Origin of the sequence: Pseudomonas simiae, assembly GCF_900111895.1 — a bacterium.
Taxonomy (GTDB): Bacteria; Pseudomonadota; Gammaproteobacteria; order Pseudomonadales; family Pseudomonadaceae; genus Aquipseudomonas; species Aquipseudomonas simiae.
In genome coordinates this window covers 627,291-682,565 of sequence record NZ_FOKB01000004.1, presented here as the reverse complement: position 1 = coordinate 682,565, position 55,275 = coordinate 627,291, and the positions used below count along the sequence as shown (strand labels likewise).

Genomic DNA, 55,275 nt, shown 5'->3' with positions numbered 1-55,275 from the left:
GTACAGCACGATGTCGTCGCCGTGGTAGGGCAGGTCGAGGTGGTAGTCCAGCAGGCCGCCGTCGCGGTAGGTGCCGGCGCCTGCGCCCGGCAGGTCGCGCACGCCTTGCATTACCATGGGGATCGAGCCCGAAGCTAGCAGGGCCTGGCGCAGGTTACCCAGTTCCAGGGCCAGGAAGCGCGACGGGAAATCCTTCAGTGGGTGCACCGGTGGCGCCTGGCGCGGGTCGTGGATGATCAGCCGCTCAAAGTGCCGCGACAGCCGCGCGCGGCCGCGCAGGTTGTCGGCGATCACCGACGACAGGCCCAGCCCGAGGCGCCCACGGTGGTCATCGGCGAGCAGGCCGTGGCTCTTGACCACCATGATGTTCAGACGATAGTTCGGGTTATCCAGTAGCTGTGCATCGCGACCGGCCAGCAGGTCGTCGAGCATGCGTTGGCAGCTCTGGCTGACCTCGGCCATGGTCACGCCTTTGGCAAAACGTTGCTCGTTGTACAGACGACCGAGGTCCAGCAGGCCTTGCACCGGGTCAGGCAGGCACGCGCTGGCAAACCGCCAGGAGCCGATGGAAGCCCCGATCAGCGCCCGTTCCCGTGGCGCGCGGGGCAACCAGTCACCGAATAGCGCCAGGTCCAGGCCCTGGATACCCAATGCCTTGGGGCCGCCGGCCGCGCCGGGCAGGATGCCGACGTCGGCCGGTGTGAAGCCTTGCGCACGAATACGAGCAAAGGCGCGTTTGCCGGCCTTGAGGGTCAGGGCGGGAAACTTGATGTGGATAGCTGTCATACCGGTCTCTGTTCGAGCGAGCGGGGCATTATAGAAAATCTCGCGGAATGTGTGAAAAGGCCTTGCCGGGAATTGCCATGGTGGCAATTCAGTTTCAGTTAAGTTGCAGCGCGTACGGTGACCGGCGTAGGAAAACATCCTGTAACGGAGACATATCATGAAGCGCCTCACCGCTCTGGTCGCCGCCGGTATGATCGCCCTCATGGCGACCCAGGCCCGAGCCGTGGACCCCGACAAGCCACTGAAAGTGCCTGCCACTGTTACTATTGTCGCCTTCGATAAACTGGAAGCCGCGGCCCTGGCCCTGCACCCCGGCTCGACGCTGCTGGATACCGACCTGGACGAGGCCTACGGCAAGTACGTCTACGAGGTCGAATTGGAAGATGCCCAGGGCATCGAATGGGACGTTGAATTGGACGCGCTCACCGGGCAGGTTCTCAAGAATCATCAGGAAACGTAATGAAGGTTAATCTATGCGCCAGCAGTCGTGCCGCGCTGGTGCTCATGGCATTCTGCTCCAGCCTGGCGGCCCGCGACCTTAATCAGGATGAAGCCTTGTCGCTGCGCCAGCAGGGGGTGATCCTGCCGCTGGAGCAGCTGTTGCACCAGGCCATGGCGCGGTATCCGGGTTCCCGCCTGCTGGAAGCCGAACTGGAAAAGAAGCACGGCCAATATGCCTATGAAGTGGAACTGGTGACCACCGAAGGCGTGGTGCGCGAGATCAAGCTGGACGCCAGCACCGGTGTGCTGATCAAAGATGAGGAAGACTGATGCGCCTGCTCTTGGTGGAAGACAACGTCCCCCTGGCCGATGAATTGCTGGCCGGGCTGCAACGCCAGGGCTATGCCGTCGATTGGCTCGCCGATGGTCGCGACGCCGCGTACCAGGGGCGTAGCGAACCCTATGACTTGATCATCCTCGACCTCGGGCTGCCCGGTTTGCCTGGGCTTGAGGTATTGGCGCAATGGCGTGCCGCCGCGCTGGCCACCCCGGTGCTGATCCTCACCGCCCGCGATTCCTGGGCCGAGCGCATCGAAGGGCTCAAGGCCGGCGCCGATGATTACCTGAGCAAGCCGTTTCACCCCGAGGAGTTGTACCTGCGCATTCAAGCGCTGGTGCGTCGCTCCCACGGCCAGGCCAACCAGCCCACCTTGCAATCCGCCGGCCTGCACCTGGATGAAGGCCGCCAGTGCGTGCTGCGCGATGGCGCAGAGATCCCGCTGACCGCCGCCGAGTTCCGCCTGTTGCGCTACTTCATGCTGCACCCCGAACAGATCCTGTCGAAAAGCCATTTGGCCGAGCATTTGTATGACGGCGAAACCGAACGCGATTCGAATGTGTTGGAAGTCCACGTCAACCACCTGCGGCGCAAGTTGGGCCGCAGCGTGATCGAGACCCGCCGCGGCCAGGGTTACCGGTTTGGCGCCAGCCCTGCATGAAGTCGATCCAGCGACGCCTGAGCCTGGGCCTGGTCAGTGTCATGGTGATCGTAGGCGTGGTGCTGGCACAAACCAGCTTGTGGCTGTTTGAAGCCGGTTTGCAGCGTTACCTGGAAGCCGGGTTGCGCAACGACGCCGAGAACCTGCTGGTGGCGCTGGTGCGTGGTCCTAACGGTGTGCAGTTGGATGAACAACGCCTGTCGCCAGCCTATCAGCGTCCGTTTTCCGGGCATTACTTCCGCATCGACTTTGCCGACACCCACTGGCGGTCCCGCTCGCTGTGGGACCAGGAACTGCCGCGCCTGCCCGAAGTCGGGATCAAGGGCAATCTGCAATTGGGACCGGAAGGCCAGCAACTGCTGGTGCTGCGCTCGGACTACAAACGCTTTGGCCAGCCGATTTCCATCAGCGTGGCCCAGGACTACACCCCGGTGCGGGAAAGCTTCCGTCTAATGCGTCAGATCGGTCTGGTGCTAGGGCTGGCGGCGCTGCTGCTGGTGCTGATCCTGCAACGGATCACCGTACGGCGCGCCTTGCGCCCGCTGGAAACCGCGCGCAACCAGATCGCCCAACTGCAACAGGGCCAGCGTTCACAGCTCGATACCCAGGTACCGCTGGAACTGGAACCGTTGGTGGCGCAGATCAACCACCTGCTGGCTCACACCGAAGACAGCCTCAAGCGTTCACGCAATGCCTTGGGCAACCTCGGCCATGCCCTCAAGACCCCGTTAGCCGTGCTGTTGAGTGCCGCGTCGAGCGACGCGCTCAAGGATCGTCCCGAGCTGAGCAAGCTGTTGCGCGATCAGTTGGAGCACGTGCAACAACGCCTCAACCGTGAACTCAACCGCGCGCGCCTGGCCGGGGAAACCCTGCCGGGCGTGCTGTTTGACTGCGAAAAAGAACTGCCCGGCCTGCTCGCCACCCTCAGCATGATTCATGGCGAACACCTGGACCTGAACTACCACGCCGCGTCCGGTCTGCAACTGCCTTGGGACCGTGAAGACCTGTTGGAGCTGCTCGGCAATCTATTGGACAACGCCTGCAAATGGGCGGATGCCGAGGTGCGCCTGACCGTCACGGAGACTGGCCGCAACTACCTGTTGGCGGTGGAGGATGACGGTCCCGGCATTCCCGAAACCCAGCGTGACCAGGTGTTCAGTCGTGGCACGCGCCTGGATGAACAGATCCATGGTCATGGCTTGGGGTTGGGGATCGTGCGGGACATCGTCGAGGTGTGGGGCGGGGTGTTGCAGTTGCAGGAAAGCGAGCTGGGTGGGTTGAAAGTGCTGATCGAATTGCCGAAGCGCCAAGGATAAACCTGGCGCCTCGACAATTGTCTGGTTAGACCCTGAACTGATCCATCAACCCTTGTTGCTGATTCGCCAGGCTGTTCAACGCCTGGCTCACCCGTGCCGATTCATTCGCCTGTTCCGACAGCGACTCGGTCACATCGCGAATAGTCGCCACGTTGTTGTTGATTTCCTCGGCGACGGCACTTTGCTCTTCGGCGGCGCTTGCGATCTGCAGGTTCATGTCGCTGATCACCGTGACGGCATCACCAATCTGGCGCAGGGCCGTCACGGCTTGCCCGACCTGTTCGACACTGCCCTGGGCCTGGCGATAGCTGTTACCCATGGACCCGACAACCGCTTCGGTGCCGTTTTGCAGGTGCTCGATGACCAGGCGGGTTTCTTCCACCGACTCCTGGGTCCGCTGCGCCAGGTTGCGTACCTCGTCGGCCACCACTGCAAACCCACGGCCGGCCTCACCGGCGCGGGCGGCCTCGATGGCGGCGTTGAGGGCCAGCAGGTTGGTCTGCTCGGCGATGCCGCGAATCACTTCGAGCACCGAACCGATTTTTTCGCTGTTGGCAGCCAGGCCTTCGACCTGGGTCATGGCCGTGCTCATGTCCGACGCCAACGCCCCGATATTGTGAGTGGTGTGCTCAATCACTGTCAGGCCATCACGGGTGGCTTGGTCGGCGTCGCGAGCGGCTTGTGCGGCCTGCGCAGCGCTGCGTGCCACATCCTGGGCGGTGGCGCTCATTTCGTGAGACGCCGTGGCCACCTGGTCGACCTGGCGGTACTGCTGCTCCATGCCGGCGCTGGTTTGAGTGGCAATGGCGGCGGATTGGTCCGCAGTACCACGGGCGTCCTGAACCGAGCGTTTCACCTCGGCAATGATCGGTTGCAGTTTGTCGAGGAAGCGGTTGAACCAGCCGGCCAACTGGCCCAATTCGTCCTGTTTGTCGTAGGCCAGGCGGCGGGTAAGGTCGCCTTCGCCGCTGGCGATGTCTTCGAGCATGTGCGCCACACCGAGGATCGGGCGGGTCACGCTGCGTGCCATCAACCACACCAGGATCAAGCCGACCACCGCAGCCAGCAGGCCCAGGCCCAATTCCAGCAAGGTGCCACGGGTGTTCTCGGCGTCCATTTGGGCTTTCAGCGCTTCAGCCGGGCCTACCAGGACTTTCTCCGGCACATCCAGCAGCACGCCCCACGGCTTGCCCTCCGGGATGGGCGCAAAGGGTGCCAATACCTTCAGTTGATGATCGGTGCGCAGGCTACGAATATGCGTACTGCTGGCCAAAGCGCCGATCAATTGCGCGCCGTTGGCGGTATCGACCTGATCCAGGCGCTGGCTGAGCTTGCTCGCGTCCGGGCTGTAGCCGGCGAGCAAACCGGTGGGGCTGAGGATGCTGACCTGGGTCTGACCGTCATACAGCTTCTGGCTGGCCTGTTGGCTCACGGCCTGCAGGCTGTTGAGGTTGATGTCCACCGACAGCGAGGCAATGACTTTGCCGTTGGCCATCAACGGGAAGACGATGCTGGTCATCAGCACGTTTTGCCCGTTGATCCTGTAGAAGTACGGCTCGATGACGCACGGCTTGAGCAGGGTGCGTGGGCAGGTGAACCAGGCGTTGGCCTTTTCACCGCTGGGGCCGACGCTGGTGTCGGACATGTCGCTTTCCGGCAGCGCCATCGACTCCAACTTGCCGGGTGTCGGCTGCGACCAGTACAGGGCGAAGCGGCCCTTGTCGTTACTGCCGAGTTCAGCCTGGCCGGCGAACAACTCATCCTTGCCGTCCAGGGCATTGGCTTCGAACACCAGGGACAGGCCGAGCAGATCCGGGTTGGCCTGCAGCGCGGCCTTGACCTGGCGGGTCAGGTCTTCGCGGGTGTCGAAGGCATCGAGAAAGCGCTTCTCGGCCTGTTCACGCAGGAACAGCACCTGGCGGGAAAAACCATGGCCATACTGATAGGCGTCCATGAACTGGCGGCGGATGCCCAGCGCCTGCACTTCGCCTTGGGCCTCGATGCGCGCCTGGGCGGCTTCATCCAGCATCTGCATGCTGGACGCCTTGACCTGCTGCGAACTCTGCTCCATGCGATACAGCGACAGACCCACCAGCAGGGTCACGATTCCCAGCAGGCAGAGGCCAGCGAGCAGGGTGATTTTCCATTGAATGGAGAGCTGCCTAAGCGACATCGGTACGTCCTTACCTGAAAACACATAGAGCTCGGTTATCGGCTGATTTCAACTTTTCTTTATTCAAACGATCAATTTAAACTTGCTTTGTGATGAGGTGCTCGCTCACCACAAAAACGCCTTGTTCACTCCCTGCTTTTGACATGAGCGCCCACCTGCTGCACAGTGCGCGCCCTCTAATAAGACCTCCTTCACGCCTGCACGCTGGTTGCCACCCGATGGTCGCCTGGGCGCGGGCATGCCTGTTTTTTATGTTTTTCTGCTTGAGGTAACCATGATTAACGCAGTCATTGCCGCGGTCGGCACCATGCTGGTGCTCAGTTTGTCCCGCGTGCATGTGGTCATCGCCATCATCGTCGGCGCCCTGGTGGGTGGTTTGACCGGTGGCCTGGGCATAGACGCCACGCTCAAAGCCTTCAATGGCGGTTTGGGCGGTGGTGCGACCGTGGCGTTGTCCTACGCCTTGCTCGGCGCTTTCGCCGTGGCAATTGCCAAATCCGGCCTGGCCCACGCCCTGGCTGACAAGGCGCTGCTGCTGGTGGACCGCCAGGACGCCAGTGGCGGCGGCCACGTCAAATGGCTGCTGATCGGCCTGCTGTGGGTGGTGGCGATTGCCTCGCAGAACATCCTGCCGATCCACATCGCGTTCATTCCGTTGCTGGTGCCGCCGCTGCTCTACGTGCTGACCAAGCTGCAATTGGACCGCCGCCTGATCGCCTGCGTGATGACCTTCGGCCTGATCACGCCCTACATGTTTTTGCCGGTGGGCTTCGGCAATATCTTCCTCAACCAGATCCTGCTGGCCAACGTGGCCAAGAGCGGCGTGGATATCAGCCAGGTCAACGTCACCCACGCCATGAGCCTGCCGGCACTCGGCATGGTGGTGGGCTTGCTGGTGGCGGTGTTTATCAGTTACCGCAAGAAGCGCGTGTACGACCTGGAGAAAATCGAGCGGGTCGAGCAAGTGGCGGTGCAATACAACCCGCTGACGCTGCTGGTGGCCGGCCTGGCGATTGCCTCGGCGTTCATCATCCAGCTGTGGCTGGACTCGATGATCATCGGCGCCCTGGCCGGGTTCCTGATTTTCTCGGTGTCGGGCATCGTGCGCTGGCGCGATACCGACGATCTGTTCACCGAAGGCATGAAGATGATGGCGATGATCGGCTTCATCATGATTGCCTCGTCGGGCTTTGCCGAAGTGCTCAAGGCCACCGGCGACGTGCGCTCGCTGGTGGAAACCTCGGCGGCGTTCATCGGCCATAACCGTGGCGTGGGCGCGTTGCTGATGTTGCTGGTGGGGCTGCTGGTGACCATGGGCATTGGTTCTTCGTTTTCCACGGTGCCGATCCTGGCCGCGATTTTTGTGCCGCTGTGCGTGCAACTCGGCTTCAGCCCGGTGGCCATTGTGTGCATCGTCGGCACCGCCGGTGCACTGGGTGATGCCGGTTCGCCGGCCTCGGACTCCACCCTCGGCCCGACCTCCGGCCTGAATGTCGACGGCCAGCACCACCATATCTGGGACACGGTGGTACCGACGTTCCTGCATTACAACCTCCCGTTGCTGGCGTTTGGCTGGTTGGCGGCGATGACGCTCTAACAGCCTCGCCGCGCATATCTGCAGATTCGTCTCGGTGGCGGCGCCTGCCGCCGCCTTTTGTCGGAAGAGTCTCGGGCTTGGGTAGTGATTTTCTGAAATCGACCTGCACTCGGCAGGGGAAGATCGTTGGACTGTCGATGGTCTTTATATTCCGGAGCTTCTTACCCGACGTTGACGTACTCCGATGAAAAAAGCCGTCCTTTTGCTCGCCATTCTGATGATGACAGCCTGCGTCACGGCGCCGGAAAATCTGATTGTAAAAAACGGCTATGCCGTTGACACCACACACACCTCCCCAAACCAGAACGAGCGGATTCGTTTTTTAGTCCTGCATTACACGGTCTTTGACGACAAAAACTCCCTGGATGCGCTGACCAACGGCACCGCCAGCGCGCATTACCTCGCCTATAGCACTCCGCACAAGCACCACAACCTACCGGTGGTTTTGCAGTTGGTGCCGGAGGCAAAACGCGCCTGGCACGCCGGCGTCAGTCATTGGGGAAACCGGGCCAACCTCAATGACACCTCCATCGGCATCGAGATCGTCAACGCTGGCTTCATTGAAGGCCCCACCGGGCGGCTGTGGTTCCCCTACACTGAAGCGCAACTGGCGCTGGTCAAGCACCTCGCCGCGGACGTGATCAAGCGCTACGCCATCGAGCCGCAAAACGTTGTCGGTCACAGTGACATTGCTCCTTTGCGTAAATCCGACCCCGGTCCGTTGTTTCCCTGGCAGGCGCTTTCCGAACACGGTATCGGCGCATGGCCAGACGCAGTCACGGTACACAAGCACCTGGCCGGGCGTCCTGAATCTCAAACGGTTGACGTGAGCATTGTGCAACGCGCCCTTGCCACTTATGGCTACACGATCCCGCAGAGCGGCGTGTTGGACGACGAAACCCGCCAGGTCATCCGGGCGTTCCAGATGCATTTCCGGCCTGCGGGTATCTCGGGTATCCCTGATGCCGAGACCGAGGCCGTTGCATTGGCCCTGGTGGAAAAATATCTGTCCTGAACGCCGCAATGGCCGAGCTGGAGCAGTAAGTGCGCGCGCCATCAGACGTTGGGGTCCTACAGAATCCGCGCGATTGGCCGTTAACCTCTCAAGTCGCCACTAATAAGAGAGAGAAAAGCCATGCGTCTGAGCCTCAAGGCCAAAGTCCTGTCCCTCGCCGTAGTGCCGGTGCTGCTGTTTGCCGTGGTCATCAGCCTGACCACCGTGTGGATTTTGCAGGGCCAGGCGCGCAACGAGGTGGAAGAAACCCGCCAGCGCCTGCTCAACGACGCCAAGGCCACCCTGCAAAGTTATGTCGAAGTGGCCATGAGCACCATCAAGCCGCTCTACGACGCGGCCGCGCCTGGCGATACCGCTGCGCGTGCGCAGGTGGTCAAACTGCTGTCCAACACGAGCTACGGCAAGGACGGCTACTTCTTCGGCTACGACTCCGAGACCATCCGCCTGTTCAAGGGCAACAGCCCCGACGGCGTGGGCAAGAGCTTCAAGGACAACCGAGACCCCAATGGCGTGTACGTCAACCGAGACCTGGTCAAGGTCGGCAAGGACGGCACCCACTACCTGCAATACAGCTCGACCCAGCCGGGCCAGACCGAATTGGTGCCCAAGATGGGCTACACCGAATACCTGCCGAAATGGGACATGGTCATCGGTACGTCGGTAAACCTGGACGGTATTGAAGCCCAGGTCGCGGTGGTCGAAGCCAAGGTGCAGAAACGCATGGAGGGCGTGCTGCTGAGCATTCTCGGCGTGGCCGTGGTGCTGCTGTTGGTGATCGCTGCCGTTGGCATGCTGCTGGCCAATACTATCCTGCGTCCACTGCACTTGATGAAAGCCAACCTCGACGACATCGCGGCCGGCGAAGGTGACTTGACCCGCCGCCTGGCCATCACCAGCCAGGACGAACTGGGCGATCTGGCGGGGGCGTTCAACCGTTTTGTTGACAAGATCCACGGCCTGGTGCGCCAGATCACCGAGATGACCAGCCAACTCACCGGCCTGGTCAGTCAGGTTTCCGACCAGGCCCAGCGTTCCGAACAGGCCATGGAACGCCAGCGCCACGAGACCGACCAGGTTGCCACCGCGATCAACCAGATGTCGTCGGCTGCGCAAGAAGTGGCGCGCAGTGCCCAGGGTGCCTCGGTCGCTGCCCAGCAAACCGATGCCGAAGGCCAGGCCGCCAAGCGTGTGGTGGACGGCAGCATTGCGCAGATCCACGCGCTGGTGAACGACATCCGCAGCAGCGGCGTGTCCCTCGACAGCCTGCAGCAGGACGTGTCTTCCATCGTCAGTGTGCTCAGCGTGATCCGTTCCATCGCCGAACAGACCAACCTGCTGGCACTCAACGCCGCCATCGAAGCCGCAAGGGCAGGCGAGGCCGGGCGTGGTTTTGCGGTAGTGGCCGACGAAGTACGCGCCCTGGCCAGCCGCACCCAGACCAGCACCCAGGAAATCCAGGGCATGATCGACCGCCTGCAAAAAGGCACCGAGGCCGCGGTGGAGGCCATGCGCCGTTCCAGCGATGCCGGCGACGGCACCTCGGCCCAGGCCAACGAAGCCGGAGCCTCCCTGGACACCATGGCTCAGTTGATCGGCACCATCAATTCGATGAACGCCCAGATCGCCAGCGCCGCCGAAGAGCAGACCGCCGTTGCCGAGGAGATCAACCGCAGCGTGCATCAGATCGCTGTGGCGGTGGACAGCGTCGCCGACGAAACCCAATTGGGCGCCCAGACGTCCCGCAGCTTGGCGGAGCTGGGTCAGCGCCTGGGGCAGTTGGTCGGCCAGTTCCGGATCTGATCAGCCATAAGAGGGCTCATCTCCTGTCACAGGCCGACCCGCTTCAGTGTCTGGTTGAACGCGATACCGTTATAGGTCGCGCATCAGCAGGCCGAAGCGCACATCCATCTCCCCCGGGACCGGCACGTACACCGTGTGCCCATCCCCCGGCGCGACCTCCACAGCCTCGCCCTGGCTGTTGTGCATCCTCTCCAGGTCAAAGTGGAAGTTGCCGGCAGGGGTCATCAATTCCAGGTGATTGCCCAGGGCGAAGCGGTTTTTCACCTTGACCTCGGCCAGCCCGCCCCGGCGCTCGCCAGTCAGCTCGCCGACGAACTGCTGGCGTTCCGACACTGAGCTGCCGTTCTGGTAGTTCTGGTATTCATCGTGCACATGGCGGCGCAAGAAACCTTCGGTGTAGCCGCGCTGGGCCAGGGATTCGAGGTCGGTCATCAGGTTGCGGTCGAAGGCGCGACCGGCCACCGCATCATCAATGGCCTGGCGATACACCTGGGTGGTGCGCGCGCAGTAGAAGTGCGACTTGGTGCGGCCTTCGATCTTCAGTGAATGCACGCCCATCCGGGTCAGGCGCTCCACGTGCTGCACGGCGCGCAGGTCCTTGGCGTTCATGATGTAGGTGCCGTGCTCGTCTTCGAAGGCGGGCATCTGTTCATCGGGGCGGTTGGCCTCTTGCAGCAGGAACACCTGATCGGTGGGCGCGCCAATGCCCAGGGTGGGTTGGCATTGCTGAACGATATCCCCCGTGGCGTTTTCCACAGCCGGGGTCGCCTGGTATTTCCAGCGACAGGCATTGGTGCAGGTGCCCTGGTTGGCATCGCGCTTGTTCATATAGCCCGAGAGCAGGCAGCGTCCGGAATAGGCCATGCACAACGCGCCGTGCACAAACACTTCCAGCTCCATGGCCGGCACTTGCTGGCGGATCTCATCGATTTCTTCCAGAGATAACTCCCGCGACAGAATCACTCGGCAGATGCCTTGCTGCTGCCAGAACTCCACACTGGCCCAGTTCACCGTATTGGCCTGCACCGACAAGTGGATCGGCATCTGCGGGAAGTGCCGGCGCACCAGCATGATCAATCCAGGGTCGGACATGATCAGCGCGTCCGGCCTCATGGCGATCACCGGGGCCAGGTCCTTGAGGAAGGTCTTCAACTTGGCGTTGTGCGGCGCGATGTTCACCACCACATAAAAACGCTTGCCCAACACGTGGGCTTCCTGGATGCCGAGTGCCAGGTTGGCGTGATCGAACTCGTTATTGCGCACCCGCAGGCTGTAGCGCGGCTGGCCGGCGTAGACGGCATCGGCGCCGTAGGCAAAGGCGTAACGCATGTTTTTCAGGGTGCCGGCGGGCGCGAGCAGTTCGGGGGCGAGGATGGGAGGCATGGGCACGGGTCGCAAAAGGTCGCGAAGGTAGCCGAGCGGCGAGGGCGGTTTATTGATCCAGGTCGTCCTTTGGGCTTTTTGTATCGCTGTGTATCGGCGGGGGCTGTGGATACGTATCGATTTATCCGCGCGGTTTTCCGACACAGGCGCGATACCTCAGGGGCTTCTAATTGATTCCAACGAGGCACACCGCCTCCAACCCTGAAAACCTGGAGTCAACCGCCATGAACACCAAAGCCATCTACGCCGCCTGCCTGTTTGCCGCCCTGAACATCTGCACCTTGTCGGCCCGCGCCGAAGCCGCCACTGCCGCGCAAACCTACACCTACGGCACCCACCTGGACATCAAGCAAGTGGTGTCGATGAGCCAGGACTCCAAGCCCGCCTGTGGCGTGGTGAATGCGCGCATGACCTACCTGGACTCCCACGACAAGACCCAGGTGCTGGATTACCTCAAGTTCGGCGACGGCTGCATCGGCGACAACTGAGTCGCGCTGACCTCTCCCATTTTTTGCCACAGGAAAACCGCCATGAACCATCTGACCCGCTTTTTGACCGCCACCGCCTTTGCCCTCGCCGGCACTGCCGTGCACGCCAACGCCGCGATGGAGAAAAGCAGCTGCGCCGCCAGCACGTGTTTCCAACTGACCCCGGTGCAACACGGCGCCGGCCAAGACCTGCTGGTGGAGGACGGCAGCCGTCGCACACCGCTTGGCCGGGCGCTGGACCACCAGACGGCGTGAAGCCGTCTCCCCACTCGATAAGGTGAACACCATGCTACTCATCGCATTCCTGGGCGGCGTCCTGACCGTCCTCAGTCCTTGTATCCTGCCGGTGGTGCCGTTTCTGTTCGCCGGCGTCGACCGCACCCGCCGTTCGATCCTGCTGACCCTCGGCGGCATGGTCCTGACCTTCGCGCTGATTTCCAGCCTGGCCGTGGTCAGCACGGAGTGGGTAATACAGGCCAATAACACCGGCCGCCATGTGGCGCTGATCGTGATGGGGCTGTTTGCGCTGTCGCTGATCTCGGCACGGATCGGTGGCTGGCTGGCCCGCCCCTTTGTGGTGTTGGGCAACCGTCTCGATCCTGACAGCCGCACGCTGTCCGGCCCGCTGAAGTCGGTCTTGATCGGCGTCGCCACAGGCCTGCTGTGGGCGCCGTGCGCCGGGCCGATCCTGGGCGTGATCCTGACCAGCGCGATGCTGCAAGGCGCCAATGCGCAGACCAGCCTGTTGCTGGTGGCCTACGGTCTGGGCAGCGCCTTGTCCCTGGGCACGTTGATCTTTGCCGGGCGCGGCTTGGTCAATCGACTCAAGGCCTCGATTCCGGTGACCGGTTGGCTGCGCCGTGGGGCAGGTGTGGCGGTACTGGCTGCAGCAGTGGTGATCTCCACCGGTGCGGACAAAACCTTACTCGCCGGTACGTCGTCCGAAGGTGTCAGCAGCCTGGAAAAGGGCGTACTGGAAAACGTGCCCAAAGTTGTGGATTACGTGGTGAGCAAGGTCAAGGCCGACCCTGGCGAGGACAATGCCAACGGTGCCATGCCGTCGCTGGCCGGCGCGGTCGAGTGGCTCAACTCACCTGAACTCACCCGCGAATCCTTGAAAGGCAAAGTGGTGCTGGTGGACTTCTGGACCTATGACTGCATCAACTGCCAGCACACGCTGCCGTATGTGAAGCAATGGGCGAAGAAGTACGAGAAGGACGGCTTGGTGGTGATCGGCGTGCACACCCCGGAATACGGCTATGAACGCATCATCGGCAACGTCAAGGACCAGGTGCGCAAGCTGGGTATCACCTACCCGGTGGCCATCGACAACAACTACGCGATCTGGCGCAACTTCGACAACCAGTACTGGCCCGCCCATTACCTGATCGATGCCAAGGGGCAAGTGCGTTACACCCACTTCGGCGAAGGCCGTTATGACGCGCAGGAGCAGATGATCCAGACGTTGTTGAGCGAAGCCAAGGCCATTCAGTGATGCGGTCTATGCTTGTTCAATAACCGAGGGCACTCCCAGGTTTCGCTGCGGACTAAGCAACAGGGTCTACAAGGGACCTCTGCTTTTCTGACATGGACCGGACATGAATCAAACCAATCTGCAATTCAAGACCCTGCTGTTGTTGCTGGGCCTGGTGACCATCGCGTTTATCTGGATATTGCTGCCGTTCTACGGCGCGGTGTTCTGGGCGGTGATCCTCGGCATCATCTTTGCCCCGATGCAGCGGCGCCTGCAGCAGCGCTTTGGCTGGAACCGCAACCTCACTTCCCTGGCCACCTTGAGTGCCTGCCTGATCATCGCGATCCTGCCGGTGATCATCACCAGCGCCTTGCTGGTGCAAGAGGGCGCGACGCTCTACAAGAACATCGAAAGCGGCAAGCTGGACGTGGCCGGGTATATCGAGCAGTTCAAGAATGTGTTGCCGCCGTACTTCCAGCACCTGCTGGACCGTTTCGGCATGGGCAACCTTGAAGGGTTGCGCGAGAAAATCGTCAAGAGCGCAATGCAAGGCAGTCAGTTCTTTGCCACTCAGGCATTCAGCTTCGGCCAGGGTACGTTTGATTTCCTGGTGAGCTTTTTCATCATGTTGTATCTGCTGTATTTCCTGCTGCGCGATGGCCCTGAACTGGTACGTAAGGTGCGCACCGCGGTGCCGTTGGCCGAACCGCAAAAGCGCCGGTTGCAACTCAAGTTCAATCGGGTGGTGCGTGCCACGGTCAAGGGCAACGTGCTGGTGGCCGTGACCCAGGGTGCGCTCGGCGGGTTGATCTTCTGGTTCCTGGATATTCCCAGTGCATTGCTCTGGGCGGTACTGATGGCGTTTCTGTCGTTGTTGCCGGCGGTGGGCGCGGGGATTGTCTGGGGGCCGGTAGCCGCCTACTTCTTATTGAGCGGCGCAATCTGGCAGGGCGTGGTGCTGGCGCTGTTTGGCGTGTTTGTGATCGGCCTGGTGGACAATGTGTTGCGGCCGATCCTGGTGGGCAAGGACACCAAGATGCCGGATTACCTGATCCTGATCTCGACCCTGGGCGGTTTGTCGGTCTTTGGCTTGAACGGCTTCGTGATCGGGCCGCTGGTGGCGGCCTTGTTCATGTCCAGTTGGGCGTTGTTCGTGGAGAGCAAGCCGCGAGTCAAATTGCCGTTGCCCTAAAAGGCAGCTTCAAGCTTGAGGCTTGCAGCTGCTTCACGGCTGCTTATAAAAGGACCACTGATGGCTTCGCCATCGCGAACCAGGTACCAGCAGGCGAGCAAGCCCAGCTGGCGAAGAGGGGCGGGGACGGCGCTGCCGATGACGGACATGATCTGAATAGTGGCCATAAGGACCTCCGATTGCTATGGAGGTCACTGTACGGGGCAGGCTGATCTAGGAAAAATCACCTGGCTCGATAGTCGACATCGACGCGAGACGTCAGTCCACCACTTGATCGAGCATGTTCACCACTTCCTGCTCGCTGAGCAGACCCTTGCGCACCAGGTTTTCCGCCAGCAGCGCGAGGAATTTGGCGCTGCGGTGGCCCTCCAGGTGCTTGAGTTCGGTGAGGGCGCTGTAGACTTTGCTGGATGTGCAGAGGCCAGCGGTGCGGTGCGGGTTTTGCGTGGGCATGGTCAGTCGTCCTTGTTGTTATTGGGTGGACAGGATCGATAGTGGAAGGCTGTCGTGACACAAACATGACAGCGCAAGGCCGGTTCGAGCAAGTAGACATTGGTGTCGATGATGTGCGATTGCGCACCGGGCATTGTCCTCAGAGCGACCTTGACGGCATGAATCCGGACTTTCCAGGCAAAAAAAGGCCCCGCAATCCGGCGAGGCCTGTTTCAGACGATCCGCTTACCAGCCGCGACCGTAATAGCCGTGGGGAGGGCCGTAGTAGCCGCGTGGTGGACCGTAATAGCCACGCGGTGGGCCGTAATACACCGGCGCCGGACGATAATAAACCTGCTGTTGCACATACACCGGTGGCGGCGGTGCGTAGTAGACCGGTGGCGGCGCGGCGTACACCGGCTGCGGTTGCACATACACCGGCTGCTGCACGTAGACGTCACGCGGCTGGCTTGCAACCACGGAGCCCACGACGGCTGCGCCGACTAAAGCACCCAATACGGCCGGGCCACCCCAACCACCACCATGGGCGGAGGCTTGGCCTGCCATCGCGAGTGCGCCAACCAGCAAGGCGATCTTGGGGATTGTACGAATCATGGTCATTCCTCGGTTAGCCCCAGCGCTTGTGGTCTGCAATCAATAGACTCAAGTAATGTCGCGGGGATACTTTTAAGACAACGTATTTCTGAAAAACAGCACAGCCGCTAGGTAAAGGTTGTGTAAGGTCTGTATCCAATTGCTTACTCAAAGGAGTTATCCATGCAGATGCACCCCAACAAGGACACCCAACTGTGCATGTCTCTGTCGGCGCGCCCCGGGAATTTCGGCCTGCGGTTTCATAACCACCTGTACGAGCAGTTGGGTCTGAACTTCTACTATAAAGCCTTCAGCAGCCAGGATTTGCCCGGCGCGATCGGTGGTATCCGCGCGCTGGGCGTACGGGGTTGCGGGGTTTCCATGCCCTTCAAGGAGGCTGCCATTGCCTTAGTGGATGAACTGGACGATTCGGTTCAAGCCATCGACTCCCTGAACACCATCGTCAACACCGACGGGCACCTCAAGGCCTATAACACCGACTACATCGCCATCGAGCAACTGCTGAAGAAGCACGCCGTGCCTAAGGACTCGACCTTCGCTCTGCGTGGCAGCGGCGGTATGGCCAAGGCCGTGGCCAGTGCCTTGCGTGACGGTGGTTACGCCAATGGCGTAATCGTTGCGCGCAACGAAGCAGCAGGCCGGGCGCTGGCGCAGAACCTGGGATATGCGTGGCGAGCCGAATTGGCGGATATGCGTCCGCAGATGCTGATCAACGTGACGCCCATCGGCATGACCGGCGGGGCTGAGGCAGACGCGTTGGCGTTTGACGCTGATGCGGTGGATGTCGCGGAGACTGTGTTCGATGTGGTTTCGATCCCCTCGGAAACACCATTGATCGTGCGTGGAAGGGCCCAGGGCAAGCGGGTGATTACCGGCTTGGAAGTCATTGCCATCCAAGCGCTGGAGCAGTTTGTGCTCTATACCGGCGTGCGGCCGACCGATGAGCAGTTTCAGGCGGCAGTGGCCTTCGCCCGAAACTGAAGCCTTGCCTGGAACGAACGTGGGAGCGAGCAAGCCCGCTCCCACACGTTGACTGTTTTAGGCCTGTTCCAGTAGCGCCAACCGCTCTTCCAACGCTGCAATCCGCGCTTCCAGCTCTTCAATCCGGTCCACGGAAACCCCAACCCCACGCTCTGCCGGGCTACCCCGCGCCGCAATAATCGTCTCGATGTCCGCCGGGTCACCCAGCGCATGGGTATACCGATCTTCCCGTTGCCCGGCCTGACGCGGCACCAGCAGCGCCAACCCTCGCGCAATCAAACGCTCAAGCTGGTGCACCACCTGCTCAGTATCTTCAAAATCATGCATGCGCCCGCTGCGGGTGAGCAGTTCGTTGACCGTCTGCGGCCCTCGCAGGAATAACAAGCCAATCAGGATGACCTGGGCTGGCACCAGTTCCAGCGCCTTGTCCACCCGATGTTCCCAACGGTCGGCGCGGCTGCCCATCACCAGGCGGGTAAAACCCTGGCCCTCCAATGCGCGCAGGCTTTGGCCGACCTGGCCCTGACTGAGGTTCATGACGGGTTCGCGACTGGTCTTCTGGTTGCAGGCCAGTACCAGCGCATTGAGAGTCAGGGGATAGGTTTCCGGGTTGGTCGCCTGTTTTTCGATCAGGCAGCCCAGGATGCGGATTTCCGTGCTGTTCAGGCGCGGCTCACGGTTCTCGGTGTCGTGCTCGGCGGTCATCGCGCTTTCCCTATGCAGTGAGCTCACTAGCGTAAGCCGGAAAAAATAAAAGACAAGCGCCCGGCATGTCTATAATCGCCGCTGGTTCAAACCGTGACATTACCCAGAGACTGCCATGACTATTTCCCTGTACGCCGCCTCCATCCCGGTCTTCAAGCAAATGCTCACCGCCCTGAGCGGTGTGTTGACCAAAGCCGAAGCCCACGCCACTGCCAAGAACATCGAGCCGAACGCCTTGCTGCAGGCACGCCTGTTCCCGGACATGTTCCAACTGGTTCGCCAGGTGCAGATCGCTGTCGACTTCGCCAAGGGCGTTTCCGCGCGCCTGGCCGAGCTCGAAGTGCCGAAATATGAAGATACCGAAGTCACCTTTGCCGACCTGCAAGCCCTGATCGCCAAAGTGTTGGCCTTTGTCGACACCATCAAGCCCGAGCAGATCGACGGCAAGGAAGGCATCGAGATCATCACTCGCCCAGGCACGCCGAAAGAAAAGCGCTTCAGCGGCCAGTCCTACCTGCTGACCTACGGCCTGCCGCAGTTCTTCTTCCACGTCACCACCGCCTACGCTCTGCTGCGTCACAATGGCGTGGAAGTGGGCAAGCGCGACTACATGGGCGCTTTCTAAGCATCCAGCCACAAAAAAGCCCGGGGTCGTTCTTCAGTGAACGGCCCCGGGCTTTTTTGTGGCTGGCGATTAAGCCGGCTGTTCTTCCTTGCCCAGGCAAGCGGCGGCAGTGAACAGCACATCGGTGGACGAGTTCAGCGCGGTTTCCGCCGAATCCTGTAGCACACCGATGATGAAACCCACGGCGACTACTTGCATGGCGATGTCACTGGGAATGCCAAACAAGCTGCACGCCAGCGGGATCAGCAACAGCGAGCCGCCCGCCACGCCGGAAGCACCGCAGGCGCAGATGGCCGCGACCACACTGAGCAGCACGGCAGTTGGCAGGTCGACGGCGATGCCCAAGGTGTGCACGGCGGCCAGGGTCAGCACGGTGATGGTGATCGCAGCACCGGCCATGTTGATGGTGGCACCGAGTGGGATCGACACCGAGTAGGTGTCTTCATGCAGGCCCAGGCGTTTGCTCAAGGCCAGGTTGACCGGGATGTTCGCCGCCGAACTGCGGGTGAAGAACGCGGTGATCCCGCTTTCACGCAGGCACATCAGCACCAATGGATACGGATTGCGGCGCAGTTTCCAGAACACAATGGCCGGGTTGACCACCAGCGCCACGAACAACATGCAGCCGATCAGCACCACCAGCAGGTGGGCGTAGCCGAGCAGGGCGCCAAAGCCGGAAGTGGCCAGGGTCGAGGCTACCAGGCCGAAAATGCCCAACGGCGCAAAGCGGATCACCACACGCACGATCAGCGTGACGCCGTTGGACAGGTCGTCGAGTACGGTGCGCGTGGTCTCGCCGGCATGACGGATGGCTACGCCCATGCCGATGGCCCAGGCCAGGATGCCGATGAAGTTGGCGTTCATCAGCGCGCTGACCGGGTTGTCCACCACGCTCAACAGCAGGCTTTGCAACACCTCACCAATGCCGCCCGGTGCGCTGACCGTTGCATCATGGGTTGCCAGCACCAGCGAGGAGGGGAACCACATGCTGGCAATTACCGCGACGACGGCGGCAGCAAAGGTGCCCAGCAGGTACAGGAACAGGATCGGCTTGATATGGGTTTCCTGGCCGTGCTTATGGTTGGCGATCGACGCCATCACCAGCACAAACACCAGGATCGGTGCCACGGCTTTGAGCGCCGTGACGAACACCTTGCCGATAAACCCGGTGGCCTTGGCCGCCTCGGGCAGCAGCAGGGCGAGCAGGATGCCGGCGATCAGGCCGATGACGATTTGCGTGACCAGGCTGACGCGCGCCAGTCGTTGCAGGAGGGATGGGGCAGCAGTCATAACACTTGTCTCTAGTTTTTGGAGGCACAGCGGCGTACGCAGAAATGGCTGTAGGACGCGGATCGCGAAGTCTAGCACGCTGTAGGAAATGTCCTCGCCTGTGCGGCATTGCGTCACCCGCCCGTCCCAGTCTTTGCAAAATCCTGTTAAGATTCCGTCCTCTCATCTTTCCTTCCGTCAGCGGGCCCTTCGGGCTGTCGTTGATGTCGTCGTTTCTGGAGTTTTCATGTTGTTTCCCATCCTGCTGCTGTCAGCCGCCGGCTTTACGGTGCTGACCACGGAATTCGTCATTGTCGGCCTGCTGCCCTCCATCGCGCGGGACCTGAATGTGAGTGTGTCCCAGGCTGGGCTGCTGGTGACCTTGTTCGCGTTTACCGTGGCGGCCTTTGGTCCGTTTCTGACAGCCTATTGCGCGCGTTTCCCACGCAAACGGCTGTTCATCAGCATCCTGATCCTGTTCGGCGTGGCCAATACGGTGGCGGCGCTGGCACCGAATATCTGGGTGATGGCATTGGCGCGGTTGATCCCGGCGCTGGGGCTGCCGGTGTTCTGGGCGTTGGCCAGCGAAACGGCGGTGGACATCGTCGGCCCGGAATTCGCCGGGCGTGCCATCGAGAAGATCGGCTTTGGTATCGTCTGCGCCACGGTCTTCGGCATTCCGGTGGGTACCTTGATTGCCGATATGTTCGGCTGGCGCGCCGCGTTTGCCATCCTCGCGGTGGTGGCGTTGGCCAAGGCCTTGCTGCTGTTTATCTACCTGCCGGTGACCCAGCCCAAGAATGATGAAGTGACGTTGCGCTCGCAGTTCAAGATCCTGCGTAACCCGCTGATGCAGGGGCATATCCTGCTGTCGATTCTGGTGTTCAGCGGCATGTTCACGGCATACACCTACTTAGCGGACATCCTGGAGCGCCTGGCCGGTTTCGACGGTACGTTGGTGGGCTGGTGCCTGATGGGCTTCGGTGCCGTCGGGCTGATTGGCAATTCGTTGGGCGGGCGTGCGGTGGATCGCCATCCGTTGATCGCGTCGATGGTGTTCTGTGGCTTCATGATTGCGGGCATGGTCGCGCTGGTGCCGGCGATCCATTCCACCATTGGCCTGGCGGCGGCGATGGCCGTGTGGGGCGTGACCCAGGCGGCGATGTTTCTGGTCAGCCATGTGCGCTTGATGAAGGCCGCGCCTCATGCACCTGCATTTGCGGCGTCACTCAACATCGCCGGGGCCAACCTGGGAATCGGCCTGGGCGCCATGGTGGGTGGCCATGTGATCGACACCCTCGGCTTGGGCAGCCTGGGCTTTGCCGCGTCCGGGTTTATCCTCGTGTCGATCCTGCTGGCGTTGTGGCTGATGACCGCCAAGCAACCGGTCGCCTCCCAGGCCTGAGCCGTCAGGGCAGGGTGGTGAACAGCTCCCGTCGAGCGCCTTCGGTAATCGCCACGATGCCGGGGTGCTTGACCTTGCGTTCCACCGAGATCGCGTAGAACGACTCGGTCACCGCCACGGTCTGGCCAATCAGCGCCACGCCGTACTGGCGCACCACTTCATCGGCAATCACGCTGGGGGCGATAAAGATCCCGCTGCCGGATTGGCCGAATGCCTGCATCAAGGCGCTGTCGTCGAATTCACCGATGATTTTTGGTTGGATCTGCTGTTCGGCAAACCAGCGCTGCAAACGGCTGCGGACCACGGTTTCCGCCCCTGGAATCAATAGTGGCGCGCCGTGCAGGCATTGTGGGAAATCCCCGCCGTATGTGTCAGCCAACGCCTGGGTGGCGAAAAAGCTGATGCCACACTCGCCCAACTTCTGGCTGTAGCCCTTGATGTCCAAGTGTGTCGGCATGGGGCTGTCGGAAATCACCAGGTCCAGGCGCTGGATGGCCAGGTCGGCCAGCAGGCGTTCGAGCTTGTCTTCGCGGCAGGTAATGCGGATCGCCTCGCTCAACTCCATGGTCGGCGCAATCAATCGGTAGACGATGGACTTGGGCACCACATCCGCCACGCCGACGCGGAACAGGATCTGCTGTTCATTGGGCTGCGCGCGCAGCATGGCCTCCAATTCATTGCCGGTCTGGAACATCTGCTCGGCATAGGGCAGGGCCTGGCGTCCGGCTTCAGTCAATTCCAGCTGACGGCCGACGCGCTGAAACAGCGCGATACCAAAGGTTTGTTCCAACAGGCTAATCTGCCCGCTGATGGTCTGGGGCGTGAGGTTAAGCTGCTCACACGCACGCACGATGCTGCCAGTCTTGGCCACCACCCAGAAATAGTGCAGTTGTCGGTAATTGAGCATGGCAACCATAACTTCGTAAAAATCGAAGTATACGCGAGAAAAATACGAATTTTCCTGAACTGTTCACCTGCATAGAATGCCTCGCTATCGCGGGGCCACTATCTGGACCCAATGGTTCTAACGAGGAAGACATCATGAAACTCAATTCCCTGGGCGCGGCATCGTTGCTTGCGCTTTCATTGGTGGTGATCAGCGGCTGCGATCAGGTCGAAAAAAGCGCGCAGCAGGTGCTGGGCAAGGCCACCGAATCGGCCAAGCAAGCCATCGATGACACGCATAAGGCGGCCGAGCAGGCATTGAGTGAAGCGACAAATGGCCTGATCAACCCACAGAAGAAGGATGATCAGGAAGAGAAAGAAACAGAATCGAACAGCACAGAAGCCTAATTTTCCCGCACAACGTCAGGACTGACCTATGGATTACCTTTTACAACTGGCCGCCAGCCCCACCGCCTGGGTTGCCCTGGCGACCTTGATCGTCATGGAGATCGTGCTGGGCATCGATAACCTGATCTTCATCTCGATCCTCACCAACAAGCTGCCGGAGCAGCATCGGGCCAAGGCGCGGCGCATCGGTATCAGCATGGCGTTGGTGTTGCGTCTGGGCCTGTTGAGCACCATCGCGTTCATCGTGCAGTTGACCGCGCCGGTATTCGAAGTGTTTGGCCAGGCGTTTTCGTGGAAGGACATGATCCTGATCGCCGGTGGCCTGTTCCTGGTGTGGAAGGCGACCACCGAGATCCATCACAGCATGGACCCGGAGCCGGAAGAGAAGGAAACCAGCGCTGGCAACGTCGTGGCCATCGGTTTCGCCGCGGCCATCGGCCAGATCCTGTTGCTCGACCTGGTGTTCTCCATCGACAGCATCATCACCGCCGTGGGCATGACCGAGCACTTGCCGATCATGATCATTGCCGTCGTGACCTCGGTGATCGTGATGCTGGTGGCGGCCGAGCCGTTGGCCAAGTTCATCAACGACAACCCGACCGTGGTAATGCTGGCCCTGGGCTTCCTGATCATGATCGGTATGACGTTGATCGCCGAAGGCTTCGGCGCCCATGTGCCTAAAGGCTACGTGTATGCGGCCATGGCGTTCTCGGCGGCGATCGAGTGCCTGAACATCGCCCGACGTAACCGTCACAAGCGTTTGCTGGCTGCCCGTCAGTAACCGCTGCACCCAATAGGCCGGCTGCGCTCACAAGAGCCCAGCCGGCTTTTGCTGTCTGTTAGAATTCGCGCACTTGATAGCGTGAGGTCCACCATGAACGAGCCGATTCGTCTTACCCAGTACAGCCATGGCGCGGGATGCGGTTGCAAGATATCGCCCCAGGTATTGGAGGTGATCCTCGCCGGTAGCGGCGCACAGAACCTCGATCCCAACCTGTGGGTGGGCAACGCGTCGCGCGATGACGCGGCGGTGTACGCGATTGATGACGAGCGCGGCGTGGTCTCGACCACTGACTTCTTCATGCCGATTGTCGATGACCCCTTCGATTTCGGCCGGATTGCTGCCACCAACGCAATCAGCGACATCTACGCTATGGGCGGCGACCCGCTGATGGCCATCGCCATTCTCGGCTGGCCGGTCAATGTGCTGGCGCCGGAGATTGCGCGGGAGGTGATCCGTGGCGGCCGTTCGGTATGCGATGAAGCCGGTATTCCCCTGGCGGGCGGTCACTCCATCGACGCCCCGGAGCCGATCTTCGGGCTGGCGGTGACCGGCATCGTGCAAAAGCGCCATATGAAGCGCAATGATACCGCTACCGTCGGTTGCCGCCTGTATCTCACCAAGCCCATTGGCATCGGCATCCTGACCACCGCTGAGAAGAAGGGCAAGTTGCGCGAGGCAGACATCGGCCTCGCACGTGACTGGATGTGTACCCTTAACAAGCCTGGCAGCCGTTTCGGCAAACTGGCGGGGGTAACGGCCATGACCGACGTCACTGGCTTCGGCCTCTTGGGACATTTGGTGGAAATGGCTGACGGCAGCGGGGTGTCGGCACGCATCGAATACGCAAAAGTCCCACGCCTGCCTGGGATTGAGGACTACTTGGAGCAGGGCTGTATGCCGGGGGGGACCCTGCGCAACTTTGACAGTTATTCCAGCAAGCTCGGGCGTCTGCAGGAGTTGCATAAGCGCGTGCTGTGCGATCCGCAGACCAGTGGCGGGCTTTTGATAGCGGTCACCCCCGAGGGCGACGCCGAGTTCCATTCAGTGGCCGCGGAACTGGGCCTGAGCCTTGAGCCTATCGGCGCATTGGTTGAGCGACAGCGCCACGCGGTAGAGGTGTTTTAATGGCGACTGACATCACTGACTACCGCGACATCTTCCTCAATGACCGGCCGATGATGGACACCCGCGCGCCGGTCGAATTCGTCAAAGGCGCGTTCCCTGGGACCGTCAACTTGCCGCTGATGACCGACGATGAACGCCAGCGTGTCGGCACCTGCTACAAGCAGCAGGGCCAGCAAGCGGCAATCGTGCTCGGGCACGAACTGGTGTCCGGCGCGATCAAGGCGCAACGCATCGAACAGTGGGCGCAGTTCGCCCAGGCCAATCCCGAGGGCTACCTGTATTGCTTTCGCGGCGGTCTGCGTTCGCAGATCGTGCAGCAATGGCTAAAGACCGAGGCGGGCATTGAATACCCGCGTGTCGGCGGCGGCTATAAGGCCATGCGGTCCTTTTTGCTGGAGACCCTCGAGCAAGCGGCCACACAATGTGATTTCGTGTTGCTGGGCGGTATGACCGGCACCGGCAAGACCGAAGTCCTCGGCCAGTTGCGCAATGCCCTGGATCTGGAGGGGCATGCCAACCATCGCGGTTCCAGCTTCGGTAAGCGTGCTACGGGCCAGCCGTCCAACATCGACTTTGAAAACCGCCTGGCAGTGGACCTGCTGAAGAAACGTGCCGGCGGCATCGAGGGATTCGTGGTCGAGGACGAGAGCCGCATGATTGGCAGTTGTGCGTTGCCGTTGCCGTTGCACAAGGGGATGCAGACTTATCCCATGGTTTGGCTGGAGGACAGCGTCGAGGGGCGAGTCGAACGCATCCTGCGCGATTATGTCGTGGACCTGTGTGCGGAGTTCGTCGACGTATTTGGCGAGCAGGGCCACGCGCTGTTTGCCGAGCGGCTGACCCAGAGCCTGGCCAATATTCACAAGCGCCTCGGTGGCGAACGTTTCCAGCGACTGCAAGCGGTGATGCAGGACGCCCTGGCGGAGCAGGCGCGCAGTGGCGCAGTGGATTTGCATCGGGTCTGGATCGAGGGGCTGCTGCGCGAGTACTACGACCCGATGTACGCGTTCCAGCGTGAAAGCAAAGGCGCGCGGATCGAGTTTGCCGGGGAGCAGGGCGCGGTGGTGGAGTATCTGCGCGAACGAATGGGGTGAACTTTTCGGGTGCCATCGCAGGCACGCCGGCACCCACAGGCTGGTGTGTGAACACCGTCAAACGTGCAAGCTGGCGTGCCTTCGATGAGCGCCTGAAGCTCATCCAAAATCTAAAGAAGCACCGCTCCGATCAACCCACACACCACTCCCACCAGCATGGTCAATCCGGCAACCGTTGCCAGCACTCGCGCATCAAAATCCTTACGCAGCATCAGCAGTGACGGCAGGCTCACACTGGGCAAGGTCATCAACAGGGCCACGGCCGGGCCGGTGCCCATGCCCAGGGCCATCATGGTTTGTACGATAGGTATCTCTGCCGCCGTAGGAATCACGAACAACGTGCCGACAATCGCCAATGGCACCAGCCACACCAGGCTGTTGGTCATGGCCCCATCCACATGCGGGAACAGCCACACCCGCGCCGCGCCCAGGATCAGCACCGCCAGGATGTAGACCGGGATGGTGCTCCAGAACAGTTGCCACAGGGTGCGCAGCCAGCGGCTCAGGAAGGGTTGGGACTCGACAACGCTGACTTCGGCCATCGCCTCCAGCGCTGGCTCAGGAACCTGATCCGGCCGCGAAATGCGCTGCGCCACCAGCGACACACCCACCACCAACACAATGCCTGCCACCAGGCGTAACGCGGTAAAGCCCCAGCCCAGCACAAAGCCCATGAATACCAGGGTGGCAGGGTTGAGTACCGGGTTGGCGATCCAGAAGGCCAGCGCCGCGCCCACGGACACCTGCTGGCGGCGCATGCCTGCCGCAACCGGTGCCGCGCAGCAGCTGCACATCATCCCCGGCAAGGCAAACAGCCCGCCGCGCAAGGTAGACCCGAGTCCGGCACGGCCAAACAGGCGCAGCAGCCAATCGCGGGGTATCAGCACTTGCAACAGCGAACCGAGGATCACCGCCAGCACGGCGGCCTTCCAGATCGCGAGGAAATACACTTGGGCATAGGCCAGCGCAGCGGCCAGTGGCGCGCTTTGCTGATCGTTGAGGATCGAAGCGCCGATGCTGTGGTTGTCGGCGGCCACGAAGGCCTTGAGGTAGTAGGGCGACCACTTCACGTAGTAGAGGCCAACACAGGCAATCAGCAGGAACAGCGCTGGTTTCCACCAGAAAGACCAGCCTCGGTTGGGCTGGGATGAAGTGACGTTGGGCATGGTGTGAGTCCGCAGGTGAGTCAATAGCGACGCATCATACGCTGTCAGCTATCGGCACTCACTTGTGTCGGTGCCGGGCACCCTTCGGCGCCGTCGTTCAAGCCTTGCTTGTAGTTGCGGCTCAGCAAGGAGGCCTTGCCGTTGTGCCAGGTCAGCGTCAGTACATACAGCGTGTCGTAGTCGCTGCCGGACCAGTCGTCGGTGATGGTGTGTTTTTCGCCCGACGCTTCACTGGCCACCTTGTTGATCAGCTCCGGCAGGTAGCCGTGGGACCATGCGGTGTAGATGGTGGCGTTGTGGTACTTGTCTTCCACCAGCTCGTCGGCGAGGGCGCTGGTGTCATTCGCGGAAAACTTGATGTTCACCGGCAGGCCCAGCTTGATGGCGCTGGGGCTGATGGTCATCAGCGGTCGAATATAGCTGTAGGAATTGTCCAGCTCGCCTTCTTCCACATTGCGTGTCGGGTTGGCGGCGAAGACGAAATCGGCCTTGCCGAATTTGTCTGGCAATACCGTGGCCAGGTTCATTGCCCGGTTGAGGCCCTGGCAATTGAGTTGCCCCAGGCCCCCGGCGGGTTTTTCACCATGGCGCAGGAACACCAGGGTTTGCACGCCATCCACGGGTTCGGCGCTGCTGATGCGCGATTCCAGGGTCAGGCCGAGAGCGCCGCCAACCAATAACAGCGGCAACATGATGTATGAATATCGTTTCAGATGTCGCGCAAGGCACAAAGGCTTGATGGTCATTAGTGTCGAGTCTTCAGTGCATCGGGTTAAGGCGGACAAGCCCGGCCCCAGTAACGCATCCGGCGTCCTGCGGTGTTCCCTGTCGATATAACGCGTTGCCTCCATTCACTGTTTGAGCGTACTTGAGAGTGCCCGCGGGCCTATTGGTTCGCCCAAACGGGATAATAGCCAGCAGTTATTGCGCATTGATGACTCATGCAGGACGCGTGGTAGATGACTATCATGGTTGCTTTCTGCCCAGGTACTTGCGATGAACCCACTCGCCGCTTTCCCGATCAACAGCAAATGGCCTGCTCAGCATCCCGAGCGCTTGCAACTCTATTCACTGCCGACGCCCAACGGAGTGAAAGTCTCAATCATGCTCGAAGAGCTGGGCCTGCCCTATGAAGCGCACAAAGTCAGCTTCGAGACACAGGACCAGTTGTCTCCCGAGTTCCTGTCCCTGAACCCCAACAACAAGATCCCCGCGATCATCGACACCAATGGCCCCGGCGGTTCGCCACTGGCGCTGTTCGAGTCCGGCGCGATCCTGATCTACCTGGCGGAAAAAACCAGCCAACTGCTCCCCGAAGACCCGGCCACCCGCTATGAAACGATCCAATGGCTGATGTTCCAAATGGGCGGTATCGGCCCGATGTTTGGCCAGTTGGGTTTTTTCAATAAATTCGCCGGCAAGGCCTACGAAGACAAGCGTCCCCGCGATCGTTACGCCGCCGAATCCCGGCGCTTGCTCGACGTGCTGGAGAAACGCCTGCTGGGCCGTACCTGGATCATGGGCGACGAGTACAGCATCGCTGACATCGCGACCTTCCCGTGGATCCGCAACCTGATCGGCTTCTACGAGTCCGGTGACCTCGTGGGCATTGCCGACTTCCCTAACGTGCTGCGCGCGCTGGACGGTTTCGTCGCACGGCCGGCAGTGATCCGTGGCCTCAATATTCCGAGTTAAAGCATGCCGACTTTCGATTTCAAGCAACTGGACGTCTTCAGCCGTGTGGCGCTCAAAGGCAACCCGCTGGCGGTGGTGTTCGGTGCAGACAGCCTGACTGACCAGCAGATGGCGGACTTCGCCAATTGGACCAACCTCAGTGAAACCACGTTTTTGCTGACACCGCGTGATCCAAGGGCTGACTATCGGGTGCGAATTTTCACCACCTTGACGGAGCTGCCGTTCGCCGGGCACCCGACGCTGGGCAGTTGCTACGCGTGGCTGCAGGCCGGCGGGGTTTCAAAAGGCGAGGAGATCATCCAGGAGTGCGAAATCGGCCTGGTGCGTATCCGTCGCCAGGGCGAAGAACTGGCATTTATCGCGCCACCGTTATTGCGCTCCGGGCCGCTGGAGGCCTCGTTGGTTGAACGCGTGCGCTTGGCGCTGGGCCTTGCACCCGAGGCCATCGTGCGCAGCCAATGGGTCGACAACGGCGCGGGCTGGCTGGCGGTGATGCTGGCTGACCGCAATCAGGTATTGGCTCTACAACCGGACTATTCGCAACTGCTCGGTTTGGCAGTGGGGGTGATTGCACCGTGCGACCCTGCTCACGACGATGTGGACGCGCAGTTTGAGGTCCGCGCCTTCATCGCGGGTGATGGCGCCCCGGAGGACCCGGCCACCGGCAGCCTGAACGCTGGCGTCGCCCAATGGCTGCTGGCCGAAGGCCTGGCGCCTGAGTGTTATGTGGTCAGCCAGGGCACGGCCATTGGACGGGCGGGGCGGATTCGCGTCGAGCGTCAGGGCGATGAAATCTGGGTAGGCGGTGCGGTGGCCGTCTGTATCGAAGGGCGACTGCAGCTCTAGATCAATGAATTGTTACGGGCGGCGCAATACACTATTGGCCCCTCGGCGTTTGTGCTGCCGGGGCGAAGGGGCATAAGCTTTCGCCCCAAAGATTTCTGCCTTCTGATAGGAAAGCCATGACCAGCCAGTTCCCCCAAGCCCGCCCACGCCGCCTGCGCCGCTCTCCGGAGCTGCGTGGTTTGTTTCAGGAAAGTGAATTCACCCTCAACGACCTGGTGTTGCCGATCTTCGTCGAAGAAGAAATCGACGACTTCGTGCCCATCACCAGCATGCCCGGTGTATTGCGCATCCCTGAGAAAAAACTGGCCGGTGAAGTCGAACGCTATGCCCGTGCCGGCATCAAGTCGGTCATGACCTTTGGCGTGTCACATCACCTGGATGCCAGCGGCAGCGACACCTGGAAGGAGCGTGGCCTGGTCTCGCGCATGTCCTCGATCATCAAGGACGCCGTGCCGGAAATGATCGTGATGTCCGACACCTGCTTCTGTGAATACACCGACCACGGTCACTGTGGTGTGATGCACGGTGCCCATGTCGACAACGATGCAACCCTGGTCAACCTCGGCAAGCAAGCCGTGGCTGCCGCCCGCGCCGGTGCTGACGTTATTGCGCCTTCGGCAGCGATGGACGGCCAGGTCCAGGCGATCCGCCGCGCGTTGGATGATGCGGGCTTCACCCATATCCCGATCATGGCGTACTCGACCAAATTCGCCTCGGCCCTATACGGCCCGTTCCGCGAAGCCGGGGGCAGCGCGCTCAAGGGCGACCGCAAAAGCTACCAGATGAACCCGATGAACCGCCGCGAAGCGGTGCGCGAGTCGCTGCTGGACGAGCAGGAAGGCGCGGACGCGCTGATGGTCAAGCCAGCCGGTGCCTACCTCGACATCATCCGCGACATCCGCGAAGCCTCGCGCCTGCCGGTGGCGGCGTATCAGGTCAGCGGAGAGTACGCGATGATCAAGTTCGGCGCCCAGGCGGGTGCGATTGATGAGGACCGCGTGGTGCGCGAGACCTTGGGATCGATCAAGCGTGCAGGTGCGGACCTGATTTTCACCTACTTCGCGATGGACCTGGCGCTGGCCGGGATCTAACTCCATCCCCACGGTAGGCGCTGGCAAACCAGCGCCTACCGTTTTTTCGGTGTGTCAGCGCTGCGCAAACGCCAGGTTCAACCCCAGCCCCGCAAAGGCCGCCGCAAAGCTGCGCCGCAACCAATTCTGAACCCGTGGCGATTCGATCACTGCGCGGCGAAATACATTGGCCAGCAGGCCATACACCACGAACACCGCAAACGTCATCCCCATGAAGACAGCACTCAGCACCAGCATTTGCAGGGCCGGCGCAGTGCTGCCAGGCGTGACGAACTGGGGCAGGAAGGCCAGGAAAAAAATCGTCAGCTTAGGGTTGAGAATGTTCATCAACAGGCCGCGCAACATCAGGCTTCGTGCACTGGACAGCGTAGGGGTTTCGCTGACCGCAAAGGCCGAGCGGTCCCTCCAGGTGGCGTATGACACGTAGAGCAGGTAGGCAACGCCTGCGTACTTGAGCATATCGAACGCCAATGCGCTGGTGTGCAGCAGGGCGGAAAGGCCGAGTACCGACGCGAGCAAATGCGGGATGATCCCGGCGGTACAGCCCAGCGCTGCGAATACACTGGCGCGCTTGCCGGCGGTGAGGCCGGTGGACACCGTGAATATCACACCGGTGCCGGGGATCAATACGACAATAAGGCAGGTAATCAGGAAGTTCAGGCTGAGCATGGCATTCAAACTCCGTGTACGAATGGTCGATGACCGATCCTGTCACGTTTTACGGGTCACTGGCGAGTGCACAAGGTGGGCGAACCCTGGTTAGACTTGCCGGTCGATATCTGCAACGCCTGGCCCGTCGCCATCCAAGGAAGCCCAATGTATTCAAGCCGCCTGTTCCTCTGCCTTGCCACTTTGCTGGTGCTGGCCGGTTGCTCTACCACGCGCAACCCGCAACAGCCGGAGCGCAGCGAGGCCGAGGTGAAGGCGCAGATCGCGCGCCTGCTACCGGCCCAGGTGCCTGACCGCAAAGGTTGGGCCGAGGATATCTACACCGCCTTCGACACCCAAAAAATCTACCCCAGCACAGAAAACATCTGCGCCGTGCTGGCGGTTACCGAGCAGGAATCCACTTTTCAGGTCGACCCGCCGGTACCGAACATGGGCAAGATCGCCCAGGATGAAATCCTGCGGCGTGCCGGAAAAGTCCACGTACCGGCGTTCGTCGTACGCAGCGCACTGCAACTGCGCTCGCCCACCGGCAAGACCTACGCTGACCGCCTGAGTGCCGCGCGCACGGAGAAAGACCTGAGCGCCATCTTTGATGACTTCATCAGCATGGTGCCCCTGGGCAATACGCTGTTTGGTGGTTTCAACCCGGTGCATACCGCAGGCCCGATGCAGGTGAGTATCGACTTTGCGCAAAAACAGGCGCGGGGTTATCCCTACACGGTGGACGGCACCATTCGCCGCGAAGTCTTTACCCGCCGGGGGGGTATGTACTTTGGCATCGCGCATTTGCTCGGCTACCCAGTGAACTATGACCAGCCGTTGTACCGCTTTGCCGACTTCAATGCTGGCTGGTACGCCAGTCGCAATGCCGCGTTCCAGGCCGCCGTCAGCCGTGCGGCGGGCAAAGAGTTGGCGTTGGATGGAGATTTGATTCGCTACGGTTCACTGCTGCCGGGCACAACTGAGCTGGCGGTGCGTTCATTGGGCGCCAAGCTGGACATGCGCAACCCCAGCATCCGCAGCCAGTTGGAGCAGGGCGAGCAGCTGGATTTCGAGGACACCACGCTCTACAAACGCGTGTTTGCCCTGGCCGACAAGGCGGCGGGCAAGCCGATGCCACGGGCGATCCTGCCGGGCATCGCGCTCAAGAGTCCCAAGATCACCCGCAACCTCACCACCGCCTGGTTCGCCAAACGGGTGGATGAGCGGTATCAGCGTTGCCTGAAACGCTGATCAATTTTTGTTCGAGCGGGGCTCCTGTGGTGAGCGGGCTTGCCCGCTCACCACAGGACGGCTCCTCACTACAAAGCGCCGCCACAGCCATACCCACAACCACACCACCGGGAATGCCAGGATCACGAACGGCAGCACATAGCTTGACCGCTCTAGGGCGTCGGCGGTGCCTTCCACCAAGTTGTCGCCCAGGTTGTTGAACATCCGGCTGAACCGTGACTGCTGGTTCGCACCGTCGGAGGAGCGGAAATTCAGGGTCACACGGTTAGTGTCGAGTCGGCGTTGCTGGCCGGCGGCGACCTGCGCCAGTTCCTGCAGTTCGTTTTCAATGCCCGCCTGTTCCTTGCTCAAGGCAATCAGGTCACTGACGGTGATGTCTTTGCGCTTGGCCAGTTCGTCGAGGCGCAGTTGCTGGGATTGCAGCCGATCCTGGCGACGGCGCACATCGGCAACGGCATCGGCCAGGTCTTCGGCGGTGGTAATGCGCTGGCCGAGCGTGCCACCTTCAGCGGCCATCGCGACCATCGGCTCAACACCGGTGGGCGCGATGCGCAGGATGATCTGACCGCCACTGCCGTTTTCGGTGATGCCGAGGATATTGCAGGCGCCAAAGCGCGCGGTTTCGCAGGCTTCGCGGGTGGCCTGCATGCGCGGTGCGAGCAGGGCGCCGGGCAGGGCCAGGCTCAGTTCGTGTTCGTAGGCCAATTGAGCGCCGGCACGGCTTTGTTCGCCGTTGATCACCCTCGCGCGCGAAGAGTCACTGGGCGAGCAGCCGACCAGCGCCAGGCCGGCCAGTAGCATCAAAATTGGTCCACGAAGTGGGTGGGATTTGCCGTCCGTGTGGCGCATTGCAGTTCCTTGAAGGGGGCGGTGCGGCGATTAAAGCGGGTCTGGTGGATTAACGCAAAGCATCGCAGGGGATTTGCGTGATGGATGGTCATGGCCGCTGGTACCGGCGAGGCGTACATCTCAACCCTCACGCTAAGGAAGAGCCCGTCATGATCACTCACGTCGTACCAGAAGGCTTTGTTTCACTGCCGCGCAGCAGTCCCTTGCTTGATCTGCTCGGCCCGGCATATTGCCGAGGGGAGGGGCTGCAATTGGAAATCGGCCTGCGTGCCGACAATCGTCACGCCAATGGACGCGGCACCGTGCATGGCGGAGTGTTGGCGACCCTCGCAGATATCGGCATGGGTTATGCGATGGCGTTTTCCAGTGAGCCGCCGTTGCCGTTGATTACCGCGAGCATGACCTTGGATTACCTGGGTGCAGTGCAGGTGGGGGAGTGGGTTGTGGTGCGCTTGGAACATCACAAGCGGGGGCGGCAGATGGCGTTTGCCACGGTGAGCCTGCAGGTGGGGGAGAAGGTGGTGGCGCGGGCGAGTGCGGTGTTTGCGGTGCCGCGTTCTGACTGACGATTGGAGGTCAAATGTGGGAGCTGGCTTGCCTGCGATAGCGGTGGGTCAGGTTAACCATCGGGTACAGGTAGACCGCCATCGCAGGCAAGCCAGCTCCCACATTGACCGTGTCCTTTCAGGGGATCGAGAAGAAGAAAAGGCCCGGTTTTCGTGGAACCGGGCCTCTTCTATGTTGCTCTTTGAATCAGCTGCGTTCGAGAGCGAGGGCCACACCCTGGCCGCCACCGATGCACAGCGTTGCCAGGCCTTTCTTGGCATCGCGCTTGATCATTTCGTGCAACAGCGTCACCAGCACACGGCAGCCAGACGCGCCGATCGGGTGGCCGATGGCGATGGCGCCACCGTTGACGTTGACCTTCTCTGCATCCCACTCCAGCTCTTTGCCCACCGCCAGGGATTGCGCGGCGAAGGCTTCGTTGGCTTCGATCAGGTCCAGGTCGCCCAGGCTCCAGCCGGCTTTGTCGAGGCAGCGGCGGGTGGCCGATACCGGGCCAATGCCCATGATGGCAGGGTCTACGCCCGCATTGGCGTAGCTGGCGATGCGCGCCAGTACCGGCAAGCCGAGGGCCTTGGCCTTGTCGGCGCTCATCAGCAGCACTGCAGCGGCGCCGTCGTTGAGGCTGGAGGCGTTGCCGGCGGTGACGCTGCCGTCTTTTTTGAACGCAGGTTTCAGTTTGGCCAGGGACTCGGCAGTGGTGCCGGCGCGCGGCTGCTCATCCACGGCGAAGGCCACCGGGTCGCCTTTGCGCTGGGGAATCAGGATCGGGGTGATCTCATCGACAAAGCGCCCCGCTTCGATAGCAGCAGTGGCTTTTTGCTGGGACGCCGCAGCGAAAGCGTCCTGGGCTTCGCGGCTGATGCCGTACTTGTCCACCAGGTTTTCGGCGGTGATGCCCATGTGGTAGTCGTTGAACGCATCCCACAGGCCATCGGTGATCATGCTGTCGATCATTTTGGCGTGGCCCATGCGCAAACCGGTGCGGGCGGCGGGCAGTACATAAGGGGCCAGGCTCATGTTTTCCATACCGCCGGCGATGATCACTTCGGCGTCACCGCAACGGATGGCCTGGGCACCCAGGTGCAGGGCCTTGAGGCCGGAGCCGCAGACCTTGTTTAAGGTCAGGCTCGGCACCGCGTGGGGCAGGCCGGCGAGGATCGAGGCCTGGCGTGCCGGGTTCTGGCCGCTGCCGGCGGTGAGTACCTGGCCGAGGATCACTTCATCCACTTGGGCCGGGTCGAGGCCGGTCTGTTCCAATAGGCGACGGATCACGGCGGCGCCCAGTTCCGGAGCCGGAATGCTTGCCAGCGAACCCTGGAAGCTGCCCACGGCGGTGCGGGTGGCAGCAACAATCACGACGTCTTGCATGGAATCTGTCCTCACTGGAAGTGCATTTCTGGAACGTGGTCCGGGACGATCAGTTTACCGGCGGTCTTGCTCACAATCTCTTCAACGCTGACGCCAGGTGCGCGTTCCTTGAGGACAAAAGCGCCATTTTCGATTTCCAGGTAGGCCAGGTCGGTCAATACACGCTTGATGCAGTGGGCGCCGGTCAGCGGCAGGCTGCACTGGCTGAGCAACTTTGACTCACCGTCCTTGGACGCGTGGGTCATGATCACGATGATGTTTTCTGCACCGGCCACCAGGTCCATGGCGCCCCCCATGCCTTTGACCAGTTTGCCGGGGATCATCCACGACGCGATGTTGCCTTGTACGTCCACTTCAAACGCGCCAAGTACAGTGAGGTCGACGTGGCCGCCGCGGATCATCGCGAAGGACTCGGCGGAGGAGAAGATCGACGCACCGATGCGTGCGGTCACGGTCTGCTTGCCGGCGTTGATCATGTCGGCATCAATGGTTTCTTCGGTAGGAAAAGGACCCATGCCGAGCAGGCCATTTTCCGATTGCAGCATCACTTCCATGCCTTCGGGGATGTAGTTGGCCACCAGGGTCGGAATGCCGATACCGAGGTTGACGTAGAAGCCGTCCTGCATTTCGCGGGCGACGCGTTGAGCCATTTGTTCGCGGGTAAGAGCCATTTTAGGTGTCCTTATTATTCGGGCTGGAGGCGGATTATTTGCGCACGGTGCGCTGTTCGATGCGCTTCTCGAACGTGCCGCAGATGATCCGGTCGACGTAGATGCCAGGGGTGTGGATCTGCGCCGGGTCCAGCTCGCCCGGTTCGACGATTTCTTCCACTTCGACCACGGTGATCTTGCCGGCGGTGGCGGCCAGTGGGTTGAAGTTCTGGGCGGTGTGGCGATAGATGACGTTGCCGAAATGGTCGGCTTTCCAGCCTTTGACGATGGCGAAGTCGCCGGTGATGGACTCTTCCATCAGGTAGGGACGACCGTTGAATTCGCGGGTTTCCTTGCCTTCGGCCACAGGCGTGCCAACGCCGGTAGCGGTGAAAAAGGCCGGGATGCCGGCGCCGCCAGCGCGCATTTTTTCGGCCAGGGTGCCTTGGGGGGTCAGCACCACTTCGATTTCGCCGCTGAGCAATTGCTTCTCGAACAGCGCGTTCTCGCCGACGTAGGACGCGATCACCTTGCTGATCTGCTTCTCTTCGAGCAGCACGCCCAGGCCGAAACCGTCGACGCCGCAGTTGTTGGAAACCACGGTCAGGTCGCGGGTGCCTTTGCGCTTGATCTCGGCGATGAGGTTTTCGGGAATGCCGCACAGGCCAAAACCGCCGGAGAGTACGGTCATGCCGTCTTCCAGGCCTGCCAGTGCTTCCTCGTAGGACGCCACGCGTTTATCGAAACCTGCCATATGCACCTCTTTTATTGTTTGTGGGCCAGCCAATGAACCGAGTGTTGCTCCGGCTGATTGATTTGTTAAGTTGTTTTTTAAGGTTGATTGATTTAAAAAACAGCATAGTCGCCGAACCGTTTGGAGTCGCGTCATGACAGTTAAACAGATGCGCGCGTTTCTCGCCGTGGCCCAAAGCCTGAGTTTTGCCGCCGCCTGCGAGCGTCTGCACCTTTCCCAATCGGCGTTGAGCCTGACCATCAAGGGCCTGGAAGAAGGGCTGGGCGGGCGTTTATTCAGCCGCAATACACGCAACGTTGCCCTGACGCCTGAGGGCGAGTCCCTGCTGCCCCTGGCGCGCCGGCTGATTGCCGACTGGGACAACGCTGAAGACGAACTGCGCCAGCGGTTCACCTTGCAGCGTGGCCGAGTGACCGTCGCGGCGATGCCATCGTTTGCGGGCAATTTGCTGCCACCGATCCTGAAGACATTCCGCGCGCGTTACCCTCAAGTGAATGTGACCGTGCATGACTTGATCAATGAGCAGGTGCTGGAGATGGTGCGCGACCGGCAGGTGGAGTTGGGCGTGGCGTTCGAGCCTGCGGAAGGTTCATCACTGGCGTTTACGCCGTTGTACCTTGATCGCTTCATCGCAGTGGTGCCTGGTGATTCGCCTTTGGCAGAGTGTGCTGAAATCGATTGGAACACCTTGCTGGAACAGCCGTTCATCACGTTGCAAAGGCCTTCCACAGTGCGGGTGATGCTGGAAGAACACCTGGGCGCTCTCCACATGAAGCTGCCGGTAGCCCTGGAAAGCCATCAACTGGCGACGGTGGGCAAGATGGTTGCCAGCGGTTTGGGCGTCAGCGCTGTGCCCGCGTTATGCGCACGGCAAATGGAGGAGGCGGGCGCTCATTGCATCACCTTGAGCGATCCGGTTATCGAACGGCCGATTGGTGTACTGACCAAGCCAGGGCATGAGCTGTCGGCGGCGGCGCAGGTGTTGTTTGATATTTTCCGGGATGAAGCGGCAAAGGGGCGGTTTCCTGCATTGTTATAAGACAGGCATTAAAAAGCCCGCTTGAACTAACAAGCGGGCTTAACTGTTTAATGCTGTTATCAGCAGTATCTATCAATCACTTTAACGTTCGATTGGCCTTTGAGGTTCTGCCATTCGGTATTAAGTGTGTGGAAGACCTGCTCGATGAAGTTGCGATCGGCGGCGGCTTTCTTTCCGACATAGCCCTGGCCACGACGGTACATTTTCAGGCGCGCTGCCAGTTCACGGTTATTGCGGTCGAACTCGGCTTCTTCGGTGTGGGGCGCCAGGCAGTCGATTTGGACTTCGCCCGATTTGCCAATCCACAGGATATGGTCGTCGAGTGTGTCTTTCTGCGCTGCGAACATCTCAGCCAATTCTTCGATAGTTGGTTGGTTGTTCAGATTCATGTGTAAGCCCCTTGACCAGTTGGCGATCTATCAGTTGGTTCGTTAAAACATCTTTAGTTGTCTCCGGTTAAGAAAACCGGGCGTCAGCGACTGTCTGCCGAATACGGGCAGGGTCTTGAACCTGATGCATGTAGTCTTGCTGATGAACTGCTACGCAATGCTTTCATAACGAAGACAAGCCGCATTTGAGCGCCTTGTACCGAGCCTCTCGGTCCGGTCAGCTTCATCAATCCGCCTTGTGGGCAGTGCACATCCGGAAAAAACAGCTCGGCGGTCAGACGAGCTTGTTCAAAACACTTGTTACCAACGCTCCCGATCCGGGAGACGTCTCGATAATGCAAGGACAAAAACGTTACGTCAACGATTATGTAGTGATTATTTTTTATCACTACATAAATCGCCGTTAGGACGGGAGAATGCAGGAGAACGTGACTTGGGCGTCATTTTCTGGAGGGGGGAGTCGTAGGGCCGAGCCAGTGAGTTCGACACAAAACACGGTAGGCGCCCGCAAGCCAGCGCCTACAGTTTTGATTGGCGGTGTACGGGTTACCGCAAACGGTCGGTCAACAACGGCAACAACCGCTCGCACGACGCCTGGATCTTCACGTGCAACAGCTCATCCCCTCGAGTCTTACCCAGGTTGATGGCAATGACTGGCTTGCTCTGTTCGACCATGGCTTTGCACAGGCGAAACGCCGAGTAGGCCATCAGCGACGAGCCCACCACCAGCAAACCCTCGGCATGCTCTACCGCATTCATCGCCCTGGCGGCTGTCGCCGGGGCTACGTTTTCGCCAAAAAACACTACATCCGGCTTCAGGCGCTCGCCATTGCAATGGGGGCAGCGGGGAACCTGGAAGTGTTCTTCAAACGCAGGATCGAGCAAGGTGTCGCCATCCGGTGCTTGCACCGCGTGGACGTGCGCCAGGTAGGGGTTGTCGATTTCCATCTGCCGCTGGATCGCATCACGCTGGCTGCGCAACTGGCAGTCCAGGCACAGCACCCGGTGCAGGCTGCCGTGCAGTTCGATCACGTCATGGCTGCCGGCTTGATCATGCAGGGTGTCGACGTTCTGGGTGATCAACCCGCTGATTCGCTCACGTTGTTGCAGCGCCGCCAGCGCCAGGTGCGCCTTGTTCGGTTGCGCGATGCGTACCCTCGGCCACCCCAGCATTGCTCGCGCCCAGTAACGGCGCCGCGCCTGCGGAGTGGCGAGGAATTCCTGGTACATCATCGGCGCCTTGCCCCGGCGCACGCCTTCGCTGTCGCGGTAATCGGGAATACCAGACGACGTGCTGATCCCCGCACCGGTCAATACCAGAAAACGCCGTTCCGCCAAGGCCCGGTACAGGGTGTCGAGGTGCTCCTCTGTATGTTCCAGCGTGTCGAGCATGGGTTCCCCTATTCGCCGCGGATGTATTGCTCCAGCTGTTTGATCAGGTCGGCCTGGTCGGCAATGGCTTCTTTTACAAGGTCACCGATGGAGAGCAACCCCAGCAGTTTGCCGTCTTCGACCACTGGCAGGTGGCGCAGGTGACTGTCGGTCATGATGTTCATGCACTCATCGACCTTTTTATGGGTGTCGACGGTGATCACCGGAGAGCTCATCACCTCATGGACTTTTGTGGTGACCGACGACAGCCCCTTGAGCATGATTTTTCGTGCGTAGTCACGTTCGCTGATGATGCCTACCACCACGCCATCCTGGACGACCGGCAAGGCGCCGACGTTTTTCTCCGACATCCGCACCAGTGCTTCAAACACGGTGTGGTCATGTTTGATGACATGGACTTCCTGGTTTTTCTGGTCCTTGGCTTTGAGCACTTGTGCAACGGTTTTCATGGCGGCCACTCCGGTGTTGTTGTTAGTGGGTCAGGGTCCCCATACAGAATCCTAGACGGCCCACGCCGCGGCAAGGTCCAAAGCGGCGTTAAACCCGTCGAAAAACGTCATTCGCCGGATTTTTTCGGTGTTTAACCGGCATTTGTCGGTTTTTTCGCCCGCTTGGGGCTGGCCGCCGTCTTGCGGGGCGCGCTTTTACGTTTCTTTTTCCACGGTGTGGCGCCTCGACCTGCCGGGCTGGCCGGGCCAGTGATGGTCATGCGCATGCCATTGCAGCGCGCGACTTGCTTGCTCATCCAGGCCGCCTGTTTGGCGACGAATTCTTCCAGGCTCATTTCGCCGCTTTGCACCATGTCCAGCGCCTGCTCCCAGATCGCGGTGGTGCCCGGGTCAGCAATCGCGCGGGGCACTGCATCGATCAGGCTGAACGCCGCCGGCGTGGCCGACAGCGCCTTGCCGTTCTTCACCAGGTAACCCCGGTCCAGCAACCCCTGGATGATGCCGGCGCGAGTGGCCTCGGTGCCGATGCCAGTGGTGTCCTTGAGCTTTTGCTTGAGCAGCGGATCTTCCACCAGCTTGGCGACGTTTTTCATCGCCTTGATAAGGTCACCTTCGGTGAAGGGCTTGGGCGGTTGGGTCCACAGGTCCTTGAGGTTGACCTTGGCCACCGCATAATCCTGGCCCTTCACCAATGCCGGCAATGCTTGTGGGGCTGGCGCTTCCCGCCCTTTTGCCGGCGCCAGGGCTTCTGGCAACGCGCGTTTCCAACCGGGTTCGATCACCACTTTACCCACCGCGCGCAACGCTTGCCCCGCGCAATCGAAGTCCGCCTGGGTGCGGTCGTATTCATGGTTGGGCAGGAACTGCGCCAGGTAGCGTGCACGAATCAAGGTGTACACCGCGCGGTGCTTGCCGGTGAGTTGCCCCACGTCCTTGCCGGCACCGGTAGGGATGATGCCGTGGTGGGCGCTGACCTTGGCGTCATTCCACGCCCGCGAGCGACGCTGGGTCTCGATATGTGGCATCAGTTCGTTCACCGCGGCATCGGCGCGCGCCAGTGCAGCAAGAATCTTCGGCGCTTCGCTGTGCTGGCTCAGTGGCAGGTAGCCGCAATCGCTGCGTGGGTAGGTGATGACTTTGTGGGTTTCATACAGCGACTGGGCAATATCCAGGGTTTCCTGGGCGCCAAGGCCGAGTTTCTTGGAGCAGATTTCCTGCAGGGTGCCGAGGTCGAAGGGCAGGGGGGCAACTTCGCGCATGCGCTCGGTGCGCAGCTTGACCAGCCGCGCGGTGGCGGCGTTGCGCATGGCGTCGGCGGCGTCTCGCGCCAGTTGCGGGTCGAGGCAGCGGCCCTGGTCATCACAGGCATCCTCGGCCGCGCGCCATTGGGCGGTGAACGTGATGCGCTCGTGCTGCAGGTCGACATCGATGGCCCAGTAAGCCACCGGTACAAAATCGGCAATACTGCGGTCGCGGTCCACCACCAGGCGCAAGGTCGGCGTTTGCACCCGTCCCACGGGCAATACGCCCTGGTAGCCGGATTGGCGCCCAAGCAAGGTAAACAGGCGGCTCATGTTCATGCCGATCAGCCAGTCAGCGCGAGAACGGCCCAGGGCCGAGTGGTACAGGCTGAAGGTCTCGGCGCCGGGCTTGAGGGCCGCCAGGGCTTTGCGGATGGAGGCGTCGTCCAGCGCCGACAGCCACAGCCGCTGGATCGGTCCGCGATAGCGGCAATGCTCCACCAGCTCACGGGCGATCATCTCGCCTTCACGGTCGGCATCGGTGGCGATCACCAGTTCCTGGGCCTCTCCCAGTAAACGCTTGACGGCCTTGAACTGGCTGGCGGTCTTGGGTTTGACGCGCATTTTCCATTTTTCCGGGACGATCGGTAGGTCGGCCAGTACCCAGCGCTTGTACTTCTCGTCGTAGGCGTCGGGCGGGGCGGTTTCCAGCAGGTGGCCGATGCACCAGGTGACCGTGACGCCATTGCCCAGCCAGCAGCCGTCGCCCCGGCGACTGGCGCCGAGTACGGCCGCGATATCCTTGGCCTGGGAGGGTTTTTCACAGAGGTACAGCCGCATGGTCATCACATCAGATCGGGTTGATGCCTTGCAGGATGCTCAGTCGGAGGGCTTTGATCAACCTTTATCTGTATGGATGTACAGCAATTTGTGTGGTCATCACAAAACAAATGTGGGAGCGGGCTTGCTCGCGAAGGCGGTGGATCAGTCAACTTTTCTGCGACTGATCCACGCTCTTCGCGAGCAAGCCCGCTCCCACAGGGGGGGCCAGTGTTCAGGAGACCGGGTTAGTTCTTATCGATATCCACATGCCGCGTTTCCTTGAGGCAGATCATTCCCACAATCAGGCTCACGCCGGTCACCACCACCGGGTACCACAGGCCATAGAAAATATCGCCGGTGTACACCACCAGGGCGAACGATACGGTCGGCAGGAACCCGCCAAACCAGCCGTTGCCGATGTGGTAAGGCAGGGACATCGAGGTGTAGCGGATACGTGTCGGGAACAATTCCACCATCAACGCTGCCAGCGGGCCGTAGCACATCGCGGCGATCAGGATCAGCGCCACGATCAGTACCACCACCATGGTCTTGTTGACCTGGGCCACATCCGCCGAAGACGGGTAGCCGGCGAGGGTCACGGCGCCGCGCAGGGCTTTTTCGTCAAACCCTTCGATCCGCACGTCGCCCACGCTCACCTGTACCGGGCTGCCGGCCGGGGCGGCGGCGCTGCTGTAAGGCAGGCCCTGCTTGACGAGGAAGGTCTTGACCTTGTCGCACGGGCTGTCGAATTTCGCCTTGCCCACCGGGTCGAACTGGAAGGTGCAGGTGGCCGGGTCGGCCAGCACGGTGATCGGTGCCTGGTTGCTGGCCTGGTCCATCGCCGGGTTGGTGTAGTGCGCCAGACTCTTGAAGATCGGGAAGTACAGTGCGGTTGCCAGCAACAGACCGAGCATCAGCACCGGTTTGCGCCCCACTTTGTCCGACAGCCAGCCAAAGAAGATGAAAAACGGTGCGCCAATCACCACGCTGATGATCAGCAGCATGTTGGCCAGGGCAGGGTCCATTTTCAGGAACTGCGTGAGGAAGAACAGCACATAGAACTGCGCCGCATAGAAAGTCACCGCCTGGCCGCCGTTGATACTGAACAGGGCAATCAGCACGATCTTGAGGTTTTCCCATTTGCCGAATGAATCGCGGATCGGCGACTTGCTGGCCTTGCCTTCCTCTTTCATTTTCAGAAATGCCGGCGACTCATGCAGGCTCATGCGGATCCAGGTGGAAATACCCAGCAGCACGATGGAGAACAGGAACGGAATGCGCCAGCCCCACACTTCGAACTGGTCCCCGGTGAAGTAACGGCAGGCCAGCACTACCAGCAACGACAGCAACAGGCCGAGCGTTGCGGTGGACTGAATCCAGCTGGTGTGGAACCCACGCTTGCCCGCAGGCGCATGCTCCGCCACATACGTGGCCGCGCCGCCGTATTCGCCGCCCAGCGCCAGGCCTTGCAGCATGCGCAGGACGATCAGGATGATCGGTGCCGCAATACCGATACTGGCGTAGGTCGGCAGCAGCCCGACGCAGAAAGTCGCCACGCCCATCAGGATGATGGTGACCAAAAAGGTGTATTTGCGCCCGATCATGTCGCCCAGGCGGCCAAACACCAGTGCACCGAACGGGCGCACCACAAAGCCGGCCGCGAAGGCCATCAAGGCAAAGATGAACGCCGTGGTGTCGTTGACCCCGGCAAAGAACTGCTTGCTGATCACCGCCGCCAGGGCGCCGTAGAGGAAAAAGTCATACCACTCGAACACCGTCCCCAGGGACGAGGCGAAGATGACCTTCTTGGATTCGTTGCGGGTGATGGCGGTATTGACCGCCGCGCCCAGGGGTTGAGCTTGTTCTGACATCGGGTAGCCCTCACAGTGATTATTTATTGTTGTTCCACTGTCGGCGCCAACCTCAGCGCCGGTTGTCCTACGGGTCATGCGGGTGCAGTCATTTCTCTCTCGGGGGCAAGGTTCCTTGTAGTCGGCGAAAGGATCAGCTGGGCGGCCTTCTCCGCGATCATCAGCGTAGGCGAACAGGTGTTGCCGGACGTGATGCGCGGCATGACGGACGCATCGGCGATGCGCAATCCGGGCACCCCGTGCACCCGCAGTTGAGCATCCACCACCGCGTCTTTATCGCTGCCCATGCGGCAAGTGCCGACCGGGTGGAAGATCGTCGTCCCGATACGCGCGGCGGCTTCGTGCAATTGCTCTTCGGACTGCAGCGAATCGCCCGGCAGGTATTCCACCGGTTTGAACTGGCTCAGGGCGGGTGCGGCAACAATACGGCGTGTCAGGCGAATCGCGTCGGCGGCCACCCGCAAGTCTTCCGGATGACTGAGGTAGTTAGGGCGGATCAGCGGTGCGTCCGCCGGGTTGGCCGAGCGAATGTCGATTCGTCCGCGGCTTTGCGGGCGCAAGTCGCAGACCGATGCGGTAAACGCCGGAAATGCGTGCAGCGGTTCGCCAAAGCGCTCAAGCGACAGCGGCTGTACGTGGTATTCGAGGTTGGCCGACGTCTGTTCCGGGCCCGAGCGGGCAAACGCGCCGAGTTGGCTGGGCGCCATCGACAACGGGCCGCTGCGGTCGTACAGGTAGCGCAGGCCCATGCCCATCTTGCCCCACAGCGTGCCCGCGATCTGGTTGAGGGTGCGGGCGTTTTCCAGCTTATAGATGAGCCGAAGTTGCAGGTGGTCTTGCAGGTTGCCACCGACGCCCGGCAATTCATGCAGTACGTCGATGCCCAAAGGTTTAAGCACATTGGACGGGCCAATCCCCGAGCGCTGCAGGATGCCAGGCGACCCGACGGAGCCGGCGCACAGCACGATCTCCTTGCGCGCTTTCCAGCTCACCTGTTGGCCATGTTGGCGCGCGATCACCTGGGAGGCCCGACCGTTTTCCAGCAGCACGCGGTTTACGTCCACGTCGGTCAACACCGTCAGATTGGGGCGCTGGCGGACCGGCTTTAGAAACGCCTTGGCCGCGTTCCAGCGTACGCCGGCCTTTTGATTGACCTGGAAGTAGCCGCAGCCTTCGTTGTCGCCCTGATTGAAGTCGTTGACAGGGGCGATGCCACTCTGCGCTGCCGCATCACGAAAGGCATCCAGGATCGGCCAATGCAGGCGCTGCTGTTCGACGCGCCATTCACCGCCGTCGCTATGGAATTCCGAGCCGCCGGCAAAGTGGTTTTCGCTCTGCTTGAACAGCGGCAGCACGTCTTTCCAAGCCCAACCTGCGTTGCCTTCTGCCGCCCAGCCGTCGTAATCCTGAGCCTGGCCGCGCATGTAAATCATGCCGTTGATGGACGAGCAGCCGCCCAGCACCTTGCCCCGTGGGTAACTCAGCGCACGGCCTTGCAGGCCTTCCTGGGCTTCGGTCTTGAAGCACCAGTCGGTGCGCGGGTTGCCGATGCAGAACAGGTAGCCGACGGGAATATGGATCCAGGGGTAATTGTCGCGGCCGCCGGCTTCAAGCAGCAGCACCCGGTGAGCAGGGTTGGCGGACAGTCGATTGGCCAGCAGGCAGCCGGCGGGGCCGGCGCCTACGACGATGTAATCGTATTCAGCAGTAGCAATGGGCATCGCAAGCCTCGCTTGTTTTTCTTATGGTTCCATCCTAGTTGTTAGTTTTCGTCTTAAAAATGTTAGTTTTTACCCAGCTGCTGTGCGTTTTTAAACAGCGTAACCGAGGCTCATGCAATGGAGGCGTTATGTTCGACTGGAACGATCTGCGGTACTTTCTCGAGTTGCAGCGCAGCGGCCGCCTGCTCACCGCCGCGCAACGCCTGAAAACCACGCATGCCACCGTGGCCCGGCACATCGAGGCCATCGAGAAGAGCCTCGGCACCGCACTGTTTGTGCAGCATGCCCAGGGCTACGAGCTGACCCCCGCCGGCGAAGCCCTGCTCAAGCATGCCGAAGCCATGGAAAATGTCGCGCTGCTGGCCGAAGACGAACTGACCCACTCCGCCGCGCCTCTGGGCAAGATCCGCCTCGGGGTGGCCGAAGGGTTGGGCGTGATGTTCCTCGCCAGCCGCATGGGCGGGCTGTTCGATCGCTACCCCGGATTGGAAGTGGAATTGGTGGCGGTGCCGCGCTTTGTCAGCATCCTCAACCGCGAAGCGGAAATCAGCATCCATCTTGAGCGTCCAAGTGTCGATCAACTGGTCACACGCAAACTCACTGATTATCGCCTGGCCCTCTACGCCAGCCGCACTTATTTGGACCGCAACCCACCGATTGAGAAGCGCGAAGACCTCGCGGCACATGCGTGGATCGATTACGTGGACGACTTGCTGTTCAGCCAGGAGCTCAAGTTCCTCAGCAGTTTCTGCCGCAACCCCAAGGTGGTGTTCCACAGCACCAGTGTGATCGCCCAGCACCAGGCCGCGCGATCCGGGTTGGGGATTGCAGTGTTGCCGTGCTTCATGGCCTCGGGCGATCCGGAATTGGTGCCGTTGCTGCCGGGGGAGGGGATCCAGCGCAGCTACTGGATCAGCTCGCGCCGGGAGTTGCACAAGTCGGTGCGGTTGCGGGTGTTGTGGGATTACGTGGTGGAATTGTGTGCGCGCGAGCAACGTTTGTTGCTCGGCGAACCCCTGTAGCCGCGTTAGAGTTTCACCACCTGATGCACCTGCTCCGCGCAAGCCCGCGCATCCTCAATCATCTTCCCGAACGCCGTGCTGACAATCTCGTCATGGCCCAACCATCGCACCTTCTGGCTCAGGCGATAGTGGTAGCGCAACCCGCCAGCCTGTCGTGAGCCCTCCAGATCCATGTCGTACCAGGGCGAGCGCACCTGGCAGCCAGGGATAGTTTTTTCCATCTGCCCGCCGCTCAGGGTGATGGTGTAGTCATGGGTTTGCGGATTACCCAGATCCAGCTCGGCCTGCTGCCCTTGTCGGCGATAGTTGATAAAGCCATCCCAACGACCCTTGAGCGATTCATCGCTGTACACATAGTCATTCGCCAGCTTTTCCAGCGCCCGCTGGTCATTCATCTGCGCCGTGACGGTATACCCGTCATGCACCACAAAGCCGGTGGCCGCGCGGGTGATGTGGCAGTCGCTGATCTCGTTGCCGAAGTTGGCGCAGATGTCCTGGTCGGTCGCGGTGCTGCCTTGCTGGCGGTCGGCGACGCTCAGTTGCATCAGCGGCAGGCGGCTGAAGGTGATCGTGGCCTGGGTGGTGCCGGCGCCTTGCTGGTCGTAGCGCACCTGTTTGTCCAGGCGCAGGGTGGTTTCGGGACGTTCCAGGGGGATATGTTCTTCGCGCACTTGACCCTGCGCGTCGTTGACCAGCACCCAACGGTCCTGGATGTCGGGCATGACTTGGCCGGGAGCAAACACCGGGTTGGTCGGGTCGAGCCACCACACCTGGCCGTCCACTTCGGCGCGCACGATCGCGTGGTTCGGCGCCTGGGTGCCGGGGATCAATAGCGATTCGACCACATCACCACGGCTGACCCAGGCGGTCTCGGCCTTGATGCCAGTGGCTTTGAGCAAGGCGGTCAGCAGGATTGCCAGGTCCTTGCAGTCGCCATAACCGTGCTGCTCGATTTCATCGAGGTTGAACGGCACATAGCCGCGCTCGGTCGCACGCCAATCACCCAGGTAACGGTAGTGATCGTTGATGTGCTGCATCAACGCGGCCACCTGTTCCGCCGGCGCCAAACCGCGTACGGCCTTTACAGCTGCAGCACTTTGCGGCGGCAGGTTGGCACCGAGGATCTGGTTGTAGGCTTGAGCGAAACCACCGAAGTACGCCTGGCGCTCCAGGGCGCTACCCACCTCGATACGCGGGATGCGCAACAACGCGGCGTTGGACGCTTCGTTGATGTAGTTGAGATAGGTCGGGGTCTTCTGCACCACGTCCAGGGTCTTGCCGTTCTGCGACACGCTTACGTTGAAACCCTCGAACAGTTCGCTGCGCCACTGGAGGGGGCGCTCTGCCGTAAACCGCGCTTTGAACCGGTCGCGCCGCGCCGGGCTGGGGCCGAATTTGAGGACGTAATGAAACTGGGTCATCAAGGGCTTGGCGGCGTGGTGCTCGCGCACGGTGTAGCGAATCTGCGTGCCGACGCGCAGGTTGGGGAAGGCCAGGGAGGTCTGCTTATCACGGCTGAAACCCTGGTCCGGGTTGGGCGCGGTGCGGGTGTCGATTTGCGTGGCATCCAGGGCCACCGGCTTGGCGCCGGGCTGGGTGGACTGCGCGCTGAGCACTTCGAAGGTGTCGCCCTCGGAGTAATCGAAGTCGATGCGCGAAAGCATTTCGCGGCCGTTCGGCTTGAGGATCGTATAGCGGTAGGTGGTGGTGCAGTCGGTACTGGCGTCACGGTTGAAGTGGCAGTGCAACTCGGTGTCGCTGGCCAGTGGCGCTTCGGCCAGGGGCTGTAGCGCGGCGAACACGCCAGGAGCGGCAAGCCCCAGGCTGAGTGCAATCAGGGGGCGGTGAAACGAAAAACGGTACATGGGCGCCTCAGGTGACACATTGAAACAGCTACCCCGACGGGTAGCGAGAAGGCGCTGGATGATAATGGGTCGCAACTGAGAAAGCCAGGATTGTTCGACAATTATTACGGCTGAAAGGCCCGTTCTAGAGCCTTTTCTTTGATTTGTGTCAGTCGTCTCGCAGTTCGAAGTCGGCGCTGGCTAGCTTCTCTCCGTTGATCAGCACGTGGACCACGTGTTTGCCGGGGTAATGCTTACGCGTGGTCAACTCGCGGATATGTTGCTCGCGTCGCAGGCTGTGACACTCGCCCGCGCCGAGGGTAAACGCCTTGAGCTTGAACACCTTCGCCGCACTGTGGCCGGCGCTTTTCACGTAGTCGATGGCGTAGTCCACCACCAGCTTCTGTGGCGTGGCGGCCGTAGATTCGAGGGTGAAGGAGAGGTTGATGCGTTCGCCCAGGTTGATCACCGCTGGCGTGACCTGCAGGTGGTGGATCTGCACCTCGGCCTTGGCGCCGGCGCCGATGATCGTCAGCGCGCGGGTGTTGCCTTGCTTGATCAGGCTGCGCAAGGCATGGCGGGCGATCCACGCGGTATGAGGGTTATCCAGGCTCCAGCCCTCGATCAGGCTGAGCACCCAGTCCGGATGATCCTTGGTGATGTCATTGAGGTGGTTGGCCACGGACTTGCGCACGTAGAGACTGCTGTCGGCCTTGAGGTTGTCGAGGATCAACGCGCACAGCTCAGGGTCAGCCTGCACCTGGGCCAGGCGGAATGACCACGGCAGGCGCGGTCTTGAACCTTCACTGGCGAGGCGGCGCACGTGCTCGTTGTCATCCAGCGACCAGGCTTGCATCACCGCCAGCGTGCGCGGGAAATCGTGCAGCAAAAAGTGGCGGATGGCGAATTCGGCGGAGCCAAAGGTGGTGAAGTACTTGAGCGCGGCCATGGAGCGCTTGAAGTCATCCAGCCCGTAACTCGCCACGAAATGCGGCAGGAACAGGCTGACAAACGCGCTGTTCAGGCGCGGGGCCAGCGCGTAAAGCACCTTGAGGGTCTGCGGATAGTCCAGCGGGATCACCGCGTACAGACTCTCGCTGACCCGCGCCATGCGCTGCATCACCGACAACTCGGCCAACCCGGCCTTGGCGTGCTTGAGGAAGCCCTTGGCATCGAACGCCGGGTACACCGCCGTCATCTCATTGGCGATGTGTTGCAGGCGTTCGACGTTGAAAATGTCCTTGAGGGCCGGGGCGCTTTGGTCGGTCATCGGTGATTCCAGTGGCGGTTAGAGAAACCAGCGGTATTCCCGCGCGTGGATCTCTTGTTGGAAGGCCAGATGGTCCTGGCGTTTGTTTTCGCAGTACACGTCGACAAATTCGGCGCCCAGCTTATCGCGCAATACCGGTTGATGCTGCATGGCGCGCACGGCGTCGAGCATTTCCAGGGGGAAGTCAGTGCCGCTGCTGCGGTCCTCGTTCAGCGGGGCGATGGGTTCGTGCTTGGTTTCCAGGCCGTGCTCCAGGCCGACGAGGATCGCCGCCAGCACCAGATACGGGTTGGCATCGGCACTGGCCAGGCGATGCTCGATGCGCAGGTTGCGTGGGTCGGACTCGGGGATGCGCACGCACGCGTCGCGGTCTTCAAAACCCCAGCTCGCACGGGTGGCGGCGTTGACCGTAGCGCCCAGGCGGCGGAAGGCGTTGTGGTTGGGCGAGAAGATCGGCATGCAGTGGGGCAACAATTCCAGGCAACCGGCCACGGCATGGCGCAACGGTTGCTGCTGGTGCGCCGCCAGCAGGTTATTGCCCGCGCCGTCATACAGGCTGACATGCACGTGCATGCCGCTGCCGGGGTATTGCAGGTAGGGCTTGGCCATGAAGCTGGCGCGGTAACCGTGCTTGAGCGCCACGCCCCGGGTGCTGCGGCAGAACAGGGCGGCCCAGTCGGCGGCGCGCATTCCATCGTCGAGGTGACCGAAGTTGATCTCAAACTGACCGGGTCCGATTTCAGCGGTTATCACCGTAATGTCTACGCCCTGGTCCTTGGCGGTTTGCGCCATGTCGTCCAGCACTTCACTGAAGCGCGACAGCCGTTCGATATGCAGGTTGGGCTGGTCGTCGGCGTCATCGCTCAGTGGGTCGCGAGCAAATTGCGGCAGCCCGTTGTCGAGTTTTTTGTCGAACAGATAAAACTCCAGCTCGAACGCCACCACCGGGTGAATACCCTTGTGCTGCAGGCGCTCCAGCACTTTGGCCAGCACTTCACGGGGTTCGAATTCGATGGGCGCTTCGGTGCCGTCTGATGTGATCAGCATCTGACCCAATGGCTGCGATTCCCAACTCACCGGCTTGAGCGTGCCCGGCACCAAGCGGCGGTTGGCATCCGGGTCGCCGTCGTTGAAGCAATAGTCGCCAATCTTGAACAGCCCGCCCTGGACCCCCAGCAGCACGGCGTTTTGCGGTAGCTTCAACGGGCTGCCGGCGGCGACTTTTTCCAGCATCTCGATGGGATAACGCTTGCCGTAGAAATGCCCGGGAATGTCCAGGGCGATCAGGTCGACATAACGCACGTCGGGATGGTTCTGGCGAAAGGTCCGGACTTCGGCCAGTAACGTGGAGGCATGGCTTTTCACGGGTGCAGCTCCTAGTTGTAAACCCACAACACGCGGGCGGGCAGGTCGGTCAGATTGGCGTAGCGGCAATGGGCAAAGCTGGCCAGGTGAAAGCTGTCGCCGGGGCCGAGGGTGACGGAGTCGGCCTCACCCTCTACCCACAGCGTCAACTCGCCCTCCAGCACAAAACCGGCCTGCTCGGCGCGGTCGCTCATGGTTTGTTCGCCGCTGTTGGCACCGGGCGCCAACAGGCTGTCGAGCATCGAAAAGGCGCCGTTCATGCTCGGCGAGACGAGGATGTCGGTGATGCCATTGGCGTAATACACCGTGCGCCGCTCGTTGGGGCGCGTGATCCAGTCCACGGCCTTGGGCTTGGGCTGGCTGTAGAAGTAGGTGGTCGGGACATCGAGCGCGTGGCTGATGGCGGTGAGGTCCGCCACCGTCGGGCGTGACAGGCCGCGCTCGACCTGGGACAGGAAACCCACCGAGCGCTCGATTTTTTGCGCGAGCTGGGCGAGGGTAAGCTTTTTGTGCTTGCGCAGGTCGTGGATCAGCGCGGCGAGGGTGGCGAGTTCTTCTTGTGGGGTCATGAAATTTATTTCGATAAATTTCATGAAAAATTACAGGATTTATTTCACGCAGGCAATGCCGTCCTTCAAGCGGTTGGGTGTGAGGCTTGATTGAATGATCATGCGCGCTAGCGGTCCGAAGTTGGGTACGCACCATTCATTGAAGGAGCACCCATGAAGTCCAGATCCCTACTCGCCTGCCTGCTGGTCGCCACCAGCCTGTCCACCGCCAGCTTCGTCGTGCAGGCCGGTGATACCCCTCAGGAAACCGTGCAACCTTCGAACATCAACACCCGCGACCTGAAAGAAGGCGACCGTGCGCCTGATATCCTGATGCGCAAGGAGTCGGCTGTCAGCGACTGGAAAAAACGCGGCCTCAAACAGCCTGAAGAAGACAGCCAGTGGGCGCGGGTGGGCGATAAATTCGTGCTGCTCAAGACCACCAACGGCACCATCCTTGAGATCACGCCCGTCAAGAAATGACCTTGCATTTCTGCCCTGTTCTTGAGTTAAGGTAACCGGCTGAAAAGTCCGCGTTACCTTCAAGGAAAGAGAGCAGGATGCTTGCCACAATAAGAAACTACCCCCGCACCGTTAACCTGCTGCTGTCCGCCACGTTGCTGCTCACGCTGGCCAAGGCAATCACGTTTCCGTACCTGGTGATTTACCTCACCAGTCACTTCGCCCTCGATATCACACAGGTCGGTCTGGTGATCGGCAGTTCGCTGATCGTCGGCTCGCTGCTCAGCGTGTATGGCGGGTTTCTGGTCGACCGTATCAACAGTTATCGGTTGCTGCTGGCCTTCAGCGTGTTGTTTGTGCTGGGCTTCATCGGCACCGTGCTGGCGCGGAATATCTGGGCGTTCTACAGCTGCCTGATCCTGATCAACCTGGCTTACGCGGTAATCGATATCGCCGTCAAAGCCGGCTTCGCCAGCCTGTTGCCCGAAGATGCACGTAGCGAAGTGTTTTCCATCAAGTACACCCTGACCAATATTGGCTATGCCGTAGGGCCTTTTTTCGGGGCGATGATTGCCAAGCTGGATATCAGCTTGCCGTTCATCCTTTCGGCGCTGCTGGGGGTGAGTTTTTTCCTGCTGTACTGGCGCTGGGGCGACCGTACTCTGACGACCGTGGATGCCACGCAAAAGCCAGTGCCGTTCCTTGCCGTCGGCCGGGTGTTGTTAAGGGATCATCGCCTGGTCTGCTTCACCCTAGGCGGCGTGCTCAGCGCCGTGGTGTTCGGTCAGTTCACCGCGTGGCTGTCGCAATACCTGGTGACCACCACCACCGCCGAATACACCTACACCGTGGTCAGCGCTGTGCTGACCACCAACGCGGTGTTGGTGATTACCCTGCAATACGTGATCGGGCGGCGTATTTCGCACCGCTACCTGGGCCAGTGGCTGATCGCGGGTCTGGGCATGTTCATGTTGGGAATCGTCGGATTCGCGCTGTCCACCAGTGTGTTGTGGTGGGTGCTGGCGATGGCGGTGTTCACGGTGGGGGAGATCATCGTGTTTCCGGCCGAGTACATGTTTATCGACCGAATTGCCCCGGACCACCTGCGCGGCATGTACTACGGGGCGCAGAATCTGTCCAACCTGGGGGCGGCTCTGGGGCCGGTGCTGTGTGGGCTAGTGCTGGCCAGCCTACCGGCCCACTACATGTTTTACATGCTGGGAGCGTTCATTGTCGGGGGCGGGGTGTTCTATTTCATCGGGGCGTCGTTAAAGGCAAATCATCCAGCGTGAGCTTGCCCATGGTGTTGCTGTGCAGTTCGTACCGCAACTCTTCCACCATCTTTTCGACTTCTTGCGGGGTTTGCAGCCGATTGGTGCTGATCCCGGTCACCACCAGGTCGACCCGGCCGGTTTCGGCGTCGTAGACCTTGAGGGTCAGCGACGCGTCCCTGCACAGGGTGAACTCACACGTCAGTGGCGACAGGCCTTCTTCGATGCAATTTCGCAGTTGCGAGAGGGTAAACATGCAAGTTCCTTCAGGGCAAAATGTTCGTTCCCTGAAGGGTAGGGCGCGCCTCGCGTTGCAATAAGGCGAATTCGCACTAGCCACACTAGTGCATTTGCACTTTCATGGCCTACTTCTTAACACGCAATTCCCCGGCAAACAGCCCGCGCTCACGGGCCCAAACGATGGCCGCGCTGCGGCTGTGCACGCCCAATTTCGAATACACCGTGGCCACATGGTTACGCACGGTATTGGGCGCCAGTGTCAGGCGTGAGGCGATCTCTTTGTCGGCCAGGCCCTCACAGATCAGGCCGAGCACGTCACGCTCACGGGCGGTGAGGTCGGTGTAGGCGATATTCGGCTTGTTGGGGCTGTTGACGCTTTTGGCGTTGGCGAGTTTTTCGATCAGCGTCTGGCTGAACCACGAGGCGTCCTGCATCACTTCCTCGATGGCCGCCACCAGCTCCAGCTCGGAGCGTTTGCGTTCGGTGATGTTCATCATCACCAATAGGTAGCACGGCACGTCCTCAATGATCACGGTGTCGGCGGACACCACGCAGTCGATCACCTCATTGCCTTTCTTGCGCACCTTGAGGTCCTGGCCGTCGAGGTTGCCGGCTTTTTCCAGGGTGGTGAACAACTGCGCGCCCGCCTGGGGGCTGTCGATAAAGCTGATGTCTTCGATGGACTTGCCGATCAGCTCTTCGCTGGTGTAGCCGGTGATGCTCATGAAGGCTTCGTTGATATCCACTACCTGGCGGTTGCTGGCGCTGCACACCAGGGTCGGAACGGGCGTCAGGCGGAAGGATTTGGCGAAGCGCTCCTCACTCTGGCGCAGCGCGATTTCTGCTTTGCGCCGCGGCTCCAGATCCATGAACGAAAACAGCATGCAGTCTTCTTCGTTCATGTCCAAAGGCTGACCGGCAACAATCACCAATTTGCTGCCGCCCTCAGGCAAACGCAGCTCGGCCTGCATCTGCGGGATGGTGGCGCCTTCACCCAGGCGCTGGATGGCCAGGTCCTTGCGTTCGGCCTGTTCCAGCACATCCAGCTCATAGACGGATTTACCGATGACCTGGTCGCGGTTGTAGCCGGTCATTTCCAGGAAACCCTGGTTGACCTTGATGTAACGCAAGTCACTCAGGCGACAGATCACCGCCGGCGCCGGGTTGGCGTTGAAGGTTTTTTCGAAGCGCTGTTCGGCGCTGGCCCATTCGGTGGCGTCGCTGAGGATCAGTACCAGTAATTCAGGCTCGCCACGGGAGTCGGTGATCACCAGGCTGCGCAGGCGGTGGACCCAGGTTTTCTCTTCATCGGCAGTGGGCGTGACTTCCACCACCACGTCGCTGAATTCATCGCCCCCGGCCGCTCGGGCCAACGGGTAGTTTTCTGGCTGTATTGGGTGGTTGTTGCGGTAGCGCAGGGCGAAGCGCTTGGCATATTGCTGGCCATCGGCCCCTAGCCCCATCACGTCGCCCACACCATGCATGGCGAGGGCTGCTTCGTTGGCCCAGAGAATAGTTTGATCCATCTCGGCCAGAATCACACCGTCGGACAGCCCGGAGATGATCTGCTGCAGTTGGCGACGGTTGGTTTCTTTGGCTAGAACGTCCTGGGTCATGAGATCTCCGGGGTTTTGGGCGCATGGAAAGTACGACATCCGCACCTCAGGATAGTGCAAAGAAAATCCGCAATACGGGGTACGAATGCACTAGATGACCTGGTGCATTTGAGCGGGGACGGCAAGCCGCAGGCTCGCCAGACTGAAATGGTCAATCACTGTAAAAGGATCGAACATGACCACTGTCTATGAAGCCAACCGTTCGCTGTTTCGCGTGTCCTGGAGTTCCGTGCTGGCCGGTAGTGCAATTGCGCTGGTGACCTACCTGGTGCTGAGTGTGCTGGGAACGGCCATCGGTGCCAGCGCTGTCGACCCGATGAAGGCGGGCAACCCGCTCAGCGGTTTTGGCACGGGCGCGGGGATCTGGCTGTTCGTCTCGACGCTGGTGGCAATCGGCGTGGGGGCCTTTGTGGCTGGGCGGACCGCCCCGGATCGTGGCGGCCTGCACGGCGTGCTCACCTGGACCCTGACCACCTTGCTCACTACTTGGCTGCTGGCCGGGCTGGCCGCCAGTGTCGTCGGCACCGCCGGTAATGTGGTGGGCAAGGGCCTGTCGGCAGCCGGAAGCGGCATCGCGGCGGCAGCGCCGGGCATTGGCGACAGCGTCAAGCAGCAACTGAACGAGCAGGGCATCCAGCTGGATTGGAACAGCCTGCAAGGTGAACTCGACACCTTGCTCAAGCAAAGCGGCAAGCCTGAGCTGGACCCGGCCAACGTCGAACAGAAATCCGATCAGGCCGCCGCCGATGGCAAACAGACCGCCACCGACGCTGCGATCAACCCGGCCCAGGCGGGCGATCAGTTGAAGCAATGGTTCGAGCGTGTCAAAGCGTC

55 protein-coding genes and 2 pseudogenes (2 of these 57 running past the window's edge) are annotated in these 55,275 nt (G+C 61.0%); 28 read left to right on the top strand and 29 right to left on the bottom strand.

Annotation, left to right across the window (positions count from 1 at the left end):
- Positions 1–786, bottom strand: the 5' portion of a protein-coding gene (locus BMZ57_RS16535; protein WP_021492044.1) for a hypothetical protein. 294 nt of this gene lie to the left of the window's left edge; the window shows 786 of its 1,080 coding nt (coding positions 1–786); it begins with the start codon at positions 784–786; the stop codon falls past the left edge of the window.
- A 157-nt stretch (positions 787–943) separates the two neighbouring features.
- Here BMZ57_RS16535 and BMZ57_RS16530 point away from each other — a divergent pair, with 157 nt between their 5' ends.
- From BMZ57_RS16530 to BMZ57_RS16515, 4 genes are read left to right on the top strand one after another with little or no spacing between them, the layout of a single operon-like run.
- Positions 944–1,246: a PepSY domain-containing protein gene (locus BMZ57_RS16530; protein ID WP_010211388.1), complete on the top strand. Its 303-nt coding sequence runs from the start codon at positions 944–946 to the stop codon at positions 1,244–1,246.
- A complete protein-coding gene (locus BMZ57_RS16525; protein WP_010211387.1) occupies positions 1,246–1,557 on the top strand; it encodes a PepSY domain-containing protein in 312 nt (103 codons plus the stop codon). The genes BMZ57_RS16530 and BMZ57_RS16525 overlap by 1 nt, the downstream gene beginning before the upstream one ends.
- Positions 1,557–2,225, top strand: a complete 669-nt coding sequence (locus tag BMZ57_RS16520) for a response regulator transcription factor (RefSeq protein ID WP_010211385.1) — start codon at positions 1,557–1,559, stop codon at positions 2,223–2,225. Before BMZ57_RS16525 ends, BMZ57_RS16520 begins: the two co-directional genes overlap by 1 nt.
- Positions 2,222–3,541 carry a sensor histidine kinase gene (locus tag BMZ57_RS16515; RefSeq protein ID WP_010211383.1) on the top strand — a complete coding sequence of 440 codons (1,320 nt, stop codon included), beginning with the start codon at positions 2,222–2,224 and terminating at the stop codon, positions 3,539–3,541. The genes BMZ57_RS16520 and BMZ57_RS16515 overlap by 4 nt, the downstream gene beginning before the upstream one ends.
- A 25-nt stretch (positions 3,542–3,566) precedes the next feature.
- On the opposite strand, the pseudogene BMZ57_RS30185 reads toward BMZ57_RS16515, so the two are convergent.
- Positions 3,567–4,076 (bottom strand): annotated as a pseudogene (locus tag BMZ57_RS30185) (methyl-accepting chemotaxis protein); the annotation flags it as partial.
- Between the two features lie 348 nt (positions 4,077–4,424).
- Positions 4,425–5,495 (bottom strand): annotated as a pseudogene (locus BMZ57_RS30180) (cache domain-containing protein); the annotation flags it as partial.
- A gap of 496 nt (positions 5,496–5,991) precedes the next feature.
- Between BMZ57_RS30180 and BMZ57_RS16505 the strand changes: the two are divergent.
- The 3 genes from BMZ57_RS16505 to ctpM all read left to right on the top strand — a co-directional run bounded on the left by BMZ57_RS16505 (position 5,992) and on the right by ctpM (position 10,126).
- Positions 5,992–7,311, top strand: a complete 1,320-nt coding sequence (locus BMZ57_RS16505; RefSeq protein ID WP_162098524.1) for a Na+/H+ antiporter family protein — start codon at positions 5,992–5,994, stop codon at positions 7,309–7,311.
- Between the two features lie 184 nt (positions 7,312–7,495).
- On the top strand, positions 7,496–8,326 hold the full coding sequence (locus BMZ57_RS16500; protein WP_021492040.1) for an N-acetylmuramoyl-L-alanine amidase: 831 nt from the start codon (positions 7,496–7,498) through the stop codon (positions 8,324–8,326).
- Between the two features lie 120 nt (positions 8,327–8,446).
- Positions 8,447–10,126, top strand: a complete 1,680-nt coding sequence (ctpM, locus tag BMZ57_RS30340; protein ID WP_021492039.1) for a methyl-accepting chemotaxis protein CtpM — start codon at positions 8,447–8,449, stop codon at positions 10,124–10,126.
- Between the two features lie 69 nt (positions 10,127–10,195).
- Here ctpM and trhP read toward each other — a convergent pair whose 3' ends face one another.
- Complete coding sequence (gene trhP, locus BMZ57_RS16490) at positions 10,196–11,509, bottom strand: prephenate-dependent tRNA uridine(34) hydroxylase TrhP (RefSeq protein ID WP_069672722.1); 1,314 nt, start codon at positions 11,507–11,509, stop codon at positions 10,196–10,198.
- A 224-nt stretch (positions 11,510–11,733) separates the two neighbouring features.
- On the opposite strand from trhP, the gene BMZ57_RS16485 reads away from it, so the two are divergent.
- From BMZ57_RS16485 to BMZ57_RS16470, 4 genes are all read left to right on the top strand, one after another.
- Entirely contained in the window at positions 11,734–11,997 is a 264-nt protein-coding gene (locus BMZ57_RS16485; RefSeq protein WP_010211377.1) for a DUF2790 domain-containing protein, read from the top strand.
- Positions 11,998–12,039: 42 nt separating this feature from the next.
- The gene (locus BMZ57_RS16480; RefSeq protein ID WP_069672721.1) at positions 12,040–12,252 is read left to right on the top strand and encodes a hypothetical protein; all 213 of its coding nucleotides are present in this window, start codon (positions 12,040–12,042) and stop codon (positions 12,250–12,252) included.
- 31 nt (positions 12,253–12,283) lie between these two features.
- Positions 12,284–13,492 (top strand): cytochrome c biogenesis protein DipZ, encoded by a 1,209-nt coding sequence (locus BMZ57_RS16475; RefSeq protein WP_047542813.1) that lies wholly within the window; start codon positions 12,284–12,286, stop codon positions 13,490–13,492.
- Between the two features lie 103 nt (positions 13,493–13,595).
- Positions 13,596–14,663, top strand: a complete 1,068-nt coding sequence (locus tag BMZ57_RS16470) for an AI-2E family transporter (protein WP_010211353.1) — start codon at positions 13,596–13,598, stop codon at positions 14,661–14,663.
- Here BMZ57_RS16470 and BMZ57_RS29540 read toward each other — a convergent pair.
- The 3 genes from BMZ57_RS29540 to BMZ57_RS16460 all read right to left on the bottom strand — a co-directional run bounded on the left by BMZ57_RS29540 (position 14,660) and on the right by BMZ57_RS16460 (position 15,716).
- Positions 14,660–14,830 carry a hypothetical protein gene (locus BMZ57_RS29540; RefSeq protein WP_010211350.1) on the bottom strand — a complete coding sequence of 57 codons (171 nt, stop codon included), beginning with the start codon at positions 14,828–14,830 and terminating at the stop codon, positions 14,660–14,662. The two genes, BMZ57_RS16470 and BMZ57_RS29540, sit on opposite strands and share 4 nt — an antisense overlap.
- 91 nt (positions 14,831–14,921) lie before the next feature.
- The gene (locus BMZ57_RS16465; RefSeq protein ID WP_010211349.1) at positions 14,922–15,116 is read right to left on the bottom strand and encodes a hypothetical protein; all 195 of its coding nucleotides are present in this window, start codon (positions 15,114–15,116) and stop codon (positions 14,922–14,924) included.
- Positions 15,117–15,341: 225 nt separating this feature from the next.
- A complete protein-coding gene (locus tag BMZ57_RS16460) occupies positions 15,342–15,716 on the bottom strand; it encodes a hypothetical protein (protein ID WP_021492030.1) in 375 nt (124 codons plus the stop codon).
- Positions 15,717–15,872: 156 nt separating this feature from the next.
- Here BMZ57_RS16460 and BMZ57_RS16455 point away from each other — a divergent pair, with 156 nt between their 5' ends.
- Entirely contained in the window at positions 15,873–16,691 is an 819-nt protein-coding gene (locus BMZ57_RS16455; RefSeq protein ID WP_069672720.1) for a shikimate 5-dehydrogenase, read from the top strand.
- 57 nt (positions 16,692–16,748) lie between these two features.
- On the opposite strand, the gene BMZ57_RS16450 is transcribed toward BMZ57_RS16455, so the two are convergent.
- Positions 16,749–17,396: a YceH family protein gene (locus BMZ57_RS16450; RefSeq protein ID WP_069672719.1), complete on the bottom strand. Its 648-nt coding sequence runs from the start codon at positions 17,394–17,396 to the stop codon at positions 16,749–16,751.
- 115 nt (positions 17,397–17,511) lie between these two features.
- Between BMZ57_RS16450 and BMZ57_RS16445 the strand changes: the two genes are divergently transcribed.
- Positions 17,512–18,021: a DUF1993 domain-containing protein gene (locus tag BMZ57_RS16445; protein ID WP_069672718.1), complete on the top strand. Its 510-nt coding sequence runs from the start codon at positions 17,512–17,514 to the stop codon at positions 18,019–18,021.
- Positions 18,022–18,090: 69 nt separating this feature from the next.
- On the opposite strand, the gene sstT is transcribed toward BMZ57_RS16445, so the two are convergent.
- Entirely contained in the window at positions 18,091–19,311 is a 1,221-nt protein-coding gene (gene sstT / locus BMZ57_RS16440) for a serine/threonine transporter SstT (protein ID WP_021492028.1), read from the bottom strand.
- 226 nt (positions 19,312–19,537) lie between these two features.
- Here sstT and BMZ57_RS16435 point away from each other — a divergent pair, with 226 nt between their 5' ends.
- Complete coding sequence (locus BMZ57_RS16435; protein WP_010211338.1) at positions 19,538–20,695, top strand: MFS transporter; 1,158 nt, start codon at positions 19,538–19,540, stop codon at positions 20,693–20,695.
- A 4-nt stretch (positions 20,696–20,699) separates the two neighbouring features.
- Here BMZ57_RS16435 and nhaR read toward each other — a convergent pair whose 3' ends face one another.
- On the bottom strand, positions 20,700–21,602 hold the full coding sequence (nhaR, locus tag BMZ57_RS16430) for a transcriptional activator NhaR (protein WP_010211336.1): 903 nt from the start codon (positions 21,600–21,602) through the stop codon (positions 20,700–20,702).
- Between the two features lie 134 nt (positions 21,603–21,736).
- Between nhaR and BMZ57_RS16425 the strand changes: the two genes are divergently transcribed.
- The 4 genes from BMZ57_RS16425 to mnmH all read left to right on the top strand — a co-directional run bounded on the left by BMZ57_RS16425 (position 21,737) and on the right by mnmH (position 24,991).
- The gene (locus BMZ57_RS16425; RefSeq protein ID WP_069672717.1) at positions 21,737–21,988 is read left to right on the top strand and encodes a hypothetical protein; all 252 of its coding nucleotides are present in this window, start codon (positions 21,737–21,739) and stop codon (positions 21,986–21,988) included.
- 28 nt (positions 21,989–22,016) lie between these two features.
- Positions 22,017–22,769, top strand: a complete 753-nt coding sequence (locus BMZ57_RS16420; RefSeq protein ID WP_010211333.1) for a TerC family protein — start codon at positions 22,017–22,019, stop codon at positions 22,767–22,769.
- Between the two features lie 93 nt (positions 22,770–22,862).
- Positions 22,863–23,897, top strand: a complete 1,035-nt coding sequence (gene selD / locus BMZ57_RS16415) for a selenide, water dikinase SelD (protein ID WP_010211332.1) — start codon at positions 22,863–22,865, stop codon at positions 23,895–23,897.
- Positions 23,897–24,991 carry a tRNA 2-selenouridine(34) synthase MnmH gene (gene mnmH / locus BMZ57_RS16410; protein WP_069672716.1) on the top strand — a complete coding sequence of 365 codons (1,095 nt, stop codon included), beginning with the start codon at positions 23,897–23,899 and terminating at the stop codon, positions 24,989–24,991. The genes selD and mnmH overlap by 1 nt, the downstream gene beginning before the upstream one ends.
- Positions 24,992–25,101: 110 nt before the next feature.
- Here the strand turns inward: mnmH and BMZ57_RS16405 are convergent, their stop codons facing one another.
- The gene (locus BMZ57_RS16405) at positions 25,102–26,157 is read right to left on the bottom strand and encodes a permease (RefSeq protein ID WP_010211330.1); all 1,056 of its coding nucleotides are present in this window, start codon (positions 26,155–26,157) and stop codon (positions 25,102–25,104) included.
- Positions 26,158–26,201: 44 nt separating this feature from the next.
- Complete coding sequence (locus tag BMZ57_RS16400; protein WP_021492025.1) at positions 26,202–26,903, bottom strand: hypothetical protein; 702 nt, start codon at positions 26,901–26,903, stop codon at positions 26,202–26,204.
- Positions 26,904–27,153: 250 nt separating this feature from the next.
- Here BMZ57_RS16400 and BMZ57_RS16395 point away from each other — a divergent pair, with 250 nt between their 5' ends.
- The 3 genes from BMZ57_RS16395 (at position 27,154) to hemB (ending at position 29,789) form a co-directional block, all read left to right on the top strand.
- Positions 27,154–27,852, top strand: a complete 699-nt coding sequence (locus tag BMZ57_RS16395) for a glutathione S-transferase N-terminal domain-containing protein (RefSeq protein ID WP_010211328.1) — start codon at positions 27,154–27,156, stop codon at positions 27,850–27,852.
- Between the two features lie 3 nt (positions 27,853–27,855).
- Positions 27,856–28,698 (top strand): PhzF family phenazine biosynthesis protein, encoded by an 843-nt coding sequence (locus BMZ57_RS16390; RefSeq protein ID WP_044286961.1) that lies wholly within the window; start codon positions 27,856–27,858, stop codon positions 28,696–28,698.
- A gap of 116 nt (positions 28,699–28,814) precedes the next feature.
- Entirely contained in the window at positions 28,815–29,789 is a 975-nt protein-coding gene (hemB, locus tag BMZ57_RS16385; RefSeq protein WP_010211326.1) for a porphobilinogen synthase, read from the top strand.
- A gap of 54 nt (positions 29,790–29,843) precedes the next feature.
- On the opposite strand, the gene BMZ57_RS16380 is transcribed toward hemB, so the two are convergent.
- Positions 29,844–30,458, bottom strand: coding sequence for a LysE family translocator (locus BMZ57_RS16380; protein WP_010211325.1), 615 nt, complete (start codon positions 30,456–30,458; stop codon positions 29,844–29,846).
- A gap of 147 nt (positions 30,459–30,605) precedes the next feature.
- Between BMZ57_RS16380 and BMZ57_RS16375 the strand changes: the two genes are divergently transcribed.
- The gene (locus BMZ57_RS16375; RefSeq protein ID WP_010211324.1) at positions 30,606–31,691 is read left to right on the top strand and encodes a DUF1615 domain-containing protein; all 1,086 of its coding nucleotides are present in this window, start codon (positions 30,606–30,608) and stop codon (positions 31,689–31,691) included.
- Here the strand turns inward: BMZ57_RS16375 and BMZ57_RS16370 are convergent, their stop codons facing one another.
- The gene (locus BMZ57_RS16370) at positions 31,692–32,540 is read right to left on the bottom strand and encodes a DUF4349 domain-containing protein (protein WP_069672707.1); all 849 of its coding nucleotides are present in this window, start codon (positions 32,538–32,540) and stop codon (positions 31,692–31,694) included.
- 149 nt (positions 32,541–32,689) lie between these two features.
- Here BMZ57_RS16370 and BMZ57_RS16365 point away from each other — a divergent pair, with 149 nt between their 5' ends.
- Positions 32,690–33,106, top strand: coding sequence for a PaaI family thioesterase (locus BMZ57_RS16365; protein WP_044286963.1), 417 nt, complete (start codon positions 32,690–32,692; stop codon positions 33,104–33,106).
- Positions 33,107–33,293: 187 nt separating this feature from the next.
- Here BMZ57_RS16365 and BMZ57_RS16360 read toward each other — a convergent pair whose 3' ends face one another.
- Genes BMZ57_RS16360 through BMZ57_RS16350 form a run of 3 tightly spaced genes read right to left on the bottom strand, consistent with a single transcriptional unit; the run spans position 33,294 to position 35,879 of the window.
- Positions 33,294–34,475 (bottom strand): acetyl-CoA C-acetyltransferase, encoded by a 1,182-nt coding sequence (locus BMZ57_RS16360; protein WP_010211321.1) that lies wholly within the window; start codon positions 34,473–34,475, stop codon positions 33,294–33,296.
- Between the two features lie 11 nt (positions 34,476–34,486).
- A complete protein-coding gene (locus BMZ57_RS16355) occupies positions 34,487–35,146 on the bottom strand; it encodes a CoA transferase subunit B (RefSeq protein ID WP_010211320.1) in 660 nt (219 codons plus the stop codon).
- Positions 35,147–35,180: 34 nt separating this feature from the next.
- The gene (locus tag BMZ57_RS16350; RefSeq protein WP_010211319.1) at positions 35,181–35,879 is read right to left on the bottom strand and encodes a CoA transferase subunit A; all 699 of its coding nucleotides are present in this window, start codon (positions 35,877–35,879) and stop codon (positions 35,181–35,183) included.
- A 133-nt stretch (positions 35,880–36,012) separates the two neighbouring features.
- Here BMZ57_RS16350 and BMZ57_RS16345 point away from each other — a divergent pair, with 133 nt between their 5' ends.
- Positions 36,013–36,918 (top strand): LysR family transcriptional regulator, encoded by a 906-nt coding sequence (locus BMZ57_RS16345; protein WP_069672706.1) that lies wholly within the window; start codon positions 36,013–36,015, stop codon positions 36,916–36,918.
- A 59-nt stretch (positions 36,919–36,977) separates the two neighbouring features.
- Here the strand turns inward: BMZ57_RS16345 and BMZ57_RS16340 are convergent, their stop codons facing one another.
- The 6 genes from BMZ57_RS16340 to BMZ57_RS16315 all read right to left on the bottom strand — a co-directional run bounded on the left by BMZ57_RS16340 (position 36,978) and on the right by BMZ57_RS16315 (position 44,803).
- Positions 36,978–37,307, bottom strand: a complete 330-nt coding sequence (locus tag BMZ57_RS16340; protein WP_010211317.1) for a hypothetical protein — start codon at positions 37,305–37,307, stop codon at positions 36,978–36,980.
- 546 nt (positions 37,308–37,853) lie between these two features.
- Positions 37,854–38,699, bottom strand: a complete 846-nt coding sequence (locus BMZ57_RS16335) for an NAD-dependent protein deacetylase (protein WP_010211316.1) — start codon at positions 38,697–38,699, stop codon at positions 37,854–37,856.
- 8 nt (positions 38,700–38,707) lie between these two features.
- Positions 38,708–39,148 carry a CBS domain-containing protein gene (locus tag BMZ57_RS16330; protein WP_016977364.1) on the bottom strand — a complete coding sequence of 147 codons (441 nt, stop codon included), beginning with the start codon at positions 39,146–39,148 and terminating at the stop codon, positions 38,708–38,710.
- A 131-nt stretch (positions 39,149–39,279) separates the two neighbouring features.
- Positions 39,280–41,229, bottom strand: coding sequence for a DNA topoisomerase III (locus BMZ57_RS16325; RefSeq protein ID WP_069672714.1), 1,950 nt, complete (start codon positions 41,227–41,229; stop codon positions 39,280–39,282).
- Between the two features lie 227 nt (positions 41,230–41,456).
- Positions 41,457–43,082: an MFS transporter gene (locus BMZ57_RS16320; protein ID WP_010211312.1), complete on the bottom strand. Its 1,626-nt coding sequence runs from the start codon at positions 43,080–43,082 to the stop codon at positions 41,457–41,459.
- Positions 43,083–43,156: 74 nt separating this feature from the next.
- Entirely contained in the window at positions 43,157–44,803 is a 1,647-nt protein-coding gene (locus BMZ57_RS16315; RefSeq protein ID WP_010211311.1) for a GMC family oxidoreductase, read from the bottom strand.
- 128 nt (positions 44,804–44,931) lie between these two features.
- On the opposite strand from BMZ57_RS16315, the gene BMZ57_RS16310 reads away from it, so the two are divergent.
- Positions 44,932–45,825 (top strand): LysR family transcriptional regulator, encoded by an 894-nt coding sequence (locus BMZ57_RS16310; protein WP_010211310.1) that lies wholly within the window; start codon positions 44,932–44,934, stop codon positions 45,823–45,825.
- A gap of 5 nt (positions 45,826–45,830) precedes the next feature.
- Here the strand turns inward: BMZ57_RS16310 and BMZ57_RS16305 are convergent, their stop codons facing one another.
- The 4 genes from BMZ57_RS16305 to BMZ57_RS16290 form a co-directional block, all read right to left on the bottom strand.
- Positions 45,831–47,690, bottom strand: coding sequence for a DUF3857 domain-containing transglutaminase family protein (locus tag BMZ57_RS16305; RefSeq protein WP_010211309.1), 1,860 nt, complete (start codon positions 47,688–47,690; stop codon positions 45,831–45,833).
- Positions 47,691–47,838: 148 nt separating this feature from the next.
- Entirely contained in the window at positions 47,839–48,939 is a 1,101-nt protein-coding gene (locus BMZ57_RS16300) for a DNA alkylation repair protein (protein ID WP_010211308.1), read from the bottom strand.
- An 18-nt stretch (positions 48,940–48,957) separates the two neighbouring features.
- Complete coding sequence (locus BMZ57_RS16295) at positions 48,958–50,304, bottom strand: glutamine synthetase family protein (RefSeq protein WP_010211307.1); 1,347 nt, start codon at positions 50,302–50,304, stop codon at positions 48,958–48,960.
- An 11-nt stretch (positions 50,305–50,315) separates the two neighbouring features.
- The gene (locus BMZ57_RS16290) at positions 50,316–50,873 is read right to left on the bottom strand and encodes a helix-turn-helix domain-containing protein (protein ID WP_010211306.1); all 558 of its coding nucleotides are present in this window, start codon (positions 50,871–50,873) and stop codon (positions 50,316–50,318) included.
- A 153-nt stretch (positions 50,874–51,026) separates the two neighbouring features.
- Here BMZ57_RS16290 and BMZ57_RS16285 point away from each other — a divergent pair, with 153 nt between their 5' ends.
- Together BMZ57_RS16285 and BMZ57_RS16280 are read left to right on the top strand one after the other, a co-directional pair.
- Complete coding sequence (locus tag BMZ57_RS16285; protein WP_010211305.1) at positions 51,027–51,335, top strand: RcnB family protein; 309 nt, start codon at positions 51,027–51,029, stop codon at positions 51,333–51,335.
- Between the two features lie 77 nt (positions 51,336–51,412).
- Entirely contained in the window at positions 51,413–52,606 is a 1,194-nt protein-coding gene (locus BMZ57_RS16280) for an MFS transporter (RefSeq protein ID WP_010211304.1), read from the top strand.
- Here BMZ57_RS16280 and BMZ57_RS16275 read toward each other — a convergent pair.
- Positions 52,569–52,841, bottom strand: coding sequence for a DUF1652 domain-containing protein (locus BMZ57_RS16275; RefSeq protein ID WP_010211303.1), 273 nt, complete (start codon positions 52,839–52,841; stop codon positions 52,569–52,571). The two genes, BMZ57_RS16280 and BMZ57_RS16275, sit on opposite strands and share 38 nt — an antisense overlap.
- Positions 52,842–52,950: 109 nt before the next feature.
- Positions 52,951–54,441 carry a PAS domain S-box protein gene (locus BMZ57_RS16270; RefSeq protein ID WP_069672705.1) on the bottom strand — a complete coding sequence of 497 codons (1,491 nt, stop codon included), beginning with the start codon at positions 54,439–54,441 and terminating at the stop codon, positions 52,951–52,953.
- Positions 54,442–54,616: 175 nt separating this feature from the next.
- Between BMZ57_RS16270 and BMZ57_RS16265 the strand changes: the two genes are divergently transcribed.
- Positions 54,617–55,275, top strand: the 5' portion of a protein-coding gene (locus BMZ57_RS16265) for a hypothetical protein (RefSeq protein WP_010211300.1). Its footprint extends 310 nt past the window's final position; the window shows 659 of its 969 coding nt (coding positions 1–659); its start codon is at positions 54,617–54,619; its stop codon lies off the right edge, out of view.

Bases quoted from the DNA above. Each gene is read 5' to 3' on its own strand.
- BMZ57_RS16530 (WP_010211388.1), top strand. From the start codon at position 944: ATGAAGCGCCTCACCGCTCTGGTCGCCGCCGGTATGATCGCCCTCATG.
- BMZ57_RS16525 (WP_010211387.1), top strand. From the start codon at position 1,246: ATGAAGGTTAATCTATGCGCCAGCAGTCGTGCCGCGCTGGTGCTCATG.
- BMZ57_RS16520 (WP_010211385.1), top strand. From the start codon at position 1,557: ATGCGCCTGCTCTTGGTGGAAGACAACGTCCCCCTGGCCGATGAATTG.
- BMZ57_RS16515 (WP_010211383.1), top strand. From the start codon at position 2,222: ATGAAGTCGATCCAGCGACGCCTGAGCCTGGGCCTGGTCAGTGTCATG.
- BMZ57_RS16500 (WP_021492040.1), top strand. From the start codon at position 7,496: ATGAAAAAAGCCGTCCTTTTGCTCGCCATTCTGATGATGACAGCCTGC.
- ctpM (WP_021492039.1), top strand. From the start codon at position 8,447: ATGCGTCTGAGCCTCAAGGCCAAAGTCCTGTCCCTCGCCGTAGTGCCG.
- trhP (WP_069672722.1), bottom strand. From the start codon at position 11,509: ATGCCTCCCATCCTCGCCCCCGAACTGCTCGCGCCCGCCGGCACCCTG.
- BMZ57_RS16485 (WP_010211377.1), top strand. From the start codon at position 11,734: ATGAACACCAAAGCCATCTACGCCGCCTGCCTGTTTGCCGCCCTGAAC.
- BMZ57_RS16480 (WP_069672721.1), top strand. From the start codon at position 12,040: ATGAACCATCTGACCCGCTTTTTGACCGCCACCGCCTTTGCCCTCGCC.
- BMZ57_RS16475 (WP_047542813.1), top strand. From the start codon at position 12,284: ATGCTACTCATCGCATTCCTGGGCGGCGTCCTGACCGTCCTCAGTCCT.
- BMZ57_RS16470 (WP_010211353.1), top strand. From the start codon at position 13,596: ATGAATCAAACCAATCTGCAATTCAAGACCCTGCTGTTGTTGCTGGGC.
- BMZ57_RS29540 (WP_010211350.1), bottom strand. From the start codon at position 14,830: ATGGCCACTATTCAGATCATGTCCGTCATCGGCAGCGCCGTCCCCGCC.
- BMZ57_RS16465 (WP_010211349.1), bottom strand. From the start codon at position 15,116: ATGCCCACGCAAAACCCGCACCGCACCGCTGGCCTCTGCACATCCAGC.
- BMZ57_RS16460 (WP_021492030.1), bottom strand. From the start codon at position 15,716: ATGACCATGATTCGTACAATCCCCAAGATCGCCTTGCTGGTTGGCGCA.
- BMZ57_RS16455 (WP_069672720.1), top strand. From the start codon at position 15,873: ATGCAGATGCACCCCAACAAGGACACCCAACTGTGCATGTCTCTGTCG.
- BMZ57_RS16450 (WP_069672719.1), bottom strand. From the start codon at position 17,396: ATGACCGCCGAGCACGACACCGAGAACCGTGAGCCGCGCCTGAACAGC.
- BMZ57_RS16445 (WP_069672718.1), top strand. From the start codon at position 17,512: ATGACTATTTCCCTGTACGCCGCCTCCATCCCGGTCTTCAAGCAAATG.
- sstT (WP_021492028.1), bottom strand. From the start codon at position 19,311: ATGACTGCTGCCCCATCCCTCCTGCAACGACTGGCGCGCGTCAGCCTG.
- BMZ57_RS16435 (WP_010211338.1), top strand. From the start codon at position 19,538: ATGTTGTTTCCCATCCTGCTGCTGTCAGCCGCCGGCTTTACGGTGCTG.
- nhaR (WP_010211336.1), bottom strand. From the start codon at position 21,602: ATGCTCAATTACCGACAACTGCACTATTTCTGGGTGGTGGCCAAGACT.
- BMZ57_RS16425 (WP_069672717.1), top strand. From the start codon at position 21,737: ATGAAACTCAATTCCCTGGGCGCGGCATCGTTGCTTGCGCTTTCATTG.
- BMZ57_RS16420 (WP_010211333.1), top strand. From the start codon at position 22,017: ATGGATTACCTTTTACAACTGGCCGCCAGCCCCACCGCCTGGGTTGCC.
- selD (WP_010211332.1), top strand. From the start codon at position 22,863: ATGAACGAGCCGATTCGTCTTACCCAGTACAGCCATGGCGCGGGATGC.
- mnmH (WP_069672716.1), top strand. From the start codon at position 23,897: ATGGCGACTGACATCACTGACTACCGCGACATCTTCCTCAATGACCGG.
- BMZ57_RS16405 (WP_010211330.1), bottom strand. From the start codon at position 26,157: ATGCCCAACGTCACTTCATCCCAGCCCAACCGAGGCTGGTCTTTCTGG.
- BMZ57_RS16400 (WP_021492025.1), bottom strand. From the start codon at position 26,903: ATGACCATCAAGCCTTTGTGCCTTGCGCGACATCTGAAACGATATTCA.
- BMZ57_RS16395 (WP_010211328.1), top strand. From the start codon at position 27,154: ATGAACCCACTCGCCGCTTTCCCGATCAACAGCAAATGGCCTGCTCAG.
- BMZ57_RS16390 (WP_044286961.1), top strand. From the start codon at position 27,856: ATGCCGACTTTCGATTTCAAGCAACTGGACGTCTTCAGCCGTGTGGCG.
- hemB (WP_010211326.1), top strand. From the start codon at position 28,815: ATGACCAGCCAGTTCCCCCAAGCCCGCCCACGCCGCCTGCGCCGCTCT.
- BMZ57_RS16380 (WP_010211325.1), bottom strand. From the start codon at position 30,458: ATGCTCAGCCTGAACTTCCTGATTACCTGCCTTATTGTCGTATTGATC.
- BMZ57_RS16375 (WP_010211324.1), top strand. From the start codon at position 30,606: ATGTATTCAAGCCGCCTGTTCCTCTGCCTTGCCACTTTGCTGGTGCTG.
- BMZ57_RS16370 (WP_069672707.1), bottom strand. From the start codon at position 32,540: ATGCGCCACACGGACGGCAAATCCCACCCACTTCGTGGACCAATTTTG.
- BMZ57_RS16365 (WP_044286963.1), top strand. From the start codon at position 32,690: ATGATCACTCACGTCGTACCAGAAGGCTTTGTTTCACTGCCGCGCAGC.
- BMZ57_RS16360 (WP_010211321.1), bottom strand. From the start codon at position 34,475: ATGCAAGACGTCGTGATTGTTGCTGCCACCCGCACCGCCGTGGGCAGC.
- BMZ57_RS16355 (WP_010211320.1), bottom strand. From the start codon at position 35,146: ATGGCTCTTACCCGCGAACAAATGGCTCAACGCGTCGCCCGCGAAATG.
- BMZ57_RS16350 (WP_010211319.1), bottom strand. From the start codon at position 35,879: ATGGCAGGTTTCGATAAACGCGTGGCGTCCTACGAGGAAGCACTGGCA.
- BMZ57_RS16345 (WP_069672706.1), top strand. From the start codon at position 36,013: ATGACAGTTAAACAGATGCGCGCGTTTCTCGCCGTGGCCCAAAGCCTG.
- BMZ57_RS16340 (WP_010211317.1), bottom strand. From the start codon at position 37,307: ATGAATCTGAACAACCAACCAACTATCGAAGAATTGGCTGAGATGTTC.
- BMZ57_RS16335 (WP_010211316.1), bottom strand. From the start codon at position 38,699: ATGCTCGACACGCTGGAACATACAGAGGAGCACCTCGACACCCTGTAC.
- BMZ57_RS16330 (WP_016977364.1), bottom strand. From the start codon at position 39,148: ATGAAAACCGTTGCACAAGTGCTCAAAGCCAAGGACCAGAAAAACCAG.
- BMZ57_RS16325 (WP_069672714.1), bottom strand. From the start codon at position 41,229: ATGCGGCTGTACCTCTGTGAAAAACCCTCCCAGGCCAAGGATATCGCG.
- BMZ57_RS16320 (WP_010211312.1), bottom strand. From the start codon at position 43,082: ATGTCAGAACAAGCTCAACCCCTGGGCGCGGCGGTCAATACCGCCATC.
- BMZ57_RS16315 (WP_010211311.1), bottom strand. From the start codon at position 44,803: ATGCCCATTGCTACTGCTGAATACGATTACATCGTCGTAGGCGCCGGC.
- BMZ57_RS16310 (WP_010211310.1), top strand. From the start codon at position 44,932: ATGTTCGACTGGAACGATCTGCGGTACTTTCTCGAGTTGCAGCGCAGC.
- BMZ57_RS16305 (WP_010211309.1), bottom strand. From the start codon at position 47,690: ATGTACCGTTTTTCGTTTCACCGCCCCCTGATTGCACTCAGCCTGGGG.
- BMZ57_RS16300 (WP_010211308.1), bottom strand. From the start codon at position 48,939: ATGACCGACCAAAGCGCCCCGGCCCTCAAGGACATTTTCAACGTCGAA.
- BMZ57_RS16290 (WP_010211306.1), bottom strand. From the start codon at position 50,873: ATGACCCCACAAGAAGAACTCGCCACCCTCGCCGCGCTGATCCACGAC.
- BMZ57_RS16285 (WP_010211305.1), top strand. From the start codon at position 51,027: ATGAAGTCCAGATCCCTACTCGCCTGCCTGCTGGTCGCCACCAGCCTG.
- BMZ57_RS16280 (WP_010211304.1), top strand. From the start codon at position 51,413: ATGCTTGCCACAATAAGAAACTACCCCCGCACCGTTAACCTGCTGCTG.
- BMZ57_RS16275 (WP_010211303.1), bottom strand. From the start codon at position 52,841: ATGTTTACCCTCTCGCAACTGCGAAATTGCATCGAAGAAGGCCTGTCG.
- BMZ57_RS16270 (WP_069672705.1), bottom strand. From the start codon at position 54,441: ATGACCCAGGACGTTCTAGCCAAAGAAACCAACCGTCGCCAACTGCAG.